Genomic DNA, 57671 nt, shown 5'->3' on the forward strand with positions numbered 1-57671 from the left:
ATTTTGTATTAGTCCACGGAGGCGGACGAGAGCTTGTGTAGTCGCAAATTCCATGAGACTGTTGGCGAATTCATCGGGAGTCTAACCCATCAGCCCCAATCCATCTAAAATTTCTAGAATTTTAGTGCGTTAAAACGCACTTTAGCTATTAGCCCGCAATTTATTGCAGGGCGGGAAAGCAACGCAAAACTAAAGTTTTAGGGGTGGGGGGTTAAACCCCTTGTCAGTTGACCAACAGTCTCATTCCATTCGCCAAATACTTTTAAAACATCCTCTTAGATATGAACTTCTCCTGTATTCGCCGCTAGGTGAACGGTAAGAACCTAGAGTTTTTACCGTAAAGTCGGGATGATACTGAATCAGTGACGGATAATGTGTATTTAAAATAAATACGAATTACTGTCTTCTCTACGAGACGCCCAAGGGACGTAACAGGGCGCAGTCCATTACGAATTACCAATTATTTAAACCTTCTCGCATGTGCATAGATAAAATAGTTATCTGTCACCTTTACCTTAGCCTGAAAACCTGTTTTATTCAGCTGAACTTTAAGTTCATCAGGCTGATAAAAAACTTTGACAATCTGAAATTCTTGACCATTATTTAACTTACGCGTTTCATATATATTTTCATCGTTTTTAAGGATATGATTGTTAGCCGTGGATGTTGGTTCAAAGGAAGAGTCAATGATAAATACTTGTCCACCAACGCGAACAGATTGATAAACTTTCGTCAAAAATGAATCGAGTAATTTTGGTGGCACATGAGAGAGCCAAAAGGCAAAGAAAACTAAATCATATTGAGTAACAGCTTGCCATGCAAATAAATCGGTTAGGTGATATTCAACACTCAGTGAATTTAACTTTGAGCGATTAATTGTAATCACTTCTTCAGAGGCATCGATCGCAGTAATTTTTTTACCGATACTTAAAAGCTCTTGCGTCCAGATACCTGTTCCACATGCTAACTCTAAAATATCATCCACCCCGCCAATTTGATGTAATGTATTTTTGATAACAGCTACTTCATTAAACCAGCGCTGGTTGTTTTGGATACCGCGATCATAGCGTCCTTTCCTATAGAACCACTGATCATATTCGTTGGCTCTAGCGCGATAGTACTCAATTTGTTGTTGAAGAATATTATCTGTCATCGCGTCCTTTCTGATCCGATTGAGTTTAGATTTGATGCTGCTATGACTTTTAGGGAGAATTTTCTATTCAACGAATAAACTTGCATTTCAGCTTTAATTATGTGATATTTTTATCATTCCATAATAATACGGTAAATCAATAAACTTGCCGGAGTTATACCGTAAGTTTGCTGAAGTCTGATATTTATTTACCCCCGAAAGCAGAGTGATGATGTTGACTAAGTTCTTTCCAACCCGATTTTTGGGCATTGCGCTCGCCTTTGTGCAAAGGTTCCAACAACGAAGAATCCGTACTTTTTCGCTACTGTTTGCAGTGGGACTTAGTTTAAGTTTAGCTGTCTCTGCTTGTTCTCCAAGCGCAAGCGACAACTCTGGCACACCGCAGACAACGCAAGCCTCCAGTCCAGCAGCTAGGGCTACCACAATTCACATAGGTTACCAGAAGGCGTCAACTGTCCTTTATGCACTGAAGGCGAAAGGGAAATTAGAGAAAGCCTTTGCAGCTTCAGGATCTTCCGTAACTTGGTCAGAATTTCCGGCTGGGCCCCCACTCCTAGAGGCATTGAATGCAGGCAGTATTGATTTTGGCTATACCGGAGAATCACCACCTATATTTGCTCAAGCTGGGGGTGTTCCTTTGGTTTATGTTGCCTACGATCCTTGGAGTCCCAAGGCTGAAGCTATCCTGGTGCCCAAGGATTCACCGATTAAAAGTGTGGCTGAACTCAAGGGCAAAAAAATTGCTTTTGCCAAAGGTTCTAATGCTAACTACCTATTGCTGAAAGCGCTGGAAAAGGCCGGGGTACAGTACAGTGACATCCAACGAGTAACTCTCACTCCCGCCGATGCTCGTGCTGTATTTGAGAGAAAAAATGTTGATGCTTGGGCAATTTGGGACCCTTACTTCGCCGCAGCAGAAGCAGCAACAGGCGCACGTATTTTAGCAGATGCAACGGGATTGGCTTCCAATCGTGGTTATTATCTGGCTGCAAAATCTTTTGTTGATGCCAAGCCGGATGCCTTAAAAATAGTTCTAGATAAGGTCAAGGAAGTTAGTAAATGGGCAAAGAATAATCCTAGTGAAGTTGCTAAATTTCTTTCCCCTGCTTTGGGTATAGATGCTCCTGTGTTAGAAATAGCAGAAAAGCGGCGTGAGTATGATGTACTTCCACTCACAGATGAAGTAATTACTAAACAACAAGAAATTGCAGATACCTTCTACAAAATTAAATTGATCCCACAAGAAATCAAAGTTAAGGAAATTGTTTGGCAAGGCAAAGTGAATAATTCGTAATTTTTTAATTACGAATTAGGCTGAATATAAATGCCACTACACACTTGACATCTTCACGCCCGCTGAAGCCACGGTGATTCCAACTTCACAGACGCGGGTTTTCTGGTTCCACGAGGCGGCTTGCTTGGGTATCGTTGCTATTACCCAAGTAGAGAGACGTTAATTCCTGTATGCCCTACAGTACTCAATCGAATACGAAGAATCGTTAATGAGTAAAGCAGCAGAGTGAATTTTTCAAATAACTGGGATTGTAAAAGCAAAATAGCTAATATAAGTAGACATAAATAAACATAAGTATAATTTTGAAGAATAATTAGAAAAAAGAGGATAGCATATTAGTTTTAAGAAACAGTATGCAAGAGCAAGACTTTTATCGCACTGATCCTGTAGCCCGTTGGTTAATTGACAAATGCCAATTGACACCTGTCAGTTTAGGAATGCTCTCAATCGTTATTACATCTGGTCTTTATTTAATTGCTGCTACGGCAACTAAGACGTTGATATTGCATGAAAAACACTTAGGATTGCTACAGGATTGGTTTGCCTGTTTGCTGCCATTTTTTAGTTAGCGATCGCCTGATAATACTTGCTCGAAAAAATTTATAGAGTCTTACTATTTGAATTGCCCAAAGCTGGAATTACAATAACCCTTAATCATACCACAAAATATTTATGCAAGAGTTCTGTATTATTGCCTTACCAAAAGTCGTGGCGTCAATTTTTGGGGTTAGGAACAGCGATCGCTTTTGGAATCTGGTATTTCTCCGTACAGCAAAATGTCAACAACTGGACAGGAGCAGATGGAGGAATTCCTGCCCTAACGGGTGCGATTAACGCTGTTGCAATATTTTATGCAGGAAGTATATTGGTATTAAATCTAACAACTAATGTTTGGTTACTACATGAACTTTTGGGTAAGGATAATAAGCAACTTAAAATTAATCCACTTCATCCTGATCACTGTGGCGGGTTAAGTCTGTTGAGCCGATATTCACTGAGGACAGCTTACTTAGCTGCTATATTTGGTACAATGATAACATTGAGTAAGTATCAATTTATTAGTCAAGGAATAGCGCAGGAGTACTGGTATTTTAATTTGACAATTCTGCTCTATATTCCCATATCATTAGTATGCTTTTTTGGACCTCTCCTTGCTGCCCGCAGAGGCATGAAAAAAGCTAAAGAAGAATTACTAGGCGATATTGCCAAGCAGTTTCAAGTAGATTATAAGCGTATTCACACAAGCTTGAGTAGCGATGGAGAAATTTTGAAGAAAGAAGCTATAAAACTTCAAGAGTTGCGTTCTCTCTACACATTGACTAATGAATTTCCTGTGTGGCCTTTTGATGTTACCACCTTTCGTCAATACTTGCTTTCTGTAGTTACACCACTTCTTCCTCTGCTACTCAAGTTAAGAGAGTACTATTTTAAGCGCATGGTTGTAAAATAAGTTAAACTCATAGATTGCATTCATCCACTTTTAATTGAGAACGGGTAAGAAGTAGTTTATTTACTATTACCCATTACACCCTTAACTGACTACTGCTTTAGCTTTTTCCTTAACTTTTTCCTTAACTAGCACATATGGCTTTTCTACACCTTGTGCCAAATATTCCGCTAGTTGACTTTCAATTTGATCGCGTACAATTTGGCGATACTCAAGAAAATGTTCGTTGTGGGCACAGGCAGCAATGTAATGTTCAACAACTCCTGGGTTACGCTTGATGATGCTGAACAAATGATGCCAGAATTTCCAGCGAGTTTCCCGTTTGATTCCTTGTCGCCAAATTACAGTCAGCAGCGCTCTAATAATTACCCACTCAGGCATTTTGGCTGGTGCTTTCCAACTTGGCAAACCCATCATCAAGAAACAGCGGTAGGTACGATCTAAGTATTGCATCGGGTCGTATAAAGTACAAAATGCCTCAATATATTCTCGTGCAAGTTCTTCCAGGGGACGGGTGGGAAGGAAGTTCATCAATGTTGTCTGGTTGATGTTCCCATCTTGATTTTCCCGTAGTCGTCCTTCTTTTTTCAGGCGATGCCAAAGCGCGGTGTTAGGTAACGCTTGCAACATGGCAAAAGTAGTAGAGGGAATAGCTGCTTGTTCAGCAAAGCGGACAATGCGATCGCCTGCGCCTGCTTTTTCGCCATCAAATCCAATAATAAACCCAGCCATTGGGCGCAATCCCGCTTTGGTGATGGTTTGCACTGCCTCAGTTAAAGAACTGCGAGTATTTTGAAACTTCTTAGTCATTTGCAAACTGTCCTCATCCGGCGTTTCGATTCCCAAAAATACCGCCGCGAAACCACACTCAACCATTAACTCCAACATTTCTGAGTCTTCTGCTAAGTCAATTGAAGCTTCAGTGTCAAACCGGAAGGGATACTTGTGTTTTGCCATCCAGACTTTTAACTCTTTGAGCAACAATTTCACATTTCGCTTGTTGCCAATAAAGTTATCATCGACCATGAATACACCCCGTCGCCAACCCAATTCGTAGAGGTAATCTAACTCTGCCAACAGTTGTGCTGGGGCTTTGGTGCGAGGTTTGCGCCCGTAGAGAACAATAATGTCACAAAATTCGCACTGGAAGGGACACCCGCGCGAAAACTGCACCGACATCATGTCATAGGCATCAAATTCTAATAAATCAAAGCGGGGTATTGGTGTGCTTGTCACATCAGGTTTTTCTGTAGCGCGGAAAGTGCCAGATGTGTCTCCCCGTTGAATTGCCTCAATAAACATGGGGAGAGTGATTTCCCCTTCATCCAGAATCAGAAAATCTGCGCCAACATTTTCAACTTCGTGAGGTATAGAGGTGGGGTAAGGGCCGCCGACTGCGACTAACTTGCCACGTTTTTTTGCTTCCTGAATTTGGTCAAGTAAATCTTGTTTCTGGACAATCATCGCAGAGAGGATTACTACATCTGCCCATGCCCATTCTGCTTCTGTTGCTGGGCGGATGTTGCGATCGACCAGCTTGAATTCCCATTCTTGGGGCAGAATCGCGGCTACTGTTACTAAACCCAGAGGTGGTAATAAAACTTTGCGATCGACTAACTCCAAGATTTTTTCATATGACCAAAAGGTTTTGGGAAATATTGGATACATTAACAAAATTCGCATTTAGTATCAATCCTCACACTTTGATTGTTATCCCACTTTAACGAAAATTAAGAGTTATTGACTTTTTATTAAAGTTGTTCTAGTTTAGCACTAATATTTTTCTCTGAAATTGGAACAAATTAAGAGAATACAGCCGTCGAAAGTAAGTGTTTCGCTATGATAGCTACACTCAGTAATCACAAGGCTTATCTCAATAATTAGTGTAATTTATTGCATAAACTACTTAGCAGCTTCAACACCGCTAATTTTCAGAACATCACTCATGGTTGCACAATAATTTGGCAAGTCAAAACTATGGGGATTAATTGCTTTTTCATAAGTGAAGTGCCGATAGTTCATGCAAAACCTATCCCAAGCGGCCATCCGAATGTGGAACAGAACAATAATCAAATTAGCCAGTGCTAAAGATACGGGAATGCGAAAGTAAATCTTTTTACCCAGATAAACACAAACTTCTTGCACTGCTTGAGTAGCCGTTAACTGTGTCTGACCTAAAACCAACCGACGTGGTTGCTCATTTTCGCCAGGATGATCAATTAAATATCGCACTACAGTGGCAATGTCTCGTCCGTGGATAAAGTGAAAACTGCCATCTGCTTCCAAAAAGCGAATCAAATTGATATATTTCGTAACTTCTGGAATGCCAGATGTGAGGTGAGAATAGGGTTTATTGGCATCACCGCCTAATACTAAAGTGGGAAATACTGTGGTAATTTTGGGTGCGATCGCTAATTTCGATATCTTATGTAAGCAGTCATATTTGGAACGAATGTAATCTGTCCCAATTTCCCCGGCTTCTTTTAATGGTTGATTGTAGCGATCCAAAACGCTAGCTGTCGAAAAATAAATCACCTGCTGGCAACGTTCTGGATCTAGCAGTTCGAGCAACTCTATAGTTTTGACGACATTAATATCAAATGTCTGATCACCACCCCAAGCTGTGGCTGTGAGTACTGCCATATCAATTGTTGATAGCAAATCGGCAAACTGGCGAATATTTTGCATATCACCTTGCAAAATGTTGATGCCTAAACGGGCGTTAGTATCAACTTGCAGTTTACTTGGGTTCCTAACTAGCAGATACAGTTCGTGATCTGTTTCCTTAATTAAGGCTTCTGTTAAATAATGACCTATACAACCACTTGCACCAGTCACTAAAATCCGTTTCTGGCTCATACTAAGATTTTAATAAGTTAGGAGTTAGGAGTTAGGAGTTAAGAATTAAGTTAAAAGTTCCCAATCAGGAGTTATTAATCAAGTTAGGAGTTAAGAATCAAGTGAGGAGTTAGAAGTGAGGAGTTAAGTATAAAAAAATAACTTTGCACCTCGCAACCGATAACTTTATAGTTTATAACTCCTAACTCCTGTACAGACGCGATTAATCGCGTCTCTACTCCCAACTCCTCACTTTCAAGCCTTAACTCCTGCAAGATTAAGTTCCTTTGCAGTTTCAAAGAAGAAAGCGACATTTTCTTCGGGAGTTTCTGGGAGGACACCATGACCGAGATTGAGAATGTGACCCCAATTGCCAGCTTTACGAACGGTATCGAGGATGCGATCGCGGATAAACTGTCTAGAGCCAAATAGCACGCCTGGGTCAAGATTTCCTTGGACTTTGACTTGTTTGCCCAATCTGGCTCGTGCGTCTGCCATATCCACTGCCCAGTCTACACTGACAATATCAGCGCCAGATTGTGCCATTCTTTCCAACACACCCGCACTACCACTAACTAGCAGAATCAAAGGTGTATCGGGATGGGTTTGCTTGACTTGCTGGAAAACCCTCTGCTGATAGGGGAGAGCAAAGGTGTCATAATCTTGAGGACTCAATTGACCCGCCCAAGAATCGAACATTTGCACAACTTGGGCACCAGAGTCAATTTGGTAGCGGGCATAGATGGCGATCGCATCTGCTAATTTAGCTAACAATTGATGCAGTATTATCGGATCTGAAAATGCCATGTTTTTGATGATGGAGTAGGTTTTAGAACCTTTTCCCTCTACTGCATAAGCTGCTAACGTCCACGGCGCACCCACAAAGCCTAACACCGTTGATTTATTGCCCACTTCAGAGCGCAGCGTCTGCAAAATTGTTTTGATAAATGGCAGAGATGCTTCTGGTTCTAAAGGATGCAGACGATCAATTTGTTCTTGAGTCCGGAGGGGCGAGTGAATGATTGGCCCTTTACCTTCGGCAATATCCATGTCAATGCCCAAACCAGGTAAGGGGGTGACAATATCAGAAAATAAAATTACTCCATCTGGTTGGAAGGCTCTCCACGGTTGCAAGGAAACTTCAATTGCTACATCTGGAATTTCGGAGCGATCGCGAAACGAAGGATACTTCTCTCTTAAGTCTCGATATGCTTTCATATATCGTCCTGCTTGTCGCATCATCCATACAGGGGGACGATCTACTACTTCACCACGAGCAGCCCGTAAGAGATGAGGAGTCGTTGAAGAAACACCCATTTATTACTTGATCCTAAAGAGTCACTTTTTTAAGCCACTGTTTAGCTTATCATTATGGATTACACTTTATTAGCTTATTAGCAACTTGTCAGGAAAAGGTGAGTAGCAGGGCAAACGCATCTAAAATTCCTCTTGATCACAACCAAGGTTAAGAACCAACAAAAAAACTAGCATTTTTCCTTTGGTTTTAGTTTCCAAGACTCAAAGCGATGTCTACGACGAACTACGCCTACGCCTAAAAAGGTCATTTATGGGCAAATGTAAGGGGCTATTGAGATAAAAGCTTGATTTTACAGGACAAAATTTTGATTCGCTTCTGATCAATTTTGAGTAAGTTGTAAATTAATAAGGCATTATTTGCAATCTTTCTTTACAACCTGTCCCAAATTGCAGGTATCTCAGCAGACACCTATAAACAGTAATTACCGCCATAATTGAAGCGTAAATATTAAAAAATTCGCAAAAAAGCTGTGGTCAACCAAATTTTTTGGTGCGAAACATTAGATAACTAGTACAATAAGGCAAAAGTCAAAATAAAAAATATTTATACTTACTGCAAGCTTTTAACCTATTTTAAATGGTAGTGTTAATTTTCGCTATGACGTACTAGTAGTATTTTAAATATTTTGGATATAAGCGCTCGCTTGGCTTGACTACAGCATTAATGCCAGCAAGCACTACAAGTTATTGTTTTTTTGACTTATCCCATAAAATCATCGTTTTAAGTACCACGTAAAAATGCACCTCTCACTTATGCATCAAGGAAATGCATGAGGAAAAGTGCATGACAAGTAACAGATAAATGTGTCTTCTACGCTAGGTGTAGAGACACATCCTTAAAGGTTTTAAACGGCTATAGTGATAAATTTATGCTTTCACTGCCACTTTATTTTGTGAGCGTTTGAAGAGTGAAGTCATACCACAAGCACCTATTGCTAACACACCTAACATCGCATTAGGTTCGGGAATGCTCTGGCTGGCTAGTCTATAGGCGTGGTTATCTGTTTCAAAGGCAATACCATTTGAGCGCATTACAACTCGGTCAAATGTTTCTCCTGTATCACCGACAAGATTGATAAACAAATTAGATTGAGAGGATGTCTGATTACCATCAGCTGTAGCAGTTGGCACATCTGCTCCACTAAAAGTATTTAACAACTGATTACCTTTGTAAATGTCAATATAGTTGTAACTATCCAATGAGCCTGCATAAAAACCGAAGTAATTAATAGCTTCTTTGAAGTTAATATTGACAAAACCACTGTCGCCTGCAACATTACTACCTGATGGAGAAATTGTGAGATATTTGGTATTATCCCCATAAGGTGAGGCGTATTGACCAGATGCACTACCTTGAACAATGTTACTAGTAATATTAGAGTAAGTAACAAATCCATTGGGATCATTTGCTGTGCCATCATCAAAGGTGACAGTTTTGGCATCAGAGTAGCTAGAAAACGGACCACTGTTGACTTGCAAAGTCACTGCACTGGCTGGATTTGCACTGATGACCACAACAGTTGTTGCCACTAAAGCCAAGGATAATTTTTGGAGCATTATAGTAATAAACCTTGAGAAACACAAAAAGAATTGAGACTGAAATTTTATTGAAACCTAGCTATGAAAAACTGGTTTCATTACTCCAACAACTTAGAAGAAAATCACAAAGATTATTATGTCTTTGTATCTGACTATTGTTGGTACAACAAGCTCGAATATGTAAGTTTCTTTTGATGCTTGGTTGATACTATTTTGATTTTTATAACCCGTAAAAGATACGGTATATATACTAAAATATCTTTAAAGATTAAGTGAAGGTTCTTGTGCAATTGTAGTGGGCAGGACAAACGCATCTAAATTACTCTTGATCACAACCAAGGTTAAGAACCAATAAAAAATCACCATTTCTCATTTGGTTTAGTTTCCAAGACTCAAAGCGATGTCTACGACGGGCTACCCCTAAACGTTTAGCAATGAGATTAGTTGAGACTCTATTGAGAATATACTACTATTGTTGACATAATATGTCCGCCTTGGGCGAGTGGCGAATGGAAGATAAGGACTGGCGAGTCAATCAATTTTGAATTTTGGACTTTCCTGCGGAACGCTACGCGTAGCTTGCTTCTCCGTTCGCGGAGCGTCTGTCTGTGACACGCTGCGCGAACGTAGAGAAGGAGTACGGCTGTGCTCAGTCGAACGCTTTTAAATCTTCTCTACAAGAGGCTCCGCCAACAATTCCATTTTCCATTATTTAAAATCTAAAATTCAGTGAGAAATAGGGTAAAACAAGAATCAATATTTAATTGAGGATTGGGCATTAGTTATTCTCCTCCTGCTCCTCTATCTCCCTGATCTCCCTATTCCCTCACTCCCCTAACTTCCTATGCAAACTGACTCTAACAGTCCTGATCGTGTTGCATCTGCTAATAACAAGCCTAACCCAGGAAAGCTTTTAATTCCGCGATCGCAGCGACAGAGGTTTTTTATTCAGTTTACCTTAATGACCCTGATCGGGTGGGTTGTGGGTGGCGTTGCCAGTATCGCTTTAGAGAAAATTATTCTCCAAAGTCTCTCATCTAGCGTTGTTATCCAATCACAAACATGGAGTATTTTGGTCAGAAGTCTCAGTAATGTTGTATTTGCCGTGATTTTTGCTGCTGACCAAGCCCTTGTCCTTTACCGATATTTACCGGGTTTGCAATGGCTATTTGCGACTAGCGTCGGTTGGCTGATTGCCAACGGTGTTTCTACAGCCTGGATTAACTACATTTCAACCATTGCCTCATCATCTCCTGAAGATACTTTGATTTTGGGATTTCTGTCAGCGATCGCATATATAATCTCTGGAATTTGGCTAGGGATTTGCCAATGGCTGGTATTGAGGCGATACACAACAGGTATTTGGTGGTGGAATTTTTTACCCTCAATCTCTTTCTTCTTGATCACTATTTTGGTTTGGTTGCTTTTTATTGTGCAAAATTTGATTCCAGAAGCAAACCGTAATTTTATATTGTATTGGAGTGGACAAGGCTTTACAGCAGTAATTCTGGGAGCCATACCAGCAATTGGCTTGTGTACATTGAAAAGAAATTTATATCGCAAAACTGGAGTTTCTCCCTGACTTTTATCAATATATTTCATAACCTTAATGTTTATGACTCGCCCGCACATTCTCCAACCTGGTCAAAGTTATATAGCAATCCGATTTGATTTCTGAAATTACTTGCGTAGGGAGGAAACAGGCAAGAAGAAAGAAAGGAATAGAACTATACTGAGTTTTTTCAAAAATCAAATTCTCGTAAAGCACCACTAGGAGCAATGAATCGTCACAAGTCACCAGGTTTGAGGGGTGCTGGTAGGATTTTAGATTTCATCTAGATTGCAGGGAATCCCAAATTAACTCAAGGTTTGCTTGAGCTTTTTGGAGTGCTGTTTCTGGAGATGCACCTAGCATCGTGGCTTCGATGGCTCGACCTAAATTGTCAGACAAGCGACTATAGCCAGGAATGATTGGTCGAGAACCTGATATAGACATTTGGTCAATAAAAACTTTCAAGACAGGTTTTTGCTTGAGAAATTCTTGATAAGCCTGACTTTGGGTAGATTTAACGTTAACTGGTAAAAAACCCGTCCCCATACTCCATTCTGTTTGGAATTCTTCACTCAAGACATACTCTAAAAATTTGAGTGCAGCTTGTTCTCTTGTAGGTGTAGTCTTCATCACATACATATTTCCAGTAGCCGTCACGGTAGCAGGCTTCACATTTGCAGGTATGGGAAATACCTTATAATCGACGTTGGACTTCATTATATAAGTCCAAGGGCCTGTGATCTGCATAGCAACACGACCCGCAATAAAAGCGTCTTCTTCATAACCTCGCTCTGGGGAAGAAAGTATTACTGAACCATCTGTTAATAGGTCGTGCCAAAATTTTAAGGCTGCGATCGCACCTGCATTCGTCAAATTTGGACGGTTATTGGTCACAATCTCTCCCCCAGCGCTCAATAAAAAGGGAAACCAACTAAAGACAGTCCATTCTTCCTTTCCTAAAGGCAGTAATATTCCGTACTGTTCAGGTCGATTGTCGCCATTCCGGTCTATGGTCAATTTTTTAGCAACTTCCCTCAACTCTTCCCAAGTCTTAGGAATTTGCGTAATTCCCGCAGCTTGGAAAAGTTTAGGTCGGTAAAAAATGCCTACATTGCTGGTGTAGAGTGGGATTGACCAAAGATGACCGTCTAATTTTAATTCCTCCCATAGGTTGGGGCTAATTTCCGACTTCAATGGCAATTTGTCCAGCCATGCTTCTAAAGGTCGAATTGCCCCTAGTTCCATAAACTGACCTGTCAATTGAGGATCGAATGACAGTATATCTGGAGGCACATTGCCTACAACTGCTGTTAATATTTTTGGCAATTGGGGTTGACCTACGAAGATAGATTCCACCTGAACATCAGTATGAGTCTGATTAAATTTATCTACTAGTTTGTTAAATACATCCCGATTAGTAGGGGGATTGATTGATTGCCATAGGTTCAGATGAATTACTCTGTCATTTTTCTGGACTGTCCCCTGACAACCATATAAGAATATGAAAAATATACTCAGAATAATTCCTATCAGCGAAAGCCGCCAAGCAGAATTGGTCAACTGGCGGGAAAAATTCAGAATTTGGGATTGGAAAAGGGTAACTTTCATACCAATTTTTAGATTTTAGAACTTACACCTTGACAGAAATAACTAAATATGATTGTAGATTTTCAGGTATTCAAGTTTGATTTTTTCACTATTAGCCAGTGATGCCTGCGGTGGTCACTGACTTGTACTGAGCGCAGTCGTAAAGCCTGCGGCATAGCTTCTCTTCTTAGGCTGCGCCAACGCTTAAGGCGCAGCCTCTGGTAGAGTTGTAGCTTTGCCGTACCACTTCTCCTTCTCCTGACGCAGAGGCTACGCCAACAAAGATGCTAGCGCGAACGTGGAAGTAAGCTAGCAAGAGCGTCTCCAAGAGTTGTGTAGGCTGCGCCTACGCTAGTGATATCACTAGACCGTAAATAAAACTTATTATTGGTTGAAGAAACCCAATAATGCTTAATCTACGACCACGACGCTTAGTTTGTTCTAAACGTTTTTGCTCTTGAAATGCCTGCAAAAGATAAATTTGATTTAATTTTATGCTTTGATATTTTAGAACATGTGTTAGATCCTAGCCAGCAGTTATTAGAATTTTATAAAACTTTCAACTCGGAAGGTAAGATGATAGTGAATTGGTATTTTTTTAAAGGTTTTAATCAAGAATATCCTTTTCATTTAGATGATCCTAAAGTAGTAGAAATATTTTTCCATACACTTGAGAGTCACTTCTTAGAGATTTTTCACCCTTACCTGATTACAACCCGCTGCTACCGTAAGCAGAGTTGAATTTAATTTCATGTCTTTTGGGTGGAGCTACAGCGAAACCCAATAAGTACGTTGTTTAGATGAAAAAATGATCTTTATGAAAATACATTAACGACGAAAATGTACCATAAATTATTATTTATGTCTACACCAATGGGTGCGTTAGGTTCAGGATTGGGAGGCGGAGTAGAGTTGACCCTATTTAATATTGCTACAGAGATGTTGCGGCGAGGACATCAATTAGAAATTGTTGCACCACAGGGTTCTGTCAGTAATTCATTACCTATTAGAGAAATCCCCGGAGAACTAATACAGATACCAGCCCAAAATCAGAATCGTAGTGATCCGATTTTGCTGCATAAAAATTCTGTTTTAGCGAATATGTGGGATTATGCTCGCCAAGTGCAAGCAGATTATGATTTGATTGTTAATTTTGCTTATGATTGGCTACCACTGTATTTAACACCATTTTTTAACCGTCCGATCGCCCATTTTATCAGTATGGGTTCTTTGACAGATGTAATGGATCAGATTATTGAAAGTGTGGCAATTGAGTTTCCGAATACTATTGGTGTTTATACTCAATCACAGGCAGCCACCTTTTCCTGTGCAGAACAATGTTACTGTCTGCTAAATGGTTTGGATTTATCTATTTATCAGTTTTGTCCCGAACCAACTCAGAGCTTGGCGTGGGTAGGTAGGATAGCCCCTGAGAAAGGACTAGAAGATGCGGTAGCAGCAGCAGAAATAATCGGAATTACACTGAAAATATTCGGGTTAAAACAGGATGTATCTTACTGGGAGAAGATTTGTCAAGAATATCCTGATGCTCCCATAGAATATGTAGGATTTTTACCAACGGTTGAGCTACAAAAGGAGTTAGGTCAATGTCGAGCACTTTTAGTAACTCCTCGTTGGATAGAAGCATTTGGAAATGTAGCAATAGAGGCGCTTGCTTGTGGAGTACCTTTAATTGCCTATCGTCGGGGTGGTTTAACAGAAATTGTCCAAGAAGGCAAAACTGGTTTTTTGGTGGAACCAGATAGTGTTCAAGGTTTAGTAGAAGCGATTCAACATTTGGATAAAATTGACCGCCAAGCTTGTCGCCAGCAAGCAGAAACTTTATACTCTTTAGGAGCTATGGGCGATCGCACAGAAGAATGGTTTCAAAAAATCTTGGAAAAATGAATAGTAATAATATCCTTTAACTTGGATATTATTTAATTTTATAGCGGTTCCCGTTCAGATACAGTACAACGTTATATCGCGAGGTCTCGCGTAAACGAGAACCGCTATATCCCTGTTTTGTCACTTTTGGAAAACAATAATCGAAGCCAAATTCTGAGACTTTGATTTAATCAATGTTTGAAGTTTTATTTTCTAACAGTAACTAAAATTTTTAGCTTCCAAGTGGAAAAGAAAGCCTCGAAAGGTATTCAGCGATTGGGTTCACCCAAAGTGATAAAAGAGGGATATGTACCACCAAAACTTTTCGTTATAAAAATATTTGCGGGAAACTAGGGAGCGATCGCTAATATCCCCGCATCTCCATCTAAAGTTGCTTCTATACCCACTGGTAAGGCTGCATTGGGACTATCATGACCAAAAGGTAGATTAGAAACAATCGGAATATTTAAATCGCCCAAGCGATCGCGCAGTACTTCTTCTACACTAAAGCTAGACACTGTTGGCGGCGCTTCACAGCGAGTAAAACCGCCCAAAGCAATACCGCAGACTTTAGACAAAGCACCGCTCAAACGCCACTGTGTCAGCATCCTGTCAATCCGATAAGGTGCTTCCGTAACATCTTCCAACGCCAGAATTACACCATCCAGAGGCGGCAGGATTGGTGTACCTAAAAGGTGAGTAGCCACCGTGAAATTACCTGGTAGTAAAGCGCCAGTAACCATACCACCACCCCAACCGCAACCCTTGAGAGGGGTGAAAGAACTGCCTTCTACCCAATCAAATAATCTCTCAATTGACCAATCTGACTCATCTGTCAAAGTCGTCAGTACGGGGCCGTGAACGCCAGAAATTCCTGCTGTATAAAGGCTCCATAATAAAGCTGTGATATCAGAAAATCCGATGAGCCACTTGGGAAGCGCTGAGTTTGGCCAATTCCAATCTTCTAAGATACGGGTGCTGCCAAAACCCCCTCTGGCACAGAGAATACCGCGACAATCAGGATCTTGCCATGCTGCTGCTAATTGCTGACGGCGGTTTTCATCTTTTCCAGCAAGATAACCCCATTTGTCATCTATCTGGGGACTGATTTCTACTCGATAACCACGCGATCGCCAAATTTCTACACTCCGCCCAAATGCCTCAAATTCTCGCAAAGCACCACTAGGGGCAATTACTCGTAGTAAATCACCAGGTTTCAGGGGCGGTGGTAGGATTTTGGATGGCATGAAAAAAGTTAGGGGTTTAAAGAGACGCGATTAATCGCGTCTGTACAGGAGTTAAGAATAAAGACTATACCTCATAACTCTTATAAAATTTTGTTGAATCATTTTTCAAAGCGATCGCCACGGTGGTTTTATTTTAGGTTTGCTTTGTATCTAGCTGTGTATTTTCCTGAGTTGGATTTTGCGGTATCAGGTAAATCGCCCCAGAGATTAAAGTTAAGCCCACAGAAATCCAAAAGGCAATCAGAGAGGGAATTTGCCACACTTCAGAAAGAGGCGCAATCAAAAGTGCGATCGCGACTATTTGACTAACAGTTTTGAGTTTACCCCAAATATTTGCCCCGGTAATCGTCGTTTGATTTACCCGCCAACCAGCGATCGCTAATTCCCGCGCTAAAATCAAAAACACTCCCCAAGCCGGCACTTTTCCTAGTTCAATAAAAACCAGCAACGGCGCAAGTACGAGAAGTTTATCCACTAAGGGATCAAGAAATTTACCCAATTCACTAATTTGGTTGAGTTTCCGCGCCAAATAGCCGTCTAACCAATCAGTCAATGCAGCAATCAGAAAAATCGCCAAACATATCCACTTAGCTTGAGGTGTGGGATTATATAAACCGTAAAGCAGAAATGGTATCCCCAATAGGCGAGAGAAGGTAATCCAGTTGGGTATAGTCATAGGGAATTCAAAAATCAAAATTAACAAGTCTAAAGCAACAAGCAGCCAAGCAAATATGCAAAATCTATGCAGATTAGTCTATCTGAGTCTGCCTGCGTGAGAAAATCTGTTTTCTGTAGCTCTCCTAAAACAATACTATGACTGAACACCCAGACTCCCAATTCCGCATCGAACACGATTCGATGGGCGATCGCCAAATTGCTAGTAGCGTTTATTACGGCATTCAAACGCTGCGGGCAATCGAAAATTTCCCCATTAGCGGCATCAAGCCTTTACCTACTTACGTGGATGCTGGATTAATAATTAAAAAAGCTACAGCAATTGTGAATGGTGAACTGAATTGCATTCCCCAAGATATTACTCAGGCGATTGTGCAAGCAACCGATGAAATCTTAGCTGGGAAGTTCCGCGATCAATTTGTTGTGGATGTTTATCAGGCGGGTGCAGGAACATCCCACCACATGAATCTCAACGAAGTTTTAGCAAATCGCGCCTTAGAAATTCTTGGTGAAGAAAAGGGCAATTATAAACGTGTTAGTCCTAATGATCACGTTAATTATGGGCAGTCTACCAATGATGTGATTCCCACAGCAATTCGCATTGGTGGTTTATTGGCATTATCCAAGACATTACACCCAGCAATCGATGGGGCGATCGCGTCTTTAGAAAACAAAGCTGTAGAATTTCAAGATATTGTCAAATCTGGCAGAACTCACTTACAAGACGCTGTACCCGTGCGCTTGGGTGAAAATTTTCAGGCTTGGGCGCAAATCCTTACAGAACATCAAAACCGGATTTACACCGCCTCTGGTGATTTGATGGTGCTGGGTTTAGGAGGTAGTGCAGCCGGAACGGGGTTAAATACTCATCCTCTATATCGCGCCCGTGTGGTAGAAGTTCTCTCAGAATTGATTGATACTCCCCTAGAACCTGCACCCCACCTCATGGCAGTCATGCAAAGTATGGCATCATTTGTAAATGTTTCCGGTGCTTTACGCAACTTAGCACAGGATTTAGTCAAAATCTCTCACGATTTACGGCTGATGGATTCCGGGCCAAAAACTGGCTTCAAAGAAATTCAACTTCCCCCAGTGCAACCTGGTTCCTCAATTATGCCAGGGAAATATAATCCAGTGATGGCAGAGATGACAGCAATGGTGTGTTTTCAGGTGATGGGTTACGATAGTGCGATCGTTTTAGCCGCCCAAGCCGGACAATTAGAATTAAATGTGATGATGCCGCTGATTGCCTATAACTTGATTCACAGTATCGAAATTCTGGGTAATACCATCGCTGCACTCACCGAACGCTGCATTCAGGGAATTACTGCTAACCAGGAACGTTGTTTAGCATACGCTGAAGGCAGTTTAGCTTTAGTAACTGCATTAAATACCCACATCGGTTATTTAAATGCCGCTGCTGTCGCCAAAGAATCTTTAGAAACTGGTAAATCCCTGCGGCAGATTGTTTTAGAACGAGGATTAATGAGTGAAGCAGACTTAGCCACAGTGTTAAATCTAGAACAAATGAGTGGTATCTTACCGCTCAGAACAGAATAATAGGTAATAGATTACAGCTTATACCATTTCTTTGCGAGGCCGTGCCAAGTTTTTTGACCTCTTGTTTCTTTGTATCCAACTCTACAAGACCTACGCGAATGCGGTTCGTTTCTCTTACTTGTATTTAATAGTTTGGCGCATCTTACAGCAGTTTTCATTCATTTAAACCACATCTGTTGTAGGGGCACAGCAATGCTGTGCCCGTAGGGCGTGGTCTATTTACCTAAAAATTGCTGTAATAAAGAATTGGTATTACTATCTCTTGTCCCCAGTCCCCTATTCCCTATTCCCTATTTATTATCCATGCAGACTCAAAAACCATCTGTTAGTCTCATTCGGGCTACATCCTATGAACAAGAGGCCTTACGGGAATCTTTAGTCATTCTCCTGGAACCTTTTGGAGGAATGGCAGCATTTGTGAAAAAAGGCGATCGCGTTTTACTCAAACCGAATCTACTTACAGGGACGCGTCCTGGTAAAGAGTGTATCACCCGTGCCGAACTAGTTTACGAAGTTGCTCAGATGGTAATTGAGGTTGGCGGTAAGCCATTTTTGGGCGATAGTCCTGCTTTTGGGAGTGCCAAGGGCGTAGCAGTGGCAAATGGCTATTTGCCTATTTTAGAAGAACTCAATCTTCCCATCATCGATTTTCACGGTCAGCGTTACCAAACCGTTAGCGACAATTTTAACCATCTGCGGCTGTCTAAAGAAGCAATGGAAGCAGACGTAGTGATTAACCTACCTAAAGTGAAATCACATATGCAGTTAACATTAACACTGGGCGTAAAAAACTTGTTTGGTTGCGTCCCCGGCAAAATGAAAGCTTGGTGGCACATGGAAGCTGGAAAAGATGCAAATAGATTTGGTGAAATGTTAGTAGAAACTGCTAGGGCAATTAACCCTAACTTAACCATATTAGATGGGATCATCGGTCATGAAGGAAATGGCCCTAGTAATGGTGAACCTCGCCAACTGGGCATTTTAGCAGCTGCATCAGATATATTTGCTCTAGATCGGGCAATGGTAGAAATCCTCAATGTCCCTCCTGAACAAGTACCCACAGTTGCAGCTTCCCAAAGGCTAGGAGTTTGTCCAGAACTTGCTGCGGTAGAGTTTCCACATTTAAATCCAGACTTATTAAAAATAGAAGATTGGCGGCTACCAGACAAGTTAATGCCCATCGATTTTGGTATGCCCCGCGTAATTAAGTCTACGTTTAAGCATCTTTATACCCGATTTATCAAGGAACCAATGAGTGTTTATGGAAGGTAACTAAGGACTAGTACCGCAAGGCGGAAGTCAAAAGCCAAAAGTCAAAAGTCAAAAGTATTATGGAATGGGATTTTTAGAGTTTTTAAATGGTTACTCTATTTACGCCGTGACGTACTAGGTTGGGTAAAGGGTAGCGCAACCCAACTGTTGGGTTTGGTTCCTCAAACGCCACTTGCTACCCTGCGGGAACGCTAAGAGCGAACAAGTCGGGAAACCGCAAGGGCGCAGTAGCTCCCCAACCTACATTTAAGTCTAATTTGGGGTTTGAAAACAGTCCCTACTTTTTGAGTTTGAAAACATGCCCTAGTGAAGATGAGGGAGATAAGGGGACAAAAAGACGAGGAGAATAACCATGCCCCATGCCTAATACTTCTCTTCTTAGGCTGCGCCTTAAGCGAAGCTATGCCGCAGGCTTTACGGCAACTCTTAGAGACGCTCTTGCGTTCGCTCAGTACAAGTGCCCAATGCCCCATGCCCAATCCCGAATTTACAAGTGCAAACTTCATTACAGCAATTTCATTTATTAGCACAGTAATCTGTAATTACCCTCCGATTGCTTGACCAGACCGCCCTATCATAGTTAGTGGCGGTTTTTTGGCTGATTAATTTGTGATTAAATTTCTTGTATTAGATTTTGATTAATCCAAAAATTTATACCGATTTGGGATCTGGAAATTGGGATTGGGTATTTTGTTCAGATATGAGCAAAGTCTGGTGATAACCCGCTACGCGTCTACGCCGCCTTCTAAAACATTTTTTACTCTACCTATATATAGATTGACAAAATTGCTGTGATATTACATGTATTTGAAAATTTAAATTCTGAAATATTTATTTAGTGGTATCACTGAATTTATACCACACAACACAGCTGATGTATCTGTATTTATTCGGTAGTTATGAGTGGTTACAAGAATCTTCCTACCAGTTTCTTCTTTGTGTCAAATATTTTTGTGTATAACTACTGTAGAACAATCGAAGACACTGAATATCTATCAGTGCAATTGCTAATTTGTGTCCTATATCACAAATTAGGAATTTAAGTAAAATGACCTTATCAAAGGCGTTGCAGGATGTTATACTCATGAAGTATCGGACAAATACATTTTGCTAATTAATCTTTAATCAGCGAAAAAAAGTAATTTATGATGCTCTTAAAGTGGGCTTTGCGTATGCGATCCGTTACATCATACAGGGAAACATCTGAAAATATTAATCACCAAAGACAATATGATTTGTTTGCTTGTAACTTTGTATTAAGAACTCCATGTATAAAAACGCTATTATGACAGTTGTAAAACTGGTTTAGCTTGTAGAATGCTACACATTTTACAGTTTAAAAATAGCTAAAATAGCATCAAGACTCTCGCTCAGAGAGTAGACCTACACAGTGTTGCAAAGAACTTCAATTTTGTATGAATTCAAATAGCCAGTCTGCCAATGCCGACATATATTCCCAACGTTTGGCAGACATTGTGGGAACTGCGATCGCTCTGCTGACTCTCACCTTACCCGTATTTGTGATCGCCCACTATTCTTCAACTAATGTTCAAAATAACCAGCAACCCCTGGTTCAAAACCTCAAAGCAAGTAAAGATTGATAAAGCTTTCCAGTAGCATTTCCTCAGCAGGAGGGCTATAAAAAAGGAGAAACATAATTTTGAGACAACCTCTGTAGATATGTATGTAGTTCATCAATAATAGGCTGAATCTGTATTGTCTGACTCCAGGTTTCAGTTGTATTGACACAATAGGGGCAGAAATCCCTCCAACAGCAATCAAGGGCGCAGGATATTCATAACACCCTCTTGGAAAAAGCGTTGCGAAGTTTCCTCGCAACGCTTTTTCTATTTTTTGGCTAATTCAAGGGGATTGGGAAGCAGAGGAGAGGATCTTCTCTGCTGCATCATGCTCAATACCCTGGAATGAATACCTTGGGAAGAGATCCATATTGCCCTAAAATTCTACACGGGGAGCGAAACTGACTGAGTGCCCCCATGATTCACTGTTACTGGAGGAGTTTTTTGTGGACTTATCTCGTATTCCTGCCCAACCGAAATCGGGTCTAATCAACGTTTTGATTGAAATTACTGGCGGAAGTAAAAATAAATACGAATACGACAAGGAACTAGCAGCTTTTGCTCTAGACCGAGTACTTTATTCCTCGGTACAATATCCATATGACTACGGCTTTGTACCCAATACTTTAGCTGAAGATGGCGATCCCCTAGATGGTATGGTGATAATTGACGAGCCAACCTTTCCAGGCTGTATCATTGCCGCACGACCGATTGGCTTCTTGGAGATGATTGACGGTGGCGATCGCGATGAAAAAATCCTTTGTGTTCCTGACAAAGATCCGCGCTACGTTCAAGTAAGATCCCTGAAAGACTTAGCCCCACACCGCCTAGATGAAATTGCCGAATTTTTCCGTAGTTATAAAAATTTGGAAAAAAAAGTGACTGAAATTCTCGGGTGGCAAGATGTGGATAAGGTTGCAGCTTTAGTAGAAAAATCCGTCAAAGCTTATAGAGGATAATAGGGAGACGCGATTAATCGCGTCTGTACAGGAGTTAGGAGTAGAGACGCGATTAATCACGTCTGTACAGGAGTTAGGAGTAGAGATGCGATTAATCGCGTCTGTACAGGAGTTAAGAGTTATAAATTTTTATTCCTCACTTTTAACTCCTCACTTCTCACTTTAATAACTACGGATTGTAAAAACTGCCACCAACCCCAAACCTAAATGCAGCGCACTCTCCTTTTGGCAAAAATTCATAACTGCACCCTCACGGGGGCGAATATCAACTACGTGGGTAGTATCAGCATCGATGAAATCCTTTTGAAAAAAGCTGGTATCTTACCTTATGAGCAGGTACAAGTAGTTAATAGTGCCAACGGTCAGCGCTTTATTACTTATGCGATCCCGGCTCCAGCCCATTCGGGAGTCATTGAGTTAAATGGGGGTGCGGCACGTCTAGGCATTATTGGCGATCGCTTGATTATAATGACTTACGGGCAGTTCACTCCAGAAGAGTTAAAAAGTTACTCTCCTACGGTAGTCATTGTGGACGAAAAAAACAGGCTGTTGGAAATACGGCGCTACGATGACCTGCTCAGTAAGGTCTAATTTCAAGGAAAATGTCAAATTTTGAGTTGTCGGGTTCCCAGAGTTACATATCTGAAAAGTCAGCTACCCTGCCAAATAGCCCAGCTGGTGAATTTCTAGTGCAATTTTGGGGTGTAAGAGGTTTGATTGCCACCCCAAGTAGCAACACCAATCGTTATGGTGGTAATACCGCTTGTGTAGAAATGCATGTAGCTGGAAAACGCTTGATTTTTGATGGCGGTACTGGCTTACGCATACTGGGTAAAACTTGGCAAGAAGTACAACAGCCACTAGAAGCCCATTTATTTTTTACTAACTGCCAATCAAATCGCATTCAAGGGTTTCCCTTTTTTGCTCCAACATTTATTGGGGAAAATTGTTTTCACATTTACGGCATGGCTGCCTCAAATGGAGCCTCAATCAAACAATGTCTGTGCGACCAGATGCTCCAGCCACACTTTCCTTACCCTTTACAGGTAATGCAGTCGGAATTGCAGTTTTATAATCTGACTCCAGACAGTGACGTAAAGCTAGATGATGTCATCATTACAACTGCATTAATTAATCAAACTCAACGGTCTGTTGGCTACCGAGTTACTTGGCAAGAGTATAGTGTTGCCTACGTCACGGATTTGCACCAAAATGCTGATCAAGTGGAGCGAGAGCGGATTTTACAGTTCATTAAAGGCGTTGACTTGCTGATTGCCAATGCCACTTACACTCCCTCTACCTCTCACGACCATGACTCTGCTGATTTACTCTGGCAAGCTGCGGTGAATGCGGCTGTTAGTGCTGGCGTCCAACGGCTAGCCATTTCTCATCATCACCCAGATGACCATGATGATTTTCTCGACCAGGTTCAAGTCGATGTCAAATCTGCTTTTCCTCAAGCAATACTAGCCCATGAAGGTCTAGTTTTAACTGTTGGTAAGTGATTTAAACTTGTTGGCAGAGCATCCTGAAAGAAGACCTGGGGGCAGAGGGGCATCTGACAAGTGTAGTGTAGGTTTATTTAGATTTTGCGTTTTGATCGATGCACAGATTTGTCTGAGCACTGATTTGGGCGATAGCGCAGCCTCTTCTCTACGAGAGGCTGCGCCAACAAGTCCCTTGGTGTCTGGTTTCTCTACGAGACGCTCCGCGAACACTTAGTGCAATCTACATATCGTAAGTGATTAGCTTCATAAAGAATTGGTCTGAGATGCAGTGCAGGAGATATTTGTTTGCCAAGGGCTATATGGGCTGACGTTAGGTGCTTGAGCCACTAACTGGATGTCTCCATTAGCATTAACTACCCAGCTTTGGGCTTCCACAATCTGATTAGTAGATTTGGTCACAGATATAGTCGGTTTTTTATCTGTAATTTCCGCAGATAATTTATCCGTGACTCTGGGTGTTACTTGTGGGGGCAAATCTACCCAACCTGTAATCACTGCTTGTCCCCGCAGAGGCTCGTTAGGACTAAGAGGTAATCCACCACGTCCGGTGGCAATAAAGCGACTAGCGGTTTGTCCTCTTCTGGGTGTGCAGCCTTGAACGATTTGTTGGGATGCATCAACGAGGTTAGAGGGTAGTTGAATTAAGCCGCGACTAGGGTCAGTATCCAGAGTGTTTATAGTTACCTGACCGTTTAAAGTGGGATTTTGTTGCGAAATAGCTGTAATATCATTTGTTTGTAGCCTTTGTGGATTTAAATTCTCTGTTCCTAAACGTCGTACTAGGTCTTCTCGACTACGCGGTTGGATGTTAAAGATGTTTCTGGCATTAATTTCCACCTTGCCACCAGAGCCTGTGAAAGCGTTAGCGCTAATGTCAGTATTTTCGTTGGCTTTAGCAACAATGAAACCATTGGGTGCATTAATAGTGATGTTACCGCCATTGCCTCCATGCTGTGTTGTCCCCGCAGTTGCAGAGATGAGACTCCCACGGCGCAGCAGCAATATATCCCCGACTTGTAACGTAATGTTGCCACCATCACCTGATGCTGATTCTGCAATCAATTTTCCTTGGTTGTCTAAGCGGATGAAAGGGGAAACTATTTTAATATCACCAGCACTGCCTGTACTTTCAGAGCGATAAGTTGAGACATTAATTTCAGCACCATTTGTGATGGACAGTGAGCCAGTATCCAGGAGAATATCTCCTCCTCTTCCCTTAGCAGTTTCATTGACTGCACTAAAAATACCACTGGGAAAAAAGCCAGTTTTAAATTTATATCTACCAACCCCATCAACAGATATGCGATCGCGGGCGATAATAGTTACATTTCCTGCATCTCCTTGCCCCAATGTGCTAGCAAACAATCTAGCGCCATCACTTACAGAGAGTGAGTTAGCGTGGATGTTAATATCCCCACCCAAGCCTGTTGCATCCGATTCTACACTGCTGACTAGACCACCAGCATTCCCATCTTCGTCCACTCCTGCCAAGGATATAGAACCGCTAATTTCAAGTTTTACGTTGCCAGCATTTCCTTGACCTTGGGTGTTTGAGTTCAGTTGAGCGCCATCTTGCAGTTACAGTGAGTTAGCCCGGATGGTAATATTGCCACCAGAGCCAATGCCAGAAACCTGGCTAGATATAGTATTAACAACTCCAACACTATCTACCCCGAACAACGATACTGAACCAGTAGTTTCAATCGTTACATCCCCAGCTTTTGCCTCAAAGCCGCTTAAGTTGCTAGTAACCAACTGAGCACCATCACGCAAAGACAGCGAACTAGCGCGAATAATTATATCTCCACTTTTGCCAACAGCACCAAGTTCCGTGTTAGTAAACACACCACTGGGAAATCCATTTGAGTCTACTCCATTGAAAATTACAGAATTAGTGGCATCAACACTCACATTGCCTGAATTTCCCTGCCCTGATGAACTTGAAAGAAATCCAGAACCATCAATCAAGGAGAACGACCCAGCCCGGATAGTAATATTTGCTCCATTCCCAACTGCATCATCACCAATAAAGGTTAATGCACTACTGCTATCTTGAAATGTTATAGAGTCTTTGGCTTTAAGTGTTACATCACCGGCATTTCCTCTGCCGTTAGTAAAACACCATAACGTAGAACTATCATTGAACAAGATTGATTCACCTTGGATGGTTATATTTCCACCATTGCCTATAGAGTTAAAATTGACACTGTTGATGATTTGCGATCGCTGCTCAAATTTAACTGCTCTTGTAGCATTGAGTGTAATATCCCCTGCTTGAGAGCCAACTTCCCCCAGGTTTGTACCTATCCCAGCAACTAGGGTACTTCCACCTAAAATATCTATATTCCGAGCATTGAGACTAATACTACCACTATTTTTGGCAACGACATTAATTGCAGAAGCATTGGTCAACAGTATATCTGCTAGTGTTACACCAGTAGGAAAACTCAACTCTCGATTATTGCCAAAGTTTAATCCTACTGTTCCTTCTGCTGCCAGTCCTCCCAATTCAACTCTACCGCCAGAAGCTTGCAAAATCCCGCCGTCTAAACTGACATTACCCCCGACAAGGGCTAAGGATTTTCCTGGTAGCACTTGAAGACCTACAGTACTATCAATTGATTGCTCAGTGTCTAAATTCAATCCTCCAGGGCCATTCACCTGAATTTGCCCTGCTTTCGTACCGAATTGTAATCCAATTGGGATGCTAAGAGTCAGTAGGGAAGTATTTTGAGGAACCTTTGCACTAAACTCTGTCTGATCAGCAAATTTTAGGCTATTAGCTGTAGTTGCTAAGAAAGAACCACCAATATTCAAGCTAGCATTTTGTCCAAAAATAATTCCATTGGCATTAAGCAGAAACAGGTTGGCTTTACCGTTAGCGCGGATTAACCCATCAATATTAGATATAGAATTACCTGTAACCCGACTAATTATGTTTTGAATATCAAGAGCATTGTTAAAGAAAGCTGTGGAAGCATTTGGTACAGAAAACTGTTGGAAGCTGTGGAACAAGTTCTTTCCTGCTTGAGTTCCTCCCTCGATAATGCTGGTATTGCCAGAGGGCGTAACGCGAGAATTATTAAGTAGAGTGCTATCAGGGATAATTTGGGCAGAAACACAATTTGCCCAAAAAGCGATCGCAATACCCATCCCCACACAAACAGCAGTTGTTGAATCAAGGTTAGTTTGCATAGTGATAGTGGTGATGGATATTTTAAGCTGTGTCATCACTTTGGCGTTAGCGTACTCCTACAGAGAAGCAAGCTACGCACAGCGTTCCGTAGAAAAGCTCGCTATACCCCTACAGGGAAGCAAGCTATGCACAGCGTCCCGTGAGAAGGCATCGCTTCAATCCTTTCGCCTGATTTTATTCTGTTAAGAGTAGTGAAAAGAAATAACTTTTCTTAAGACATACCTTAGATCAAGTTGATATCTAACTATTTCTTGTGGAATGGGCGTATCGCCACTGGTATCAACTTAACGTAAAAGTTACTAAGCGAGAATGCTTTGAGACATTACCTCGACAGAACTTACGCAAAAAGACAGTGAAAGCCTTGATTTACCGTAGGGGCATTCATGTAGACGCATTCGCGGAGCGTCTGTCTGGGACACGCTGCGCGAACGTAGAGAAGCGGCTTCCCGCAGGGTATTGCCCCTACGAAGCATTTTGCAACTCAGCTGTGCGGACTGAAAGCTGCTGTGTCTGATTACCTCGTTGTACTTTCACCTGTAATACTTGACCAAGACGACTGTCTTCCACAACGTTCTGCAATTGTTCAGCACTGGTAATAGCTTTACCATCAACTAGAACAATTACATCCCCGCGTCGGATACCCGCAGATGCAGCTGGAGAATTGGGAACAACTCGCATTACAAAAACACCATTGACTTCTGGTATCTGAATAGGAGAGTTGGGATCAATGTTATTTTGCTTGGCAAGATCAGGTGTCAAAGTTAACATTTGCACACCTAGATAGGGGTGAGCAACTTTGCCATCACGTTGCAGTTGCGCGGCGATCGCTTTGGCTTTATCGATGGGAATCGCAAACCCAATACCCATCGCGTCAGGACGAATGGCTGTGTTAATGCCAATCACTTCACCTTGGCCATTTAATAGTGGCCCGCCAGAGTTACCAGGGTTAATCGCAGCGTCTGTCTGAATGAAGTCCAAGCGTTTGTCACTGATGCCAACTTGGGCACTGGAACGTTTGAGGGTACTGATAATTCCTAAGGTAACGGTGTTATCAAATCCCAAAGGATTACCAACTGCGATCGCCCAGTCTCCTACTTGGACATTACTGGAAGACCCCAAGGGCGCCACTGGTAAATCGTTACCAGCGTTAATCTTGACTACTGCCAAATCTGTGACTTCATCAATGCCTTGAACTTTGCCTTCAAAGGTGCGGCCATCTTTGAGTCGGACTGTTACTTTATCAGCCTTATCCACCACATGAGCATTAGTCAGAACTAACCCGCTCTTGTCAAGAATGAAACCTGAGCCTAAACCGCGTAACTGCTCAGAAGGCATTTGTTGTGGGAAACCGTCACCAAAAAACCGCCGGAAAAAGGGGTCATCAAAAGATGGATCAAGGCGACGAGTAATTGTGCGCTCAGTATCAATCCGAACAACTGCTGTGCCCACGCGATTCACTGCTGCTGTGACAAAGCTAGTGCTACCGATCACAGCAGTACCTGGTGATTGTCGTTGGGCAATTACTTTTGAAGTATCTCCAGCAGTTACTGTGGGTGCTGGTTCGGCTTGGGAGGGCAACACTTGCAGGCTGCTAACCGTTAGCACAACTCCTAGCGCGATCGCTAACACATGAGAACTGAGTTGACGTAGAGACCGGGATAATTTGGGAAATCGCATAATCAATAACCTAATTTATAAGCCTAATTGTTACTTAGTAGTGACAAATCTATTTACAGTTATTTTTACAAAGTTGACGTTGGCTTTTTACTTCAGGTTTCGCCTGATCTTCCCAATACTGGGGTAAGGGCATTTTGCAAGTTACCTGTAATCAACTTAATGGAAAATTTAACCCAAAAGCTATTATGGACATTTACCCTTTACAAGTTCGGTTTTTACCCATCAATAAAACTTTTGGATTGCTAATAATACTAGACCTTTCAAGGTAGTGACACCCATAAAAAGGAGATCGGGGATAGTGGAGATCCATGCTCATTTTTGGTTCAAAACCTGATCGATGACTGTGGACGATGAACTAACTTTTGAATAAAATTTCATTTCGACTGGTTGCGCCTAACTGGGGTAAAGAGTTTATAGCTGAGTGGGGAGTGATGGCAGCAGGAACGGCCAAAGGTAGTTGCAATTGTTTGACAACACTTTGCAATAGTTGGTCTTGTCCAGTCCGAAAACCCCAGACATTTGTCCCCCGGTTGATAATAGCAAACCAAACCAAACCGCGATCGCGTGTGGGCATCACTCCTGCTAAAGCGCTCACATCGCGGAGAGTGCCAGTTTTGATTACAGTAGCCAGGGGAATGTGTCTGGTGTGTAGTGTACCTCGGTGATCAAACCCAGACATGGGGAACAAGTCAGCTAGATTCAGTTGATGGGTAGATGCCTCAACTTGAATAGCCATCAACATGGCACAGACAGCCCTGGGGGAAATGCGATTTTCGGGGCCCAGTCCAGAACCATTGATTAACTGAATTTCCACTTGTGGCACCCTAGCAAGGTTGGCGGCGGTTGACTGCACTACAGTTGCTCCTCCCACTGAGTCTGCCAGCATCTCTGCCATATCGTTGTTACTGTAAACGTTCATCTCCTTAAGCAGTTGCTTCAAGGGCAATGAGCGATGCCGCAGTAACAAAGTTTGTTGAGGGTTTGGTTGTGCCTCAACTTTCACCCCACCTGTAATCACAACTTGAGGCTTGGGTGTTCCCTTAGGCATAATTGAGTACCTGAAAATAGCGGGACGGCCCCAAGTCGCACGATTTAGTATTTGCTTGAGCATCAGACCCGCCAGCATCGGCTGACGTTGGAAATTCATGGCAAAACTGCCAGTAATGATCAAATTTCCCTTTACCTGCTTGATGCCCATTTTATTGAGAGTATTACCAAGTGCGATCGCTTCTTCCCAAACAAACAAAGGATCACCACGGCCTGTAATCACCAAATCGCCCTGCACAACTCCATTTACCACTGGCCCAGTCACACTTACTAAAGTATCAAATTGGTAATCTGGTCCCCAAGTTTTCAAAGCAACTAGTGAAGTGGCAATTTTGGTTAAAGAGGCAGCCGGCAGAGGTGTCGTACCTTGGTGATTTGCCATCAGCATCGGCCCTGACTGCATCCAAATTCCCTGACTCTCAGCCAGATTTTGCGCCACCACTTTTGATGTTATGAGCTTTTTCAGATATTCCTGCACCGTAGTCGCCCCAGATGGATTGGGATCAGGGGCAAGAACCAAGCCAGGGCTACTTTGCCAAGTCAATGCATCTAAAGCATCTAGAGGCTTTATTTGTACCCCGGCCATTTCCAGCCAAAGTGACACCAAACCTGAACCCAATAATTCCAGCATTTTTTATTCCTCTGTAAGGATCTGATCCGTTGTTTACTGTGCTAATATACAAGCTTTTTTAGGATAATCAGTATTGAGTCATAATAACTGGTGTTTTTCTCATCTGTAAGTGGGGTAAATCATATTGTTTTCGTGGCTGCTTTGACAATGCCAAAATGCCTATTGCTGATCAATATAGCCGCATGACATTTTTGATAAAAATACTTATGCAGACTTTTTAATATGTGGAGATATTACGCCGTTAGCCTGATTCAGGAAGTGGCGATGTCTACGACGGGCTATGACGCTCAATGACTCGCTACTGCTTCTCTACGAGACGCTGCGCGAACGCTATCAGCGTCGCAATTCTATAACCTACATTCCGCACTTCAAAATATCATCCTTTAATACTTCAAAAAATCTTACAAAAAATCGTTACATTATTAAGTATTAACACTGATAATTATCAGCTTTTGGCGACGCCGAATAGCCCGTTATAGACATCACTATCCAACTACCATTAAACCAATATTTGTAATATTTGTATATTAAAAAACGAAGTGCAGAATGTAGGCTATAATCTTGAAACAATAAAAGGGGAAGGGATTCAAAATTATTCCTTTTACCCTTCCCTTTCTTAATACCTACTTTCTTTCTGGATGCGCTGCATCCTCTGGTGAAGGAGTACCCATCTGGTTAATTGTGGCAATCATCTGATACAAACGCCCCAAGTCGCGTTGATTGAAGTACAAAATGAGCCGGGGTAGTCCAATAGTTTCATCTTGTGCTTCTTGAGGTAATGCCTGACTTTTTTCAATCCGTCCTTGAATAATAATCTGGTTAAAATCAGCATTGAGTTGCTCTACCTGAGCGTCTGATATATCTGTCTTCAGGCGAATGACTAATTTATCGCCGACATATCGACAGGAGTGATAAACCTGGTAAAAACGAGTAATCACATCACAAGCCACATCCAAATTGTCTGTCACCGTGTAAAGGCTGGAGTCTTCAGGACTGACAAGACCATTTTGCACTAGTTGCTTATCAATGTATTCGCTCCAAGACCGCCAGTAATCACCACCAGGGCGATCGATTAAAACTAGAGGCACTGGGCCAAATTTACCGGTCTGGGTTAATGTCATACATTCAAAAGCTTCATCTTGAGTGCCAAAACCTCCCGCAAATAAAGCTACTGCATCACTTTCTTTGAGGAGAAACAGCTTGCGGGTAAAGAAATATTTGAAATTAATTAGCTTGGGATCACCTTCTATAAACGGGTTCGCTTGCTGTTCAAAGGGTAACTGAATGTTTAATCCAAAGGAATTTTCTCGCCCAGCACCTTCGTGACCCGCCTGCATGATCCCGCCACCACCGCCGGTCATCACCATAAATCCTAATTGAGAAACAACGCGAGCAAACTCAAGCGCCATTTGGTACTCTGGTGTATCTGGCGCTAGACGAGCAGAACCGAAGACAGTAATTTTGCGAACGTGTCGGTAATTATAAAAAAGCTGGAAACCTCGCTCCATATCTGCTAATGCAGATGACAAGATTTTCCAATCGAGACGCTCAATTTCGGTATCAGCTAGACGAATAATAGTAGCAAGTGCTTGCTGAATAAATTGCCGATTTTTTAATGTCGGTAAACGAGCGATCAATTCAGCGATATCCGCCTGTAAAGACTCTGATGTGTCAAACGACGCAGATGAGGTCATGAGAACTGCCGCAACAATGGCATTATATTTTACGTGAACTACTCACACTCTAGCAAGCGGGACATACCCCTGTGATGTAGAGTTAGCAGACTCGGAACTGGTTTTGAGGTAGTATTGCTTATTACTCAAGCCCAGATCCCCATCTTTTGAGATTGGAAGTAGGAAGATGGTGTTCGGAACTCGGAAGGTGATGTTCGGAACTCGGAAGTTGGTGTTTGGAACTCGGAAGGTCGTGTTCGGAACTTGGAAGTTGATGTTCAGAACTCGGAAAATGGTGTTCGGAACTCGGAAGTTGATGTTCAGAACTCGGAAAATGGTGTTCGGAACTCGGAAGTTGGTGTTCGGAACTCGGAGGTTGGTGTTCACCGTGAGTTCGACGAACCTCTCCCTGTCTTGAACTAAAGTTCAAGTCTGTCCCTCTCCGAGTCGGAGAGGGACGGTTTTGCGTAGTAAAACCAGGGAGAGGTCTTTTTATTTCATTGAGTTAATTAGGCGGACACTATATGAGCCGTCGAATTAACGTTCAATTACAGTTATATAGTGATTCTCCCCTGCTCATTTGCTCCCACCTCTTTTCAACTCAGCCCCAACTGTTGCTTTAAAGCTTCTGGCACATTCCTTGCTGTATCCAGCCCTTTGAATTCATCCCATTTTGTATTTTTATCCCAGTGGATATCCCCCGAATATTTATTGCTGAGGTCTGCGTCACTGAGGTTTGCGCCGCTGAGGTCTGCGCTGCTGAGGTCTGCGTCGCTGAGGTATGCGTCGCTGAGGTCTGCGCCGCTGAGGTCTGCGCCGCTGAGGTCTGCGCCGCTGAGGTCTGCGCTGCTGAGGTTTGCGCCGCTGAGGTCTGCGCTGCTGAGGTCTGCGCCGCTGAGGTTTGCGCGGCTGAGGTTTGCGCCGCTGAGGTTTGCGCGGCTGAGGTCTGCGCCGATGAGGTCTGCGCCGATGAGGTCTGCGCCGATGAGGTTTGCGCGGCTGAGGTTTGCGCGGCTGAGGTCTGCGCCGCTGAGGTTTTCGCGGCTGAGGTTTGCGCGGCTGAGGAATTGCCCGACTACACTATTGAAAGTTTGAAGCTGAATGCAATCACTGTAGTTAATGATGCGAAGTAGTTGGGTTGTTCTAGAAGTTCCTTCTGCTTGACCAGATGGATAAAAGACAATTTGTTTTTTGAGGTCATCTCGCCCTTTAGCATAACGGTGCAACTCCAAGAGTAAAATCATCACGTTCAATCCAGTATAAATATCTACCTGGCGCTGACCTAGCCCTTGAATTCCATACTTTTGCAACTGTCGCAGCTTTTTCTGAGGTAAAGTCTCTTCAGCAGAGTCAATAAATTTCCCTTTACACCAGTTACCGTAAAACTTTTCTAAGCGTTTAAATAACTGCTCCCAAGGGAAATCTTGATTCTCAGTCAGCAACCCCATCAAGTATTCCACAATTTCTGGTGTGAGTTTACCAAAACCCAGCAAATCATAAATTTGCGAATTCATTTGGGCTTCGGGAATAACTAGTTGTCTTCCGTCTTCTGCTTCGTAGTATTGTGTCCAAGCTTTCAGGCGTGCTTTCAGACGTTCTGCAAAGAGAAATTCCCCAAAACTCTTATGAAAAAACTCAACTCCACCCTCTTGTTTATCAGCAGGACGAATGTAAAAAGCAGCTAAAGCTGTTTTGAGAGCTTCGTTACCTAATTTTTCTTTAGCTTTTTCAATTAAGGCTTTTGCTGTCTCGTCGTCTTGTAAACGTAGCTCTAACATTGACATGGAAGCAAATTCGCCTCCTGACTGCACAACACAAACAGCCGCTTCTGTGAGAATACGTTTTAAATCTTCGGGTTTTTGTTGGGTTAACTCAATATTTAAATTAGTCCCATCCGTTTGAGAACGCTGTTTTGTCAGTACCCAGTTTAAAGCCTCCTGGTAAATTACAATTTTGGCTGTGCTATGGCTTGCTTGCTCTAATTTATCAATTGGCAATTTTCCATCTCGATACATTGCCGCTAACAAATAAAGTAAGAGCGGCTCTTGGGCTAAATTTTTCACCTCAGATGGACATCTATCACCTTGTAAAAACTGCCCAAAGGCTGCGGTTTTCCATTTATTAGCTGGTAATTCTTCCCACTTATTTAACCATTTTTGTTGGAGTTGTCCATCCATTTCGACAATTTCTACCCGCTCTAAATTGCGGGGCAAGTAAGGGATAGCTTGTAAAGACATCGACCTACCAGTGATTAACACCCGATGTCCCATTTCACGGTAATTTTTGCACTCATCCTGAAATCCAGAGACTTGTTTGATAAATGCTTCTAGGTTGACGTTGGTTCTAGCCTCAATATGCAATTCATCAAACCCGTCAAGGATAAACAAGAAACGGGTGTTTTTATTTGTCAACCAGTTTTCATCATTTTGAATAAAACTAATTTTCAGTTCTGCTTTTAAAGTGTTTTCTAAACGCGATTCAAAAGAGTCTAAATCCCGTAATCGAATCAAAATTGGTGTCCACATGGGATGCAAATGCTGCCGCACCCAATCAGAAAACATCCGACAGAAGACACTTTTGCCCCTTCCTGGGCCTCCTTGAACAAACATCACTTGTTCTAGGTTCTTTGAATTGAGGAGATTTTCCTTAGCCCATGTTTCTAAATCTAAGGAGTTTACTTTTTCATCTATCTTCCCATTGTTATCTACAGGTTTGGCTTTTAAAGGTACGTAAATATCTTTAAATGAGAAACTTTCGTCAAAAACTAAGTCTAAAGGCTTGCTAGCAATATGAGTTTTTAGGTATTCATCAATGCTAGAGAACTTTTGCTGTTCTTTCTGCCAGTCTCCAAAGGAAGGTTGAATTATACTTTTGATGGCATCGCCTGATTCTATCCAGGCTTTAATGATATAGCGGTGAGTATTCCAAGCTACTCGTTGCGTCAAAATATGAGCATTAGCATTGGGGATGTTTGTTGCTGCTAACCGTGCTAATAATACTTGATTAAATGCTTTCGCTAATTCTGATTCGTGGAAACAGGCTACAGCATTGCTGGCACTTTGATAATCTAATTCAATATCATTGAGTTTTTGTAGTTGTTTCGTTAGTACTTTATTAATATTGGGGTCAGCATCCCAGTTAATAGATGGGTATAAGGATAAAATTTCTTTGACACTTTCCAAATAAGCAGCTTGACTAACTATAAATACACAGTCTTCTAGAGAAGGATCTTGCTTAGTTATGTCGCGGGAAAACTTCAGCAAGGCTATTCCAAGTGGCACGAATGGCAAACCCGCACCCACTACTTGCGCTAAGGGTGAACACAACACATCTAGCAGTGAAGATGAGTTTTGTAACAGAGGTTTCAAGAGTTCTATCTTGTCACTTTGTTCTTGAAAGGTTTTTGCGGCTTCTAAAACTGCTTTACCAGTCTCAACTGTGGTGTTCAGACTCTCTCCTACTGAGAAGGATTGCCGAAACTTCTGCCAGGTTTGCGATAAACGCTTGTTCATTCGCTGAGACTCGTATAATTACTGGTTATTTAGAGTTTAGTATAAAATTTGGGGTTGATGGGTGTAGAAAGAATGACGTAGACGCGCAGCGGCTTGCCGCAGGCTACCGCAGAGGCGCAGAGGACACGGAGGAAGAGAAAAGGCGATCGCATCGAGTTAATAATTAGACGTTTGCTGTTTCTGAGTTGATCATTCAAGCTAATATACCCGCCTTTTGAGATTGAAACTCGAAAGGTGGTGTTCAAAACTCGAAAAGTCGTGTTCGGAACTCAAAAGCTGGAGTTCATAACTCGGAAGTTGATATTCGGAACTTGAAAAATGGTGTTCAGAACTCGAAAGCTGGAGTTCATAACTCGCAAGTTGATGTTCGGAACTTGAAAGATGGTGTTCAGAACTTGAAAGTTTGACTTGTAGTTGCTGTATGTACGATGGATACTGTCACCTACCAAAGGAGAAAAATCTTGGCAACAGAACACAAAACACACCTTTACCAAGTTGAAGTAACGTGGACTGGAAATACTGGACAGGGAACTGTTGATTATAAAGCTTATGAGCGATCGCATGAGATTTCAGTTGTAGGCAAACCCCTAATTTTCGGTTCCTCTGATTCTGCTTTTCGTGGAGACAGAACTAAATACAATCCAGAAGAATTGCTAGTTGCATCGCTGTCTACTTGTCATATGCTTTGGTATTTACATTTGTGTGCTGAGGTGCAGCTTGTTGTCACTAGCTACGTTGATCACCCAGTTGGCAAAATGATTGAGACTGACGATAGAGGCGGAAAATTCGCTGAAGTGATTCTCAAGCCAGTTGTAACAGTGAAAGACTGTAAAAATCCAGCGATCGCCAAACAGTTACATGAAAAAGCGCATCACCTGTGTTTTATTGCCAACTCAATAAACTTCCCTGTACGTTGTGAACCATCATTTGAGGCTGGCACACAACTTAACTGAATTATTGAACAAGAAGCTAGGGCTTGAAAATGACGATTATCCGTGTGGCACAAGCAAGAGATGCTGAAGCGTTACTGGTTCTAGCCAAAACCTTGGCGACATCGTTTGTCGTTGACCCGAAGGCTTTTCGTGTCGCATTTTCAGAACTCTTGTCTTCGCCGTCAGGCTACCTCGCTGTAGCTGAGGTAGACAAAGATATTGTGGGTTATATTCTTGGCTTTGACCATTACACGTTCTATGCAAACGGGCGAGTGGCTTGGGTAGAGGAGATTATGGTTGACGCAGACTACCGAAAAATGGGGATTGGCAGATCACTCATGCAAAGCTTTGAAGGTTGGGCTACCGATCGAGATGCCAAGCTTGTGGCATTGGCTACACGTCGGGCAGCGAAGTTCTACAAGGCATTGGGCTATGAAGAGTCTGCAACCTACTGGCAAAAGCTACTTTGAACGACGTGCAGCAGCTTGCCGTAGGCTACCACCGAGGCGCAGAGGACACAGAGAACAGGAAAGGCGATCGCATCGTGCTAATAATTAGACATTTGCTGTTTCTGAGTTGATCATTCAAGCTGAGATATCCATAAATAATGTTCAGAACTAAAGAGTAAAAACCTCCTCGTGTCCCTCTGTCTTCTCAATTCAATCCCAGTTCTTCCTTCAACGCCTCCGGCACATTAACTGCTGTCTCTAATCCCCGCACATCTTCCCACTGCTGCTTTTTACCCCAGGTCATTTTTTCCATATTGGCGTCGCTAAGGTCAGCACCACCCAAAATGGCATAGCTGAGGTTGGTGTGGCTGAGATCCGCACCATTGAGAATAGCACCACTGAGGTTACTGCCACTGAGGTTAGCACTATTAAGGTTGGCATAGCTGAGGTCTGTGCCGAACAGGATAGCGTCAGTGAGGTCGGCACCACTGAGGTCGGCGTCGTTGAGAATCACCCCACTGAGGTCGGCTTCGTTGAGAATCACCCCACTGAGGTCTACACCGCTGAGGTCGGCACCTAAGAACATTGCACCGTTAAGTCTGGCATTGTTAAGTTTGGCACCGTTAAGTTTGGCGTAGCTGAGGTCTGCGGCGATCAGGATGGCGTTGCTGAGGTTGGTACTGAAAAGAATTGTGTCACTGAGGTTAGTACCATTGAGGATGGCGTGACTCAAATCAGCGCCACTAAGGTCGGCGCGGCAGAGGTCGGCATGGTTAAGGCTGACACTGCTGAGGTTGGCTTCACTTAGATTCGCACCGAAAAGGATGGTGTTGCTGAGGTCAGCATGGCTAAGGTTGGTGCTGCTGAGGTCGGCGCGACTGAGGTCAGCGTGGCTGAGGTCGGCGCGGCTGAGGTTGGTACTGCTAAGGTCGGCGCGGTTGAGGTCGGCGTGGCTAAGATTGGCACAGCTAAGGTTAGCTCCAGTGAGGTTGGTACTACTGAGGTCAGCACCGCTGAGGTTGGCACCGCTGAAGTTGGCACCGCTGAGGTTGGCATCGCCGAGGTTAGCACTGCTAAGGTTGGCACCGCTGAAGTTTACGCCAGTTAAGTTGGCATCACCGAGATAAGCACGGCTGAGATCGGCACAGCTAAAGTCTGCCCCAGTAATATTGGCATCACCTAAATAAGTACTCCGAAAGTTGCCGCCTTTGAGGAATTGCCCAACTATACTGCTAAAGTTGCCAATTTCCAGGGCATCGCTATAGTTGATAATCCGCAGCAGTTGGGATGTGAAAAAATTGTCTGTGTCCGGTTGAGCAGATGGATAGAAGGTGATTTTTTGTTTGAGTTCATCTCGCTCTTGGGCATAGCGGTGTAACTCTAGCAGTAAAATCAGTACGTTTAGCCCTGTATATATGTCTACCTGTCTCAGCCCGATCGCAATATTTTGTGCAGCTAGCTTTAACCTTGTTTTCTGAGGTAGGTTATCAGCTGGTGTCCCATCGATAAATTCTCCCTGACACCAGCGACGATAAAAATCTTCTAGCCGCCAGAAAAGCAGTTCTGGGCGAATTTTTTTATCAGTTACAACCAATTCCATTAATTGGTTGACTATTTCTGGTTTCAGCGCCCCATTGCCCAGTAAATCATAAATCTCTTCATGCATCTGGCGATCGCAGACTCTAAAACAAAAGCCAGAGGATAGTGTGCCCGATGTCTGATCGTCTATCTTAGAAGTCAAACTGCTCCTTGGTATTGTCCATTTTTCTAAGCTTTTTTGCAGTCTTTGAGACCATAAATCTGACTGCAAATTTTCTTGAGCAAATTTAACACTTTTGTCTGGTTCTTTAATACTTTTTCTTAGAGGTAAAACTGCTTCGGTTTCTGGCGATATAGTCTTTGACATCTCTTGCAACCTTGTACCCTTCACATAATTTCTCAGCAACTGCCAGACTTGAGATAAATATGTTGACATTTCTGTATCCGTTGTTACATTTAAATTACTGTTTTGATAATGCTCAACTAAAAGTTTTTCTGTGCTGGTTTGCTTCTCATGGTCAAAAATCAACAGTATCAATAAATACTACATGAAAAATATCATGTGTTGGCGATGTTTACGATGGGCTACACCCACAGCGTTCCTGGAGGGCGGCTTCTCGCTAACCCCTAGTACCGCTGCGCGGAAGTCAAAAGTCAAAAGTCAAAAGAGTTGTATTCTGGGCTTTTACGCCATTTTGAATGGTTGGTTTATTTACGCGCCTGCTGTAGTAGTCACCTCAAGCTCTTTCTCCTGATGCAAATAAAGTGTCATCAGAAAAATTCTTGCAAAAATCAAGTAATTTTCCAGCTTTGGCTAATTTGTTATCCTTTTTTTTCAACATATTTACTAGTCTGATGTAAAAATAATACTTACTATTTGTGAGAGAGGCAATTGTTAGAAAAAATCCTCCAGTACAACAGTGTAACAAAGCTGAAAAATCGCAATTAAAATTGAAGTCTAAAGTTTGCTGCTTGATATAAAGTAGCTTAGAGAATCGGCAAAAAGCAGGCTACATAGCTTCGCAAAAGTTAAAAATTAACTACAGGATAGTTATTGGGGAATGGATGCGATGAACAGATTAACTTTTTATATGATTTTGTTACATGGTTTGTTTTTAGCAATAGCAACGGCTAGCGCCAAGTCACCGTTTGTTAACATTGACCCAGATTCGTCAGCTAACCATAAAGCTGTGCAGGTTGTAGAAGCCGTGGTTACAGCCAGAAGTGGAGAGAAATCCAATAGTCAGTTAACGACAGAAACTTCTTCAACTAAAATCTCAGCCTTATCGCTAAAAAATATCAACATTCCCCCAAGACAGAGGCTACCATCAGGGCAAGTTTGGGTGGTTAATCAAAATAAACACGCACAGCCTCAACCGTTTATTTGGGTAGTAAAAGACCTTAAAAAAGCAGGACAGCAACCATTTTTGCAAGTCGCAAAGCCTCCAGAGAAACCGGATTCAAAGCCTAATTCTAGTGCTAAACCAGCAGCAAAGGAAGATTTAGAGCCGTTTGATAACGTAATCAAAGACACCCAAAAGTCAGGGGGACTGTTCACCCTTTATCGCAATAAAGAAAAGAATAAAATTTATCTAGAAATTAAGCCAGAGCAACTCAATAAAAATTACCTAGCTACGGCAACGCTGGAATCAGGCATTGGCGAACGGGGTATTTACAGCGGTATGCCTTTGCAGGATTTTTTGTTTTATTTCCAGCGGGTGGATGATAAATTAAACTTTGTGATTCGCAATGTCAATTTTCGCACTCGTGAGGGAGATCCTCAAGTGCGATCGCTGGTGCGATCGTTTAGTGACTCTGTTCTCTACACTATTTCTATTAAAAGCATTCATCCAAAACGCAAAACTATTCTCATCGATTTGGGCGATTTGTTACTGACAGACTTAGGTGGATTATCTGCAAGTTTAGGGGTCCCAGCAACCACTGACCAGTCCTATTTTGGTACTGCTAAAGTTTTTCCCCAAAACTTAGAAATTGAGTCAATTTTGAATTTCTCTGGTGGCCCTGACCACGAGAGTGAAATACCAAGCTTTGCGTCGCTACCTGACAACCGTGGCTTTACCCTGCGCGTCCACTACAGTCTCTCTCAACTACCCGATAAAGATTACCGACCGCGCCTTGCTGACGATCGCGTCGGCTATTTCATCACCGCCTACCAAGATTTATCCAAAGACGATCGCGGCGATTCTTTTGTCCGCTACATCAATCGCTGGCATTTGGAAAAAGAAGACCCAAAAGCAGTAATTTCTCGCCCCAAAAAACCAATTGTCTTCTGGATTGATAACGCTGTGCCTTTAGAGTACCGCGATGCGATGAAAGAAGGCGTCCTGATGTGGAACAAAGCTTTTCTGAAAGCGGGATTCAAAGATGCAATTGAAGTCCGCCAAATGCCAGATGACGCCACATGGGACCCAGCAGATATTCGTTACAACACGATTCGCTGGATTAACACAGTCGATGGTTATTTTGCAATGGGGCCATCCCGTGTTAACCCATTGACTGGGGAAATTTTGGATGCAGACATTCTCGTAGACGCCAGCTTTGTGCGGGTACTCAAGAATGAGTATCGCAAAATCGTCCAACCCAGCCAAACAGAAAACCAGACTACTTTATCAGCTTTGATGCAAAATCGTCTACTTTGCGCCAATGGTTTAGATGCCAAAAACAATGGTGTCCCTCAGCAGATGCAAGACCAACAGGGATTGTTGAGTCGTTTATCAAAAATGGCAGGTGAGTACGATTTATGCTATGGGATGGAAGCTGCTAACCAGTTTGCCTTTGGTTCACTGGCAATGTCACTGCTGCCTGATACTATGGCCACTCCAGACCAGGTGAAAGAATACATCAATCAATATTTACGTTTAATCATCGCTCACGAAGTTGGACATACTCTTGGTTTACGCCATAATTTCCGTGGTAGTACATTGCTACCACCACAGGAGATGAATAATACAGAAATTACCAAAACTAAAGGTCTAACAAGTTCCGTAATGGACTACATTCCCCCAAATATTGCTCCTCAAGGTACAAAGCAGGGAGATTATTTTCCCAGCATGGTGGGGCCTTATGATGAATGGGCGATTAAGTACGGCTACATGCCAATTCAAACATCAACTCCCATAGCAGAAAAGCCAATTTTGGAGCAAATTGCTGCACAATCCTACAAGCCAGAGTTGAGTTATTCCACAGATGAAGATGTGTATGACCTTGACCCAACTGCTGATGCTTGGGATAACAGCAGCAATGTACTGCTTTATTCTCAGTGGCAATTGAATAATTCGCGGGTGATGTGGGAACGTCTCGATCAGCGTTACCCAATGGCTGGTGATAGTTATAGCGATGTGAGCGAACGTTTTAGCACAGTATTGGGTAACTATTTCCAGCAAATATTTTACACGACAAAATATATCGGTGGACAGTCTTTCTATCGCATTCACCCTAGCGAAATCCCCTCTGGAGTTAGCCAACACCGATTACCATTTGAACCAGTACCAGTTGAAGAACAACGGCAAGCTTTAGAAACGCTGCAAAAATATGTATTTGCAGAAGATGCCTTGAGCTTTTCACCAGAACTACTAAATAAATTAGCACCTTCCCGTTGGCGACATTGGGGTAGTTCTCCGCAAGTTGGTCGTTTGGATTTTCCAATTCATGACTTGGTGCTATTCATGCAAGGTTCTGTGTTGCGGGATTTACTCTCAGGCGATCGCCTCTCTCGCCTCAAGGATATTGAACTTAAAACGAAGCCCGAAAATGCACTGACTCTGCCGGAACTATTTGACACTTTGCAGTCAGATATCTGGACAGAAGTAATCAAACCAAAGAGTAAACCAATGAAGATTTCTAGTTTACGACGAGGCTTGCAGCGGCAATATCTGGACATTTTAACTGCTATGGTCTTGCGAAAAGAATATGTTCCAGAAGATGCTCGCACTTTAGCTTGGTATAAACTAAAACAGCTTGATGAGAAACTCAAGGGTGCTAATTCCGAGGATGAATACACCAAAGCGCACTTACTAGAAACACGCGATCGCATTGAGAAAATCTTGAATGCGCCGTTGCAAGGGAATTAAAAAAGTTAGGAGTGAACAGTGAGGGGTGAACAGTGAGGAATGAGGAGTTAATAGTAAAATTCCTAACTTCTGTACAGACGCGATTAATCGCGTCTGTACTTCTAACTCCTAACTCCTCTTCTTCTTTGATGATTTTGGCAAACAAAATATATTTATAATGCCCATACAGACTGATAAAACAGTTTCTCTCACTTTCCGAGCATTCTGAATAAAAGGATTAAAAGAAAAAACTCTGGAAGGTAAGTAGGGCAACGGATGTATAATTACAAATCTTGAAACATTTAGCAAGAGATGCACATCCAACAGTTGCGAGGAGCGCAGCGACTGCGAGGGTCAAGAAATTTGTTTTTGTCTGACTGATTAGGCTCGTTCTTTAATAAAGAGTGGGAAAATATGTTATCAAAATTAGCAATCGTTACAGGTGGAACTCGCGGAATTGGTTGGGGTATATCGCAGCAACTAGCCAAGAACGGACATGACCTTATACTTAGCTTTAATGCGAATGAAGAGGCTGCATTAACTGCAAAAGCTACTCTTGAATCTACCTATGAGATAAAAATTGACATTGTTAAAGGTGATGTAGCTCAAGAGTCTACTATTGAAAGAATATTCCAATCTGTGGAAGATAATTTTGAAGGCAAGCTGACAGCCTTTGTTCATAATGCTGGACTCTATGTTGGGGTGACAACATCTGCTGAATCAAAAGAGGCAAATTTAGCTGGCAATCTTCACACTCAGTTATTGGGGAATGGTAGTTTTACTAGCTTTGATCAGTATGACTATTATCAGAATGTTTATCCTAAGTGCTTCATTAGATGTGTGGAAAAAGCACTTAATTACATGGAGGATGAAAACGGTTATATAGTAGCAATATCTGCTCCTGGATGTAATATTAGCCAAACGCCAAAGTTGCCATATGCAATGCCAGGACAAGCTAAGGCAGTTGTTGAGTTTTTAACAAGATACTACGCCATGACATTAGCACCACGACGAATTACAGTCAATGCAGTTATTCCTGGTTATATTAAGACCGAAGCCTGGAATTTTGCCGCCTCTAAATGGGGTGGAGTAGATAGCGATACTATAAAAAATATAATCAAAAATACACCAATGCAACGTTGGGCATCACCAATAGAAATAGGTGAGGTAGTAGCATTTTTATGCTCTCCTAAAGCAGCATTTATTACTGGAGTAGCACTACCTGTTGATGGTGGACTACATCTAAGTTAAGAAAATACTACAAAACAATGTAATTTCACGTGATAAAGCTTCGGCTGCTGGCTGGGGGACAGTAGAACGGTTGAAACTCCTGCGGTTGTATCAGCACAAGCCGCCCGTCTCAATACTTTTTGGCGCAGTGATATTCAATTTAACTTGTTGAGAAGAAACTTGGGTGTGAAACCCTTGCTATTTTGATGCTTCCCAACTTAGCGGGAATCAAGAGCTTCATCAGTTATATCTTTTTGGAAACAGTTCTGTTGCTGCTGAGTGCTACACCCAATATGCCAGCTACCAGGATTCCCAAAACAGTTGTCGGTTCAGGAACCGCAGATGCTTTAATCCGATTCAGACTCGAGTCGAGTAATTGAGTATTGCCTACTGCAATATTTCGGTAAAGATAATAGGTTGCTCCCGGAGAGATAAAGGTACCGTCGGGAGTCTCAACATTGCTGATAAAAACATCACCTTTACCACTACCAGTGCCTAGATCAAAAGCCCCAAATAAATTGCCTGTAGTCGTATCAAAGTTAAAATTGAAAAACTGATTGCTTGATACACCATTAACAACCTCGTTTTTAGTTCCAATCAACTCCTGTGATGGATTGAAAAAAGAAACATTGAGTGACTGTAAGGCTTTTGTAGATCCCGCACCACTTTCGGAAATTATGGCTGGAGTGGTGGTTTCATCATAGCTGAACGAGCTAGAAGCCGAATAACCAGCATCACCCTTCCAGTTAAATGTTAAATTAGCAGCTTGAGCCAGATTAGTAGAAGCAATGATGGAAGTTGTACAGAGTGCCAAACTAGTTGCTACGTGCCCTGCGGCTAGGGCGAAAAAGCTTTTCATTGATTAAATAGCCTCCAATTAACAAATTAGTGCAAGTGAGTGTACTCGCGTGACACGGCAGTAACAGCCGAATTTATGATAAAGAAAAAAATTACCGATTTGACTAATAGATTATACCTATAAACCTAAATTTTTCACATATTAATTAAGAGCAATTAACCCAAGTTGCTAATTGCTCTGCGCCTACGCTTCGCGCAGGCGTGTCGAACCGCTTTCCATAATATAAATCCCTTCCAAATAGAAAAAACGGAGGGGAATATGCTAAACTCCCCCTCTCTTCTTTGTTGATCACAAAACCTCCTTTCTATCCGATCACTAACCTTAAGAGTATTAATAGCATTAAGGTTAGTGACCATTCATCCGGTTTAGTTCTTATATACTAATTTCTCAACATTTTCTTGATGTATGACACTACTGGGTGCGGAATGTGGGTTATATGGAAATGTTACATATTTTACTTTAAATAGGGTATATCAATAAAAAACTCAAAATGAGGCAGCAGATGATCAACTTTCCTCCTGCTACCTCTGTTTTCTCCTAACTACTCAACGCCTTTAAGAATCGTTGCAAACTTTTAAACACACTGGGCTTTCTCGCAGGTGCCGCGTCTGTTGTTGTTTGCGGTTGTCCTTTTAAAAGGATGAGATCCAACTCATCACCCGATGGTTTTGTAGGTAATTCGGCAATTCTTTGATATTCGCCGCCGGTTTCCAGCCAAACTTCCCACTGTCTTGGGTAGCAGCGACATAGGGCGCTTTGATCGTCTACGGGGCGCAGGTAATAGGCGGATTCAATAGTATTGGTGAAACGCTCGCGAGTTTTCCTTGCTGCATAACCAATGCCCACAACCCCAGAATCTTCTAAGCGGGGATTTAACAAGACTATAGGGCGATCGCCTATTACTTCACATAACTTTTCCAACTGCGGCACTTCTACGGAAGTAGGGGCAATGAATAAGAAAATTTCATCCTCTGGCTGAATTTTTGTCTGCAAGGAAGCAGCCCTACCCGTCCCGATATCCAAAATTTGAAATGGTGCATCAGCCCAATTGCGGCGGGCGAGGGCCGCAGCACCAGCGTCAGCAAAGAAAATCTTCAAACGGGAATCATATTCTGTAAACGTGGGCAGAAATTGTTCCGCCACGGGCATAAACTTGAGTTCTGGGAACAGGAACTCAACTTGTAAGCGAGTACAGCCATCTGCAAGGGCAGCTTGGACAGCTACACGAGATTGGGCGATCGCATCTTCAAGAGTATTTGGAAGTTCACTCATAGTTTATATTTCACTCTAGCATTACTTCCATTGTTTCAGTATTAGCTCTGATTTTGGCGTTGCTAAATTTGAATATGAATCATTTGCTTTTGATATGGGAACATTAAAAATGAAGTATTGATATCAAGGTCTTTGATGAAACCTGTTTTGCGTAAAGGTAAATTAACAACATGGAAGGATGACAAGGGTTTTGGCTTCATCCGCTCCAGTGATGGCACTCAAGACGTTTTTGTTCATATCACTGCACTCAAAGAAACAAATCATCGTCCACAAGTTGGTGATGTGATTTGCTATCAGCTAACGGTTGATAAAGACGGCAAAACTCATGCTTGCAATGCCTTCATTGAGGGAGTTGTATCCAAACCTCTGCCAAGAAACTCATCTTCTGCAATCAAGAAAGAAACATTCAAGCCTAAAGCAAAATCTTCTTTAATGTTCGAGGTATTGCTCTTATCTTTATTACCAAGTTTAGGAGCAATGCATTTTGCATTGACGACTTTCAACCCAATTCCTCTGATTCTCTATCCTGTAATGAGTTTTCTTACCTTTGCACTGTATACAGATGACAAATCTCGGGCAAAGCAGGGGCGTTGGAGAGTACCAGAAAAGACATTACATTTGTGTGAATTCATGGGTGGATGGTTGGGGGGATTCATCGCCCAACGAAGATTACGCCACAAAAGTAGCAAGGTTTCATACCAAGTTGTATTTTGGGTAATAGTAGCTATTCATATTATATTTTGGTTGGATTGGCTTTTCTTTGGGAAAAGACTGGTGGGTTTATTTCTGGGCATTGTTTTTAGAGGATAGCAGAGATCCCTTGCAAAACATCACATCCCAATTTAAGAAGTGCGATGCCTGCGGCGGGCGGAGCCATCGTATAGAAGACACACTCAAAATTTTACCTGTTGGTAAAAGACTCGTTTAAGGCTTTCAGTGACAGTGACATAGAGCGCCGCTCAGAGAAAACCGAGATATTTTGATACGCGATACCCAAGCCAAATCCCCACAAAGCCACCAATGACGCCCAAGAATATCGAGGTGAACGATAGCAAACTTCCACCCCACAAGGCTGGGATGTAACTGCCAATCGTAGAGCCAAGAAACATCCCAATTCCAATGATGGTTTTACTCATTCAAAAAAAGCCTCAATCAAAAGTAATGAAAATAAGTCATGCTTGAACTCCTTTATGACTCAAAATATTATCTTTTGGGAAAAAACTTTTTTAACCCTTTCGGTAGCGTGCTGATTAGATGTATGAATCTTGTTGGAGAGACGCAAAATCATTGTGGTGAAAACGTAAATGCTCACACATAGCCTATTCACAACTACTCAACCCAGTTTTCTAGTAGGAGCGTAGGAATACGAGAAAACTCTCGCACATTATTGGTGACGAGGGTAACTCCTAAACTCAGCGCATGAGAAGCAATCAGCATATCCATTGCACCAATAATAAGTCCTCTACTTTCTAGATTGCTTCTGATGCTGCCGTAAATCGTTGCAGATGCTTGATTGAATTCGACAATTTCTAGATGTAGCATAAATTGCAGCAGGGCGGTGCGGTTTTTCTATTGCTGTTGGCTTTTAGCAACTCCATATTCAAGTTCGGCAACGGTGATAGAAGAGATACCGACATCAGAAATGCTAAGGGTTTGGAATTTATCCAGTACTTTTTGGGGTTTTTGCTTGATGAGGTAAATGCAGATATTGGTATCAAGCAGGTATCGCATTTAGAAGTTCTCTCTCGTGTCAAGGAGTGGTTGATCTCTAGAATTCATGAAGTCATCGGAGAAATTGTCTAGACTATCGATGAGGGATTGCCAGGGGTTATCTTTGGCAATGAGGACAATGGCGTTACCAATTTTTTTGATATAGACTTCAGTACCAGTGAGTTGAAAGTCTTCGGGCAAAATAACGATTTGGTGTGTGCCATCAGTGGTGAGTTTAGCAGTGTCCATGATGTTGTTCTTAAACTAGCTAGTATTTCGTAACCTAGTCGTGCATGAAGTCTTGCTTCTTTTCTCTTTCAATTTCTTCCCTTAACCACTGAATAAGTTGCTCTATGTATTGTTTATGTTGCAGAAAAGGTACACTATTAAAAAGTGGAAGCAATGACTCTAAATACTCAACACGCTTCTGATATACGGGAACCCCACTTCCTGAGCTAATCCAAGAGCTAGGTTTTAGGGGAAGTTTTTTAAAGTCATCGAATTTTTTGTTATGCCTTATAAAAAAGTCAACAAATGAAAGTCTTCTTTCAAATGAGAAATTTGTAACTATATCAAATATAAGCTGGGTAAACGGAATCTCATTACATCGAGATTCGAGTAATTTCATCAGGATCTTATCTTGCCGCTTCCACAAAGTTGCATTATCTTTTCCATCTGCACTGAGAATGAAGAATTTGCTAAGTCTAATAGAGCCTAAGCTAAGATACTGCTCATCCCGTTGATAAATATATTCAATTATCTGCGTCATCAGGTTTTCATAGTTGTCACATTGCCATAGGAAGGAATAATCTTGTCCATTATCAAAATGATATAATTGATATTCTTGGTGGTAAATCCAATCCATGTATTCAAGGATGAATTCTGGATCGCGTTTCAGGATATAAGCAAAGTATTGTCCATTATCATCTATATTCCAGTCATTTTTCAATACTTGAAGATAAGCTTGTTTCAGTAAATTTAATTGGTTATCTAAAAGGTTAAGTAAAGTTGTATTGACTTCATATCTATGAAATAAGCATGATAGTGGATAAGACTTATTAGAGTTTTCATAGCCCTTTTCCAGGATAATTTCGACTATCTTAACCAATAGATTTTCATCTAGCGCACGGTATTTTAGGACAAAGTTAAAATCGTGTGGTATATCACTTACATCACTTTCTTTATAAATGCTATAAAGTTGATCTAAATGTTCTTCTCTAATCAGTTCCTGAGGTAATAACTGATAAAAGTCAAACAACCACTTTCTTTTTAAAGAATAAGAACTTTGGTTTAGAATCTCATAGGTTTTATTAATACCTAATATTTGAATTAAGTGATTGATAAGTCGAAAATCATTAATCCTCAGTGGATTTCCAAGACTAATGTAATCTTGAACTACATCAGCATAGAGTTGTGGAACTCGATTTGCCAGGTTAATAAGTACTCCGGCTACTTGGCTTGGAAGATGGGATGTATTATGATTTCGGCGGTCTGTTTGCTCCTGAATTTCAAGGCATTGCTCAAAGAATTGCTTGTAGTCTTCCAAGTTGTAGTTTACAAAGAAGTCTTGAATTCGTTGTTGCCTAAGTTGCTCGTATTCCTCATATTCTAGATTTAGATATCGTCTCTCTAGTTGATCAGAAATAAGAACTTCAGACATTGCATAGGTTTTATTCGTAAATAAATCGCGCAAAGCTTCACACAATAGACATCTCCAGACATTAGCCATAATTTTAATCAAAACAATGGTTTGATGGTCATTTTTAGAGATTTCTAATTTTTGATACTCTAACTTATCTAAGTAGCTTTGAACTATCAGGCAATGAGAATAGCTACTGGTATCCAGATATGACTCAAGAAAAGGAAGCACCTTAGATGAATCTTGGATAATTATTTCCACTCCTGAGACTTTATAGCCTGATGTACTATACTTGTAAAGAAGATTAAGCACATCTTCCTTGAGAATAGGTACTTGATAAAGTTGGAATACCCTCTGCCAAATTTTTTGTCTAAGTTCAGCCAGTTCTGGCGTTGGTGGTAAAGTGAAGTTAAAGATGTTGATCCCTTTCCCTTTCATCCTAGTAGTATTGAAGTCAGTGTAAAGATAATGTTCAGCCACCGCGAGAAATAGCTTTGAAAATATTATGTCTTCACAATCCTTAACCCGTTCCCCCAGTACATCAATTACTATCTGCTGAATAGCAAATCTATAAACATAGGATTCGTGATCAAACCCAAACCGTTCGGTAAGAAGGTAAAGCACTTGCGATATTTCGGTCGGTCGTTTTGTGACATACTCCAAAATAAGCTCTAATGCCATTTGAAGATTATTCTCATTTGAATGGTTGAATAACCCTAGTGTGCTGAGGATAGAAGGTGATGGAATATTAGAGTTAGGCTCAACTTTCAATTTAGAGAGGTCTGCTAATTCCGGTTCAATTGCGGAAATACAGTTATGAATATATACAAAGATGTCTGTTTGCTTAAGAAACCAGAACACCTGTATGAAGTGCATCAGATTTTTTTCGTCTCCTGCATTTTGATATGTTTGCCATGCTTGATTAACGTGTGGACGCATTACATCTATGATTCTTTCACTATCAAAAGTACTCATAACAGGATTGAGAACGTCAACAATTCGATACTGAAGCTGAGGGAAAAAGTGATTTAGGAGAGTAGCAAAATTGAGTAATTTTTCCTTAAAGAAGGCAAGGTAAAAAAGATAGGTAGCCAGAACTTGATCAGAGACTCGCACGATCTCATTCTCGTACATATCGAGTAATTCATGATCATGTAGCTGGCAAACAGCTTTCCAAAAAACTTCTTGGCCAATACCAAATGCTGTCTCAATTTCTTGCATCATCTTTTCATTTGAACGATCTACCGTCCTAAAAAATGCAACAATACCAGCAGCTTTCAAGAGGTTTTCATCACCGAGTTCTTGTAAATCTTTTCGGATTGAAGAATAATACTCGTCGTAAAGATTAGATACATTATTAATGCTGTCAAGTCTCTCTTCTTGTTTTGCTAACAGTGCAGCCATGATTGCAAGACGAGGATTTCCTTGAGCAATATCGGCAATTCTGTTGAGATACCGGGGATTAAGAATTTTGTACTCATCTTTAAGTATTTGCTTTATTTGATTTTCGTCCAAAGAATTCAGCTCTATCTCAGTCCAATTTTTATATGACTGCGCTAATTCCTTAACTTTTGCAAAAGCATAATCTCGAACGGTAGCAATGACCTTGATTTGTTGATCCTCGCGTTGGTCATGAAGGATTTGAATGAAGTACTCAAATGAGTTTACCCGATTCGCATCATCTACAAAAATGAGGTGACAGCCCGGTTCTGAAAAATAGACACGGAGATCCTCAAAAATATCTGCTCCTCGAATAAAAATACATCTAACCTGATATTCAGGGTGACTCGCTAAAAACTGATTGCAACATTCGAGTGTCAATCGAGATTTACCAATGCCTGCTTTGCCAGACACAATAACAAGATTACTATTATTCAATCCTTGCAATACTTGCTCTAACTCTTGCTCTCGAAAGTGGAAAGTTGTATTAAGAGGAGTAGCCGCTTTTTTATCGTAAGCCTTAACAAATTCATCAATATCAACGATTTGTCCTGTATCTACCTCAACTCCAAGGAAATCTCTGGCAATGCCTGGATATTTTTGGTAAAGCTCATAAGAGATAGGCCCAAGACCAAAGATATTAAGGTTGACTCCTCGATTCTGGCATTCTTCCCTCAATAAAACTTCTTCGTCTGGGGAAAGCATCGATGTGTGACATAAAACTATCTCTTGGATTTTTTCAACAGATATTCCAGTTTTTGCCTCATCAAAGCACTTGTCGAGGTCTTTCTTAAATTTCTGAGCAACTCCTTTCTTCTCTGTTGTGTATTCTGCAAAGACATACTTTCCATTAGGTAGCACTACTAATGTATCAGGAGTTCCTGTCCTCACTTTGTCAGCACCAATTACAGATCCAAGGGGATTAATCTGCTCATATCCTTTTTTGTGAAGATAAGCATCAGCAAGCTTTTGGAACTTTTCACCGCTTTGTTCCCGTAGTTCATTTTGGATCTGGTTAATTTTTGACATATAACTTTACACGGTTGAAATCCTAGTAGTGTCGCCAATAATTTAACGCTTAACTAAAGATAAATCCGGTGTCAGCCTTTGCAAAACTTGCTTCAATACCATCGCTGCCCAATCTATATCAGCTTCCGTCGTATCACGCCCCAATGTGATCCGAATTCCGCCCAAAGCAGCTTTTTCTGAATAACCCATCGCTAACAGTATCGGGCTAGGGCTAAGTTTACCACTGTGACAGGCAGCACCAGCACTGATGCCGATGCCTGCAAGGTTTAGCTGTCGTACCAAGGTTTTACCGCTGAGTTTTTTCCCATCAGCGTTTTCTAAGCACATACTGACATGGTGAGGTAAACGATCGCAGCCATCCCCTGTAGCAATTAAACCAGGAATCTCAGCTAATTGGGCAAAGGCGCGATCGCGTAACTCAATTAACCGTGGTGTTTCCGTAGCCAATTCTTCGGCTGCTAATTCTGCTGCTACACCGAACCCCGCAATTATCGGTACTGCTTGCGTACCAGAACGCAGTCCCATTTCTTGCCCACCACCACCCAGTAGAGGCATCAAATCCACACCAGGACGCACGTACAACGCCCCTACACCTTGAGGGCCATATATTTTATGACTGGAAAGACTAAGTAAGTCTACTGGGAGTTGTTGCACATTTATGGGTAAGCGTCCCGCAGCTTGCACCGCATCTGTGTGGAACAAAGCACCATGCAATCGCACAATCTTACCCAATTCTGCGATCGGTTGCACTGTCCCTACTTCACTTTGACCATAAATCACGGAAATTAAGACTGTGTTATGTCGCAACGCCGCCTTTAAATCTAGGGGATTGATTTTGCCTTTAATATCTACAGACAACCGCGTAACTTCCCAACCCCACATTTCTAAGAATTGCACTGTCTCAGAAATTGCGGAATGCTCGACGCTGGAAATAATTATATGTTGAGGAACAGCATACAACCGAGCCACGCCCATAATTGCTAGATTATTTGCCTCAGTGCCGCCAGAGGTAAAGATTATGGATGCCGGATCGACAGCGTTAATTAAACCAGCAACTTGGACTCTGGCTTGTTCCACAACCGTTGCAGCCCGTTGTCCCCACTCGTGTAAGCTGGAAGGATTGCCCCACTGTTGGGTGAGGACTGTTTGCATAACTGCGATCGCTTCTTTTCGAGTCGGAGTAGTGGCGCTGTAATCTAGATAAATTTGCATACAACTGAATAATGGTGAGAACACACGTTAGTAGTAGCTGCTGATCTTTTCAGCATATACAGTTTTAGTGGACAAATCCGGAAAAAATCTCTGTAATGCCTCTAGCAGTGGATTTTTCCCTTTACTTGGAAAGCTATTTCTCTATTTAATTCAAAACAAAAAATTTTGGGAATGATAAATATGTCCACTCTCAATCCACTTTTAACAGATTACAGTGCAACTTATCTCTAGACAAAGATATTTTTTATATATCTTTTTACTGATATTTCCCCTCGCTGGTTGTCAACGAGTCGAATCCTACAATCAGCGTCCAGCACCTTTACCACAAGACCCCTTAGTTCAAGTTTACTTTAACCATTCAGAGTCTTCAGAATACAAGGAAGCTTACCGTCAGCAAACTCGCCTTGGGGATGATTTAGAAAAACAGATTATTGATGCTATTACGAACGCTAAATCTACAGTAGATGTAGCGGTGCAAGAATTACGTTTACCCAAAGTAGCCCAAGCATTGGTTGATAGACAAAAAGCTGGGGTAAAAGTCAGGATAATTTTAGAAAATATTTATAGCCGACCTTGGAGTAGCTTTACATCTGCTGAAATAGGTAAGTTAGATAAAAGAGAACAGGAACGCTATCACGAATTTCGCCAATTTATCGATATTAACCAAGATAATCAACTCAGTCCCACAGAAATAAATCAAAGAGATGCTTTGGTGATTTTGCATGATGCTAAAATTCCCTGGATAGATGATCAAGCCGATGGTTCAGCAGGTAGCAGTTTGATGCATCACAAATTTGTGATTGTGGACAATCGTCTTGTAATTATCACTTCGGCGAATTTTACTTTAAGTGATACTTCTGGTGATTTTACAAATTCCACTAGTTTAGGCAATGCCAATAATTTATTGCAGATTGACAGCCCAGAATTAGCATCTTTATTTACACAAGAGTTTAACATCATGTGGGGCGATGGTCCTGGAGGTCAGCCAGATAGTCGATTTGGTTTGCAAAAGCCGATACGTTTACCAAAACAAATAACTTTAGGTAACACCCAAATTACTGTGCAATTTTCGCCTACTTCTCCAACTCAACCCTGGAATAACAGTAGTAATGGTTTAATTGGTAAAACTTTAGATTCAGCAACTAAATCTGTTGATATGGCGTTATTTGTCTTTTCTGATCAACGTCTTGCCAATATCTTAGAAAATCGCCATCAACAAAGTGTCCAAATTCGCACTTTAATTGAACCACAATTCGCTTATCGTCCTTACAGCGAAGCATTAGATATGATGGGGGTTGCTCTCAGTAACAAATGTAAATATGAAGTTGATAACCATCCTTGGTCAAATCCAATTACCAGCGTAGGTGTACCTGTGTTACCCAAAGGCGATTTATTGCATCACAAATTTGGTGTTATTGATAGTCAAACAGTAATTACAGGTTCTCATAATTGGTCAAACGCTGCCAATAATGGTAATGATGAGACGCTTGTAGTGATTAAAAATCCTATAGTTGCTGCTCATTATGTGCGAGAATTTGCTCGTCTTTATGCCAAAGTTAAACCCGGCTTACCACCAGCAATTCAAGAAAAAATTAAATTAGAACAAACACGGTGTCCCCAGATAAAAGCTTCTTCATCAAGCGAACTACAAGTAATTAAACAAATAAATATTAACAGTGCAAGTCTGGAAGAATTAGCAACTCTTCCTGGTGTGGGTAAGAAGTTAGCACAGCGGATAATTCTTAGCCGTCAACAGCAAAAATTTACATCTTTACAAGATTTAGAAAGAGTTCCAGGAGTTAGTGCTAAGACATTGGAAAAATGGCGCGAACGAGTTACTTGGTAGCAGTCTATTATTTAACGTGAGTTCGATAAACCTCTCCTTGCCTTGAACTTTACTTCAAGTCTGTGCTTCTAAGACTCCCAGAGGCACGAGTTTTGCGTAATAAAACCTCTTAAAGGTCTTTTGATTCGACTAACAAGATCCCCGACTTCGTAAAAGTTGTCGGGGATCTAGGGCAGACAATTTAAATGCGATCGCTACTTAAACTAAGCAAACTGCGGGAATGCCCATTCTGAGAAAATCGTTCTGCTATTACTTGTTGATAAACTGCCTCATAGCCATCAGTCATGTGCTTAACGCTGAAAATATTTTCGACATGCTGGCGACAGGCATAGCGGTCTAACTCTGTTACTTGGTCAATAGCACTGATGCACTCTTGAATATTATTGCAGAGGAAACCCGTCTTACCGTGGGCAATTACCTCTTCAGTAGACCCCAATTTTATCGCAATTACTGGTGTACCTGAAGCCATTGACTCAACCATCACCAATCCAAACGGTTCTCGCCAAGTGATCGGAAACAGAGTTGCGACTGCACCTCCCATGAGGGCATTTTTTTGAGTATGGTTAGCTTCACCCAGATATTCAATTTGCTTCCCGTCAATGTGCGGTTTAATTTCCTTCTCAAAGTATTCCACATCAACGACATCCACCTTGCCTGCCATTTTCAAATGCCAACCAGTTTCTTTGGCAATTTCTATTGCTAAATGCGCTCCCTTTTCAGGAGACATCCGACCCAAAAACGCTAAATAGGGCGGATTTTCTGGTTGGGCGTGAAACTCATAACTGCTGACATCAATTCCGTTGTAGACCGTTGCTAGATAGTTTAACCCTAACCTTGGTTCTCGTTGTGCATCGGAAATATTGACGTAGGGTTGTTTTTTCCCAAAACTAAATATCTTTTCGTTGTCAGGGGTAAAAATACCGTGTAACGTATGAACTGTAGGGGTTGTGACGAGATTTGCGTAGGTCAGTGTCCCATGCCCCACATGAGAGTGAATAATATCAAACTCTTCTGCACGTTCATACACCGAAGCTAGATTCAGCATTTCGTAAACGCTGTAATCTTTGATAGTGCGATCGAGTCTGAGGGCACGGGGATGAACTGACGTTAATTTTGCCAGACTAATAGAATCTCCCGATGCAAATAAAGTTACTTCATGTCCGCGTCGAACTAATTCATCAGTAAGTAACCCCACTACTAACTCTACACCACCATAAGCTGGAGGCGGAACTCTTTCCCATAATGGAGCTACTTGAGCAATTCGCATCACAAACCTCCTAAGAAATAAAAATTGAATTAGAAGTTTCTTCTTTCTGTTGTTTTAGTGCTTGTAATTGATTCACTCTGCATCAGAAAGTAACTTCAGATACTAAACCTATTAACAATTCCATTCAAATTTTATGCTCATATTTCTACATTTTTTATCTATCCTAGTACGGAAATTACCCACTCCTAAAGAGGTAAATACATTCTAATTTATTAATTTTCGGTGATTTGATACAATTTTGAAGATAGTTTTTTCTAAGTATGAATTTTATTGAATCGTCAAAATCTCAGCTTAATGATGATATTGGACGAAAAAGCTCTATTATTGCTTGTTAATTACCTGATTTTCAAATGTTAATTAAAGAATAAAGTGTGTAGTCACTCTTTGGGCGGCTTTCCGTACTCTAAAGGACAATCCGTAGCCGCCCAAAGGGTAAATTTTCGTGAAGTAGGTAGTTTTAAATCAGAAGTGCCAAAGTTTGATTAGGAGTTCTATCCAAATTCTTACCGATAACAATTAACTAGTATACAGTGGCGGAAGTTTGCCTGCCTTTAACCAGTTTCTCAGAGCAACTTGTCTTGTTAATTGAGATACTAGTACCGCAAGGCGGAAGTCAAAAGTCAAAAGTCAAAAGTCAAAAGTCAAAAGTATTACGAAATAGGCTTTTTAGGGTTTTTAAATGGTTGCTCTATTTACGCCGTATTGTACTAGCTGGATTTACGCGCCCGCTGTACTAGTTCTGGGGCTTTAGAGACTGACAAAGAATAAATTAAGAAGTACAGCAATTTTCAGATAAATAGACCACGCCCTAAGAGGATGTTTGAAAAGCTATATTTGTTACCAAAAGTATCTAATACCCCCCTCAACCCCCCCTTTCTAAGGGGGGGCAAATAGCCTCTTAAAGCCCCCCTTTACAAGGGGGGTTGGGGGGTAATATCACAAGTTGATGTGCTAGACGATACTTTTCAAACATCCTCTAAGGGCACAGCATTGCTCATTGGTGTCAACTTAACGTAAAACTTATGTCCCACAATGAACTGAAGTTCCTTGCTAATAGCTCAAGTCATCTTTAGATGACTAAATAAATCTGAAAAATCTTTAGTCTACTTGAGTAGACTTGAGCTATTAGCCCTGAAATTCATTTCTGGGCGGACGTGGAAGCCAACGGATAAGCGATTTATAGCTTAAGTTGACACCAATAAGCATTGCTGTGCCCCTACAACAGATGTGTTCAAACAAATGAAAACTGGTGTAAATAGAGGAATCCTCACAGATTATATTATTTGTGATTGCAAACAAAATGAAGCGATGTCTACGACGGGCTATTTGGCGTCGCACACAAGAATAGATTTTTTATTAGTCAAAATATTGACTTATTACATAAAACATGATATTTTGGATTGCTATCAATAAAAATCAAATATAAACGTGAATATCTCTCCATCTCTCAAAAAACCGCGTGTCTCATGGCAGGCGGTTTTCTCACTGCTGATATTTGTATTCATGTACCTGCCCATACTGGTACTTGGCTTTTATAGCTTCAATCAGTCACCCTACAGTGCAACTTGGCAAGGATTCACTCTCGATTGGTATGGCAAGTTGTTCAATGACGATCGCATCTTATCAGCTTTGCAAAACAGTATGATCGTTGCTGTTTGTGCAGTGGCAATTTCAGCAGTGCTGGGAACCTTGATGGCGGTTGGGTTAGCGCGTTACCAATTTCCACTGAAGAAATTGTATAGCAGTATTGCTTACCTACCGTTGATTATTCCCGATATTGCGATCGCAGTGGCTACCCTAGTATGTCTAGCGGCGTTTGCAATACCTTTAAGTTTATGGACAATAGTTGCAGCCCATGTGGTGTTTTGTCTCGCCTACGTCGGACTTGTGGTTGCTTCCCGACTTACCAATTTAGATCCCCACTTAGAAGAAGCAGCACTAGATTTAGGCGCTACACCAACGCAAGCTTTCATCAAAGTATTGCTACCTCAATTAATGCCCGGTATTGTAGCTGGTTGTCTCTTGG

Annotated in this window: 44 protein-coding genes and 2 pseudogenes (1 of these 46 cut by a window edge); 19 read left to right on the plus strand and 27 right to left on the minus strand. The window is 41.6% G+C overall.

The window, feature by feature from the left end; all coding sequences use genetic code 11:
* Positions 1-460: 460 nt before the first annotated feature.
* Positions 461-1153: a class I SAM-dependent methyltransferase gene (locus tag V7K48_RS13410; protein ID WP_335073131.1), complete on the minus strand. Its 693-nt coding sequence runs from the start codon at positions 1151-1153 to the stop codon at positions 461-463.
* A gap of 211 nt (positions 1154-1364) precedes the next feature.
* Here V7K48_RS13410 and V7K48_RS13415 point away from each other — a divergent pair, with 211 nt between their 5' ends.
* From V7K48_RS13415 to V7K48_RS13425, 3 genes are all read left to right on the plus strand, one after another.
* Positions 1365-2447 (plus strand): sulfonate ABC transporter substrate-binding protein, encoded by a 1083-nt coding sequence (locus tag V7K48_RS13415; protein WP_335073249.1) that lies wholly within the window; start codon positions 1365-1367, stop codon positions 2445-2447.
* A gap of 353 nt (positions 2448-2800) precedes the next feature.
* Positions 2801-3016: a hypothetical protein gene (locus V7K48_RS13420; protein ID WP_335073133.1), complete on the plus strand. Its 216-nt coding sequence runs from the start codon at positions 2801-2803 to the stop codon at positions 3014-3016.
* 122 nt (positions 3017-3138) lie between these two features.
* Positions 3139-3897 (plus strand): hypothetical protein, encoded by a 759-nt coding sequence (locus V7K48_RS13425; RefSeq protein ID WP_335073136.1) that lies wholly within the window; start codon positions 3139-3141, stop codon positions 3895-3897.
* Positions 3898-3978: 81 nt separating this feature from the next.
* Here the strand turns inward: V7K48_RS13425 and V7K48_RS13430 are convergent, their stop codons facing one another.
* The 4 genes from V7K48_RS13430 to V7K48_RS13445 all read right to left on the minus strand — a co-directional run bounded on the left by V7K48_RS13430 (position 3979) and on the right by V7K48_RS13445 (position 9606).
* On the minus strand, positions 3979-5577 hold the full coding sequence (locus V7K48_RS13430) for a B12-binding domain-containing radical SAM protein (RefSeq protein WP_335073138.1): 1599 nt from the start codon (positions 5575-5577) through the stop codon (positions 3979-3981).
* Positions 5578-5796: 219 nt separating this feature from the next.
* Entirely contained in the window at positions 5797-6753 is a 957-nt protein-coding gene (locus V7K48_RS13435) for an NAD-dependent epimerase/dehydratase family protein (RefSeq protein ID WP_335073140.1), read from the minus strand.
* Between the two features lie 234 nt (positions 6754-6987).
* A complete protein-coding gene (hemE, locus tag V7K48_RS13440) occupies positions 6988-8049 on the minus strand; it encodes a uroporphyrinogen decarboxylase (protein ID WP_335073142.1) in 1062 nt (353 codons plus the stop codon).
* A gap of 867 nt (positions 8050-8916) precedes the next feature.
* Positions 8917-9606 (minus strand): Npun_F0296 family exosortase-dependent surface protein, encoded by a 690-nt coding sequence (locus V7K48_RS13445; protein WP_335073144.1) that lies wholly within the window; start codon positions 9604-9606, stop codon positions 8917-8919.
* Between the two features lie 826 nt (positions 9607-10432).
* Here V7K48_RS13445 and V7K48_RS13450 point away from each other — a divergent pair.
* Positions 10433-11170: a hypothetical protein gene (locus tag V7K48_RS13450; RefSeq protein ID WP_335073146.1), complete on the plus strand. Its 738-nt coding sequence runs from the start codon at positions 10433-10435 to the stop codon at positions 11168-11170.
* A 249-nt stretch (positions 11171-11419) separates the two neighbouring features.
* Here the strand turns inward: V7K48_RS13450 and V7K48_RS13455 are convergent, their stop codons facing one another.
* From V7K48_RS13455 to V7K48_RS13465, 3 genes and pseudogenes are all read right to left on the minus strand, one after another.
* Positions 11420-12748 carry an ABC transporter substrate-binding protein gene (locus V7K48_RS13455; protein WP_335073148.1) on the minus strand — a complete coding sequence of 443 codons (1329 nt, stop codon included), beginning with the start codon at positions 12746-12748 and terminating at the stop codon, positions 11420-11422.
* A gap of 166 nt (positions 12749-12914) precedes the next feature.
* Entirely contained in the window at positions 12915-13043 is a 129-nt protein-coding gene (locus tag V7K48_RS13460) for a hypothetical protein (protein ID WP_335073150.1), read from the minus strand.
* Positions 13044-13085: 42 nt separating this feature from the next.
* Positions 13086-13184 (minus strand): annotated as a pseudogene (locus V7K48_RS13465) (IS630-like element ISAcma27 family transposase); the annotation flags it as partial.
* Between the two features lie 5 nt (positions 13185-13189).
* Here V7K48_RS13465 and V7K48_RS13470 point away from each other — a divergent pair.
* Positions 13190-13468, plus strand: a complete 279-nt coding sequence (locus tag V7K48_RS13470; protein WP_335073152.1) for a hypothetical protein — start codon at positions 13190-13192, stop codon at positions 13466-13468.
* 120 nt (positions 13469-13588) lie between these two features.
* Positions 13589-14635: a glycosyltransferase family 4 protein gene (locus V7K48_RS13475; RefSeq protein WP_335073154.1), complete on the plus strand. Its 1047-nt coding sequence runs from the start codon at positions 13589-13591 to the stop codon at positions 14633-14635.
* 329 nt (positions 14636-14964) lie between these two features.
* Here the strand turns inward: V7K48_RS13475 and V7K48_RS13480 are convergent, their stop codons facing one another.
* Positions 14965-15861, minus strand: a complete 897-nt coding sequence (locus tag V7K48_RS13480) for a S66 peptidase family protein (protein WP_335073156.1) — start codon at positions 15859-15861, stop codon at positions 14965-14967.
* A 133-nt stretch (positions 15862-15994) separates the two neighbouring features.
* On the minus strand, positions 15995-16537 hold the full coding sequence (gene pgsA, locus V7K48_RS13485; protein ID WP_335073158.1) for a CDP-diacylglycerol--glycerol-3-phosphate 3-phosphatidyltransferase: 543 nt from the start codon (positions 16535-16537) through the stop codon (positions 15995-15997).
* Positions 16538-16674: 137 nt separating this feature from the next.
* On the opposite strand from pgsA, the gene V7K48_RS13490 reads away from it, so the two are divergent.
* The 6 genes from V7K48_RS13490 (at position 16675) to V7K48_RS13515 (ending at position 23412) form a co-directional block, all read left to right on the plus strand.
* Positions 16675-18096, plus strand: a complete 1422-nt coding sequence (locus V7K48_RS13490; RefSeq protein WP_335073160.1) for an aspartate ammonia-lyase — start codon at positions 16675-16677, stop codon at positions 18094-18096.
* A gap of 303 nt (positions 18097-18399) precedes the next feature.
* Entirely contained in the window at positions 18400-19368 is a 969-nt protein-coding gene (locus V7K48_RS13495; protein WP_335073162.1) for a DUF362 domain-containing protein, read from the plus strand.
* Positions 19369-20783: 1415 nt separating this feature from the next.
* Positions 20784-20969 carry a hypothetical protein gene (locus V7K48_RS13500; protein WP_334817340.1) on the plus strand — a complete coding sequence of 62 codons (186 nt, stop codon included), beginning with the start codon at positions 20784-20786 and terminating at the stop codon, positions 20967-20969.
* A 425-nt stretch (positions 20970-21394) separates the two neighbouring features.
* Entirely contained in the window at positions 21395-21907 is a 513-nt protein-coding gene (locus V7K48_RS13505) for an inorganic diphosphatase (RefSeq protein WP_335073164.1), read from the plus strand.
* A 207-nt stretch (positions 21908-22114) separates the two neighbouring features.
* Positions 22115-22498 (plus strand): aspartate 1-decarboxylase, encoded by a 384-nt coding sequence (panD, locus tag V7K48_RS13510; protein WP_335073166.1) that lies wholly within the window; start codon positions 22115-22117, stop codon positions 22496-22498.
* A gap of 11 nt (positions 22499-22509) precedes the next feature.
* Positions 22510-23412 carry an MBL fold metallo-hydrolase gene (locus V7K48_RS13515; protein ID WP_335073167.1) on the plus strand — a complete coding sequence of 301 codons (903 nt, stop codon included), beginning with the start codon at positions 22510-22512 and terminating at the stop codon, positions 23410-23412.
* A gap of 246 nt (positions 23413-23658) precedes the next feature.
* Here V7K48_RS13515 and V7K48_RS13520 read toward each other — a convergent pair whose 3' ends face one another.
* The 8 genes from V7K48_RS13520 to V7K48_RS13555 all read right to left on the minus strand — a co-directional run bounded on the left by V7K48_RS13520 (position 23659) and on the right by V7K48_RS13555 (position 35396).
* Positions 23659-24906 (minus strand): S-layer family protein, encoded by a 1248-nt coding sequence (locus V7K48_RS13520; protein ID WP_335073169.1) that lies wholly within the window; start codon positions 24904-24906, stop codon positions 23659-23661.
* 87 nt (positions 24907-24993) lie between these two features.
* Positions 24994-26646 (minus strand): two-partner secretion domain-containing protein, encoded by a 1653-nt coding sequence (locus tag V7K48_RS13525; protein ID WP_335073171.1) that lies wholly within the window; start codon positions 26644-26646, stop codon positions 24994-24996.
* Between the two features lie 427 nt (positions 26647-27073).
* Positions 27074-28288 (minus strand): HhoA/HhoB/HtrA family serine endopeptidase, encoded by a 1215-nt coding sequence (locus tag V7K48_RS13530; protein WP_335073173.1) that lies wholly within the window; start codon positions 28286-28288, stop codon positions 27074-27076.
* Between the two features lie 355 nt (positions 28289-28643).
* Positions 28644-29966 carry a D-alanyl-D-alanine carboxypeptidase gene (locus V7K48_RS13535; protein ID WP_335073175.1) on the minus strand — a complete coding sequence of 441 codons (1323 nt, stop codon included), beginning with the start codon at positions 29964-29966 and terminating at the stop codon, positions 28644-28646.
* A 623-nt stretch (positions 29967-30589) separates the two neighbouring features.
* On the minus strand, positions 30590-31660 hold the full coding sequence (locus V7K48_RS13540) for an LOG family protein (RefSeq protein ID WP_335073177.1): 1071 nt from the start codon (positions 31658-31660) through the stop codon (positions 30590-30592).
* Between the two features lie 121 nt (positions 31661-31781).
* On the minus strand, positions 31782-32069 hold the full coding sequence (locus V7K48_RS13545) for a hypothetical protein (RefSeq protein ID WP_335073179.1): 288 nt from the start codon (positions 32067-32069) through the stop codon (positions 31782-31784).
* Positions 32070-32235: 166 nt separating this feature from the next.
* Positions 32236-35151 carry a pentapeptide repeat-containing protein gene (locus V7K48_RS13550; protein WP_335073181.1) on the minus strand — a complete coding sequence of 972 codons (2916 nt, stop codon included), beginning with the start codon at positions 35149-35151 and terminating at the stop codon, positions 32236-32238.
* Positions 35152-35180: 29 nt separating this feature from the next.
* Complete coding sequence (locus tag V7K48_RS13555; RefSeq protein ID WP_335073183.1) at positions 35181-35396, minus strand: hypothetical protein; 216 nt, start codon at positions 35394-35396, stop codon at positions 35181-35183.
* A 216-nt stretch (positions 35397-35612) separates the two neighbouring features.
* Between V7K48_RS13555 and V7K48_RS13560 the strand changes: the two genes are divergently transcribed.
* Together V7K48_RS13560 and V7K48_RS13565 are read left to right on the plus strand one after the other, a co-directional pair.
* Positions 35613-36104, plus strand: coding sequence for an OsmC family protein (locus tag V7K48_RS13560; protein ID WP_335073185.1), 492 nt, complete (start codon positions 35613-35615; stop codon positions 36102-36104).
* A 29-nt stretch (positions 36105-36133) separates the two neighbouring features.
* Positions 36134-36553 carry a GNAT family N-acetyltransferase gene (locus tag V7K48_RS13565; RefSeq protein WP_335073187.1) on the plus strand — a complete coding sequence of 140 codons (420 nt, stop codon included), beginning with the start codon at positions 36134-36136 and terminating at the stop codon, positions 36551-36553.
* Positions 36554-36737: 184 nt separating this feature from the next.
* Here the strand turns inward: V7K48_RS13565 and V7K48_RS13570 are convergent, their stop codons facing one another.
* On the minus strand, positions 36738-38507 hold the full coding sequence (locus tag V7K48_RS13570; protein WP_335073189.1) for a pentapeptide repeat-containing protein: 1770 nt from the start codon (positions 38505-38507) through the stop codon (positions 36738-36740).
* Between the two features lie 634 nt (positions 38508-39141).
* On the opposite strand from V7K48_RS13570, the gene V7K48_RS13575 reads away from it, so the two are divergent.
* Together V7K48_RS13575 and V7K48_RS13580 are read left to right on the plus strand one after the other, a co-directional pair.
* Positions 39142-42162 (plus strand): zinc-dependent metalloprotease, encoded by a 3021-nt coding sequence (locus tag V7K48_RS13575; RefSeq protein WP_335073191.1) that lies wholly within the window; start codon positions 39142-39144, stop codon positions 42160-42162.
* Between the two features lie 393 nt (positions 42163-42555).
* On the plus strand, positions 42556-43392 hold the full coding sequence (locus V7K48_RS13580; RefSeq protein WP_335073193.1) for an SDR family oxidoreductase: 837 nt from the start codon (positions 42556-42558) through the stop codon (positions 43390-43392).
* A 223-nt stretch (positions 43393-43615) separates the two neighbouring features.
* Here V7K48_RS13580 and V7K48_RS13585 read toward each other — a convergent pair whose 3' ends face one another.
* Both V7K48_RS13585 and V7K48_RS13590 read right to left on the minus strand, forming a co-directional pair.
* Positions 43616-44230: a PEP-CTERM sorting domain-containing protein gene (locus tag V7K48_RS13585; RefSeq protein WP_335073195.1), complete on the minus strand. Its 615-nt coding sequence runs from the start codon at positions 44228-44230 to the stop codon at positions 43616-43618.
* A gap of 537 nt (positions 44231-44767) precedes the next feature.
* Positions 44768-45502, minus strand: coding sequence for a DUF1995 family protein (locus V7K48_RS13590; RefSeq protein WP_335073197.1), 735 nt, complete (start codon positions 45500-45502; stop codon positions 44768-44770).
* 135 nt (positions 45503-45637) lie between these two features.
* On the opposite strand from V7K48_RS13590, the gene V7K48_RS13595 reads away from it, so the two are divergent.
* Positions 45638-46312, plus strand: coding sequence for a cold shock and DUF1294 domain-containing protein (locus tag V7K48_RS13595; RefSeq protein ID WP_335073199.1), 675 nt, complete (start codon positions 45638-45640; stop codon positions 46310-46312).
* A gap of 149 nt (positions 46313-46461) precedes the next feature.
* On the opposite strand, the gene V7K48_RS13600 is transcribed toward V7K48_RS13595, so the two are convergent.
* The 5 genes and pseudogenes from V7K48_RS13600 to V7K48_RS13620 all read right to left on the minus strand — a co-directional run bounded on the left by V7K48_RS13600 (position 46462) and on the right by V7K48_RS13620 (position 52532).
* A complete protein-coding gene (locus V7K48_RS13600; protein ID WP_335073201.1) occupies positions 46462-46638 on the minus strand; it encodes a hypothetical protein in 177 nt (58 codons plus the stop codon).
* A gap of 193 nt (positions 46639-46831) precedes the next feature.
* Positions 46832-47233 (minus strand): annotated as a pseudogene (gene vapC, locus V7K48_RS13605) (type II toxin-antitoxin system tRNA(fMet)-specific endonuclease VapC).
* Positions 47234-47461 carry an antitoxin gene (locus V7K48_RS13610; protein WP_335073203.1) on the minus strand — a complete coding sequence of 76 codons (228 nt, stop codon included), beginning with the start codon at positions 47459-47461 and terminating at the stop codon, positions 47234-47236.
* A gap of 34 nt (positions 47462-47495) precedes the next feature.
* Positions 47496-51320, minus strand: coding sequence for a hypothetical protein (locus V7K48_RS13615; RefSeq protein WP_335073205.1), 3825 nt, complete (start codon positions 51318-51320; stop codon positions 47496-47498).
* 42 nt (positions 51321-51362) lie between these two features.
* A complete protein-coding gene (locus V7K48_RS13620; protein WP_335073206.1) occupies positions 51363-52532 on the minus strand; it encodes a cysteine desulfurase family protein in 1170 nt (389 codons plus the stop codon).
* 214 nt (positions 52533-52746) lie between these two features.
* Between V7K48_RS13620 and V7K48_RS13625 the strand changes: the two genes are divergently transcribed.
* Complete coding sequence (locus V7K48_RS13625) at positions 52747-54378, plus strand: DUF655 domain-containing protein (protein ID WP_335073208.1); 1632 nt, start codon at positions 52747-52749, stop codon at positions 54376-54378.
* 181 nt (positions 54379-54559) lie between these two features.
* Here V7K48_RS13625 and V7K48_RS13630 read toward each other — a convergent pair whose 3' ends face one another.
* On the minus strand, positions 54560-55645 hold the full coding sequence (locus tag V7K48_RS13630) for a glycosyltransferase family 4 protein (protein ID WP_335073210.1): 1086 nt from the start codon (positions 55643-55645) through the stop codon (positions 54560-54562).
* A 1428-nt stretch (positions 55646-57073) separates the two neighbouring features.
* On the opposite strand from V7K48_RS13630, the gene V7K48_RS13635 reads away from it, so the two are divergent.
* Positions 57074-57671 carry the 5' portion of an ABC transporter permease gene (locus tag V7K48_RS13635; RefSeq protein ID WP_335073214.1) on the plus strand. The gene runs 212 nt beyond the window's last position, so 598 of the gene's 810 nt are visible here — the first part of the coding sequence; its start codon is at positions 57074-57076; the stop codon falls past the right edge of the window.

The sequence above is a fragment of the Nostoc sp. genome, assembly GCF_036919615.1.
In the GTDB taxonomy this organism is placed as follows: domain Bacteria; phylum Cyanobacteriota; class Cyanobacteriia; order Cyanobacteriales; family Nostocaceae; genus Nostoc.

Coding starts and splice junctions, on each gene's coding strand:
- V7K48_RS13410 (WP_335073131.1), bottom strand. CDS start 1,153: ATGACAGATAATATTCTTCAACAACAAATTGAGTACTATCGCGCTAGA.
- V7K48_RS13415 (WP_335073249.1), top strand. CDS start 1,365: ATGTTGACTAAGTTCTTTCCAACCCGATTTTTGGGCATTGCGCTCGCC.
- V7K48_RS13420 (WP_335073133.1), top strand. CDS start 2,801: ATGCAAGAGCAAGACTTTTATCGCACTGATCCTGTAGCCCGTTGGTTA.
- V7K48_RS13430 (WP_335073138.1), bottom strand. CDS start 5,577: ATGCGAATTTTGTTAATGTATCCAATATTTCCCAAAACCTTTTGGTCA.
- V7K48_RS13435 (WP_335073140.1), bottom strand. CDS start 6,753: ATGAGCCAGAAACGGATTTTAGTGACTGGTGCAAGTGGTTGTATAGGT.
- hemE (WP_335073142.1), bottom strand. CDS start 8,049: ATGGGTGTTTCTTCAACGACTCCTCATCTCTTACGGGCTGCTCGTGGT.
- V7K48_RS13445 (WP_335073144.1), bottom strand. CDS start 9,606: ATGCTCCAAAAATTATCCTTGGCTTTAGTGGCAACAACTGTTGTGGTC.
- V7K48_RS13450 (WP_335073146.1), top strand. CDS start 10,433: ATGCAAACTGACTCTAACAGTCCTGATCGTGTTGCATCTGCTAATAAC.
- V7K48_RS13455 (WP_335073148.1), bottom strand. CDS start 12,748: ATGAAAGTTACCCTTTTCCAATCCCAAATTCTGAATTTTTCCCGCCAG.
- V7K48_RS13470 (WP_335073152.1), top strand. CDS start 13,190: ATGCCTGCAAAAGATAAATTTGATTTAATTTTATGCTTTGATATTTTA.
- V7K48_RS13475 (WP_335073154.1), top strand. CDS start 13,589: ATGTCTACACCAATGGGTGCGTTAGGTTCAGGATTGGGAGGCGGAGTA.
- V7K48_RS13480 (WP_335073156.1), bottom strand. CDS start 15,861: ATGCCATCCAAAATCCTACCACCGCCCCTGAAACCTGGTGATTTACTA.
- pgsA (WP_335073158.1), bottom strand. CDS start 16,537: ATGACTATACCCAACTGGATTACCTTCTCTCGCCTATTGGGGATACCA.
- V7K48_RS13490 (WP_335073160.1), top strand. CDS start 16,675: ATGACTGAACACCCAGACTCCCAATTCCGCATCGAACACGATTCGATG.
- V7K48_RS13495 (WP_335073162.1), top strand. CDS start 18,400: ATGCAGACTCAAAAACCATCTGTTAGTCTCATTCGGGCTACATCCTAT.
- V7K48_RS13500 (WP_334817340.1), top strand. CDS start 20,784: ATGAATTCAAATAGCCAGTCTGCCAATGCCGACATATATTCCCAACGT.
- panD (WP_335073166.1), top strand. CDS start 22,115: ATGCAGCGCACTCTCCTTTTGGCAAAAATTCATAACTGCACCCTCACG.
- V7K48_RS13515 (WP_335073167.1), top strand. CDS start 22,510: ATGTCAAATTTTGAGTTGTCGGGTTCCCAGAGTTACATATCTGAAAAG.
- V7K48_RS13525 (WP_335073171.1), bottom strand. CDS start 26,646: ATGACACAGCTTAAAATATCCATCACCACTATCACTATGCAAACTAAC.
- V7K48_RS13530 (WP_335073173.1), bottom strand. CDS start 28,288: ATGCGATTTCCCAAATTATCCCGGTCTCTACGTCAACTCAGTTCTCAT.
- V7K48_RS13535 (WP_335073175.1), bottom strand. CDS start 29,966: ATGCTGGAATTATTGGGTTCAGGTTTGGTGTCACTTTGGCTGGAAATG.
- V7K48_RS13540 (WP_335073177.1), bottom strand. CDS start 31,660: ATGACCTCATCTGCGTCGTTTGACACATCAGAGTCTTTACAGGCGGAT.
- V7K48_RS13550 (WP_335073181.1), bottom strand. CDS start 35,151: ATGAACAAGCGTTTATCGCAAACCTGGCAGAAGTTTCGGCAATCCTTC.
- V7K48_RS13565 (WP_335073187.1), top strand. CDS start 36,134: ATGACGATTATCCGTGTGGCACAAGCAAGAGATGCTGAAGCGTTACTG.
- V7K48_RS13570 (WP_335073189.1), bottom strand. CDS start 38,507: ATGTCAACATATTTATCTCAAGTCTGGCAGTTGCTGAGAAATTATGTG.
- V7K48_RS13575 (WP_335073191.1), top strand. CDS start 39,142: ATGAACAGATTAACTTTTTATATGATTTTGTTACATGGTTTGTTTTTA.
- V7K48_RS13580 (WP_335073193.1), top strand. CDS start 42,556: ATGTTATCAAAATTAGCAATCGTTACAGGTGGAACTCGCGGAATTGGT.
- V7K48_RS13585 (WP_335073195.1), bottom strand. CDS start 44,230: ATGAAAAGCTTTTTCGCCCTAGCCGCAGGGCACGTAGCAACTAGTTTG.
- V7K48_RS13590 (WP_335073197.1), bottom strand. CDS start 45,502: ATGAGTGAACTTCCAAATACTCTTGAAGATGCGATCGCCCAATCTCGT.
- V7K48_RS13595 (WP_335073199.1), top strand. CDS start 45,638: ATGAAACCTGTTTTGCGTAAAGGTAAATTAACAACATGGAAGGATGAC.
- V7K48_RS13600 (WP_335073201.1), bottom strand. CDS start 46,638: ATGAGTAAAACCATCATTGGAATTGGGATGTTTCTTGGCTCTACGATT.
- V7K48_RS13610 (WP_335073203.1), bottom strand. CDS start 47,461: ATGGACACTGCTAAACTCACCACTGATGGCACACACCAAATCGTTATT.
- V7K48_RS13615 (WP_335073205.1), bottom strand. CDS start 51,320: ATGTCAAAAATTAACCAGATCCAAAATGAACTACGGGAACAAAGCGGT.
- V7K48_RS13620 (WP_335073206.1), bottom strand. CDS start 52,532: ATGCAAATTTATCTAGATTACAGCGCCACTACTCCGACTCGAAAAGAA.
- V7K48_RS13630 (WP_335073210.1), bottom strand. CDS start 55,645: ATGCGAATTGCTCAAGTAGCTCCATTATGGGAAAGAGTTCCGCCTCCA.